47 protein-coding genes (1 of these 47 only partly in view) are annotated in these 48,594 nt (G+C 51.3%); 29 read left to right on the forward strand and 18 right to left on the reverse strand.

Going from position 1 to position 48,594, the window contains the following annotated elements:
- Positions 1-312: the 5' portion of a response regulator transcription factor RpaB gene (rpaB, locus tag GEI7105_RS0119555; RefSeq protein WP_026097799.1), read on the reverse strand. The gene continues 426 nt to the left of window position 1, outside the view; only the first 312 of its 738 coding nucleotides appear in the window; its start codon is at positions 310-312; the stop codon falls past the left edge of the window.
- A 783-nt stretch (positions 313-1,095) separates the two neighbouring features.
- On the opposite strand from rpaB, the gene GEI7105_RS0119565 reads away from it, so the two are divergent.
- From GEI7105_RS0119565 to fba, 4 genes are all read left to right on the forward strand, one after another.
- On the forward strand, positions 1,096-1,317 hold the full coding sequence (locus GEI7105_RS0119565) for a YlcI/YnfO family protein (RefSeq protein ID WP_026097800.1): 222 nt from the start codon (positions 1,096-1,098) through the stop codon (positions 1,315-1,317).
- Positions 1,318-1,458: 141 nt separating this feature from the next.
- Positions 1,459-3,759 (forward strand): transglycosylase domain-containing protein, encoded by a 2,301-nt coding sequence (locus tag GEI7105_RS0119570; protein WP_017662127.1) that lies wholly within the window; start codon positions 1,459-1,461, stop codon positions 3,757-3,759.
- Between the two features lie 105 nt (positions 3,760-3,864).
- Positions 3,865-4,614, forward strand: a complete 750-nt coding sequence (locus tag GEI7105_RS0119575; protein ID WP_017662128.1) for a DUF561 domain-containing protein — start codon at positions 3,865-3,867, stop codon at positions 4,612-4,614.
- Between the two features lie 395 nt (positions 4,615-5,009).
- Complete coding sequence (fba, locus tag GEI7105_RS0119585; protein ID WP_017662130.1) at positions 5,010-6,089, forward strand: class II fructose-bisphosphate aldolase; 1,080 nt, start codon at positions 5,010-5,012, stop codon at positions 6,087-6,089.
- A gap of 193 nt (positions 6,090-6,282) precedes the next feature.
- On the opposite strand, the gene GEI7105_RS0119590 is transcribed toward fba, so the two are convergent.
- Entirely contained in the window at positions 6,283-7,680 is a 1,398-nt protein-coding gene (locus tag GEI7105_RS0119590; RefSeq protein ID WP_017662131.1) for an RNA-guided endonuclease InsQ/TnpB family protein, read from the reverse strand.
- A 140-nt stretch (positions 7,681-7,820) separates the two neighbouring features.
- Between GEI7105_RS0119590 and GEI7105_RS33715 the strand changes: the two genes are divergently transcribed.
- Together GEI7105_RS33715 and GEI7105_RS0119600 are read left to right on the forward strand one after the other, a co-directional pair.
- Positions 7,821-8,501, forward strand: coding sequence for a GUN4 domain-containing protein (locus GEI7105_RS33715; RefSeq protein WP_083862425.1), 681 nt, complete (start codon positions 7,821-7,823; stop codon positions 8,499-8,501).
- 247 nt (positions 8,502-8,748) lie between these two features.
- Positions 8,749-9,885, forward strand: a complete 1,137-nt coding sequence (locus tag GEI7105_RS0119600) for an ABC transporter ATP-binding protein (RefSeq protein ID WP_017662133.1) — start codon at positions 8,749-8,751, stop codon at positions 9,883-9,885.
- 29 nt (positions 9,886-9,914) lie between these two features.
- On the opposite strand, the gene gghA is transcribed toward GEI7105_RS0119600, so the two are convergent.
- From gghA to GEI7105_RS0119630, 6 genes are all read right to left on the reverse strand, one after another.
- Positions 9,915-12,431 carry a glucosylglycerol hydrolase gene (gene gghA / locus GEI7105_RS0119605; protein WP_026097801.1) on the reverse strand — a complete coding sequence of 839 codons (2,517 nt, stop codon included), beginning with the start codon at positions 12,429-12,431 and terminating at the stop codon, positions 9,915-9,917.
- Positions 12,432-12,859: 428 nt separating this feature from the next.
- The gene (gene glgB / locus GEI7105_RS0119610) at positions 12,860-15,118 is read right to left on the reverse strand and encodes a 1,4-alpha-glucan branching protein GlgB (protein ID WP_017662135.1); all 2,259 of its coding nucleotides are present in this window, start codon (positions 15,116-15,118) and stop codon (positions 12,860-12,862) included.
- Positions 15,119-15,252: 134 nt separating this feature from the next.
- Complete coding sequence (locus tag GEI7105_RS0119615) at positions 15,253-16,683, reverse strand: hypothetical protein (RefSeq protein WP_017662136.1); 1,431 nt, start codon at positions 16,681-16,683, stop codon at positions 15,253-15,255.
- Positions 16,684-16,826: 143 nt separating this feature from the next.
- On the reverse strand, positions 16,827-17,192 hold the full coding sequence (locus GEI7105_RS0119620; RefSeq protein WP_026097802.1) for a hypothetical protein: 366 nt from the start codon (positions 17,190-17,192) through the stop codon (positions 16,827-16,829).
- Positions 17,193-17,303: 111 nt separating this feature from the next.
- Complete coding sequence (gene psb35, locus GEI7105_RS0119625; RefSeq protein WP_017662138.1) at positions 17,304-17,492, reverse strand: photosystem II assembly protein Psb35; 189 nt, start codon at positions 17,490-17,492, stop codon at positions 17,304-17,306.
- A gap of 535 nt (positions 17,493-18,027) precedes the next feature.
- On the reverse strand, positions 18,028-18,576 hold the full coding sequence (locus tag GEI7105_RS0119630) for a Dps family protein (RefSeq protein ID WP_017662139.1): 549 nt from the start codon (positions 18,574-18,576) through the stop codon (positions 18,028-18,030).
- 261 nt (positions 18,577-18,837) lie between these two features.
- Between GEI7105_RS0119630 and GEI7105_RS0119635 the strand changes: the two genes are divergently transcribed.
- The gene (locus tag GEI7105_RS0119635; RefSeq protein ID WP_017662140.1) at positions 18,838-19,725 is read left to right on the forward strand and encodes a mechanosensitive ion channel family protein; all 888 of its coding nucleotides are present in this window, start codon (positions 18,838-18,840) and stop codon (positions 19,723-19,725) included.
- A 426-nt stretch (positions 19,726-20,151) separates the two neighbouring features.
- On the forward strand, positions 20,152-20,487 hold the full coding sequence (locus GEI7105_RS0119645; RefSeq protein WP_017662141.1) for a hypothetical protein: 336 nt from the start codon (positions 20,152-20,154) through the stop codon (positions 20,485-20,487).
- 578 nt (positions 20,488-21,065) lie between these two features.
- Here the strand turns inward: GEI7105_RS0119645 and GEI7105_RS0119655 are convergent.
- On the reverse strand, positions 21,066-22,556 hold the full coding sequence (locus tag GEI7105_RS0119655) for a sodium/glutamate symporter (RefSeq protein ID WP_144053878.1): 1,491 nt from the start codon (positions 22,554-22,556) through the stop codon (positions 21,066-21,068).
- A 436-nt stretch (positions 22,557-22,992) separates the two neighbouring features.
- On the opposite strand from GEI7105_RS0119655, the gene GEI7105_RS0119660 reads away from it, so the two are divergent.
- On the forward strand, positions 22,993-23,292 hold the full coding sequence (locus GEI7105_RS0119660; protein WP_017662144.1) for a ferredoxin: 300 nt from the start codon (positions 22,993-22,995) through the stop codon (positions 23,290-23,292).
- Here the strand turns inward: GEI7105_RS0119660 and GEI7105_RS0119665 are convergent.
- A complete protein-coding gene (locus GEI7105_RS0119665) occupies positions 23,289-23,501 on the reverse strand; it encodes a hypothetical protein (RefSeq protein ID WP_017662145.1) in 213 nt (70 codons plus the stop codon). The genes GEI7105_RS0119660 and GEI7105_RS0119665 overlap by 4 nt on opposite strands.
- Before the next feature lie 9 nt (positions 23,502-23,510).
- Here GEI7105_RS0119665 and GEI7105_RS0119670 point away from each other — a divergent pair, with 9 nt between their 5' ends.
- The 4 genes from GEI7105_RS0119670 to GEI7105_RS0119685 all read left to right on the forward strand — a co-directional run bounded on the left by GEI7105_RS0119670 (position 23,511) and on the right by GEI7105_RS0119685 (position 27,494).
- On the forward strand, positions 23,511-24,587 hold the full coding sequence (locus tag GEI7105_RS0119670) for a glycosyltransferase (protein WP_017662146.1): 1,077 nt from the start codon (positions 23,511-23,513) through the stop codon (positions 24,585-24,587).
- 51 nt (positions 24,588-24,638) lie between these two features.
- Positions 24,639-24,962, forward strand: a complete 324-nt coding sequence (locus GEI7105_RS0119675) for an ArsR/SmtB family transcription factor (protein WP_017662147.1) — start codon at positions 24,639-24,641, stop codon at positions 24,960-24,962.
- A gap of 202 nt (positions 24,963-25,164) precedes the next feature.
- Positions 25,165-26,898, forward strand: coding sequence for an ABC-F family ATP-binding cassette domain-containing protein (locus tag GEI7105_RS0119680; protein ID WP_017662148.1), 1,734 nt, complete (start codon positions 25,165-25,167; stop codon positions 26,896-26,898).
- Positions 26,895-27,494 (forward strand): GNAT family N-acetyltransferase, encoded by a 600-nt coding sequence (locus tag GEI7105_RS0119685; RefSeq protein ID WP_017662149.1) that lies wholly within the window; start codon positions 26,895-26,897, stop codon positions 27,492-27,494. The genes GEI7105_RS0119680 and GEI7105_RS0119685 overlap by 4 nt, the downstream gene beginning before the upstream one ends.
- A gap of 334 nt (positions 27,495-27,828) precedes the next feature.
- Here GEI7105_RS0119685 and GEI7105_RS0119690 read toward each other — a convergent pair whose 3' ends face one another.
- Together GEI7105_RS0119690 and GEI7105_RS0119695 are read right to left on the reverse strand one after the other, a co-directional pair.
- A complete protein-coding gene (locus GEI7105_RS0119690; RefSeq protein WP_017662150.1) occupies positions 27,829-28,416 on the reverse strand; it encodes a Uma2 family endonuclease in 588 nt (195 codons plus the stop codon).
- Positions 28,417-28,484: 68 nt separating this feature from the next.
- Positions 28,485-29,207, reverse strand: a complete 723-nt coding sequence (locus GEI7105_RS0119695; RefSeq protein ID WP_017662151.1) for an ACT domain-containing protein — start codon at positions 29,205-29,207, stop codon at positions 28,485-28,487.
- Positions 29,208-29,529: 322 nt separating this feature from the next.
- Between GEI7105_RS0119695 and GEI7105_RS0119700 the strand changes: the two genes are divergently transcribed.
- Positions 29,530-30,057: a GNAT family N-acetyltransferase gene (locus tag GEI7105_RS0119700; RefSeq protein ID WP_017662152.1), complete on the forward strand. Its 528-nt coding sequence runs from the start codon at positions 29,530-29,532 to the stop codon at positions 30,055-30,057.
- Between the two features lie 126 nt (positions 30,058-30,183).
- Here the strand turns inward: GEI7105_RS0119700 and GEI7105_RS0119705 are convergent, their stop codons facing one another.
- Positions 30,184-30,687, reverse strand: a complete 504-nt coding sequence (locus GEI7105_RS0119705) for a thermonuclease family protein (RefSeq protein ID WP_026097805.1) — start codon at positions 30,685-30,687, stop codon at positions 30,184-30,186.
- A 137-nt stretch (positions 30,688-30,824) separates the two neighbouring features.
- On the opposite strand from GEI7105_RS0119705, the gene nuoH reads away from it, so the two are divergent.
- The 8 genes from nuoH to GEI7105_RS0119750 all read left to right on the forward strand — a co-directional run bounded on the left by nuoH (position 30,825) and on the right by GEI7105_RS0119750 (position 36,291).
- Positions 30,825-31,943 carry an NADH-quinone oxidoreductase subunit NuoH gene (gene nuoH, locus GEI7105_RS0119710; protein WP_017662154.1) on the forward strand — a complete coding sequence of 373 codons (1,119 nt, stop codon included), beginning with the start codon at positions 30,825-30,827 and terminating at the stop codon, positions 31,941-31,943.
- A gap of 71 nt (positions 31,944-32,014) precedes the next feature.
- Positions 32,015-32,644 carry an NAD(P)H-quinone oxidoreductase subunit I gene (gene ndhI / locus GEI7105_RS0119715; protein ID WP_017662155.1) on the forward strand — a complete coding sequence of 210 codons (630 nt, stop codon included), beginning with the start codon at positions 32,015-32,017 and terminating at the stop codon, positions 32,642-32,644.
- 89 nt (positions 32,645-32,733) lie between these two features.
- Positions 32,734-33,354, forward strand: a complete 621-nt coding sequence (locus tag GEI7105_RS0119720; RefSeq protein ID WP_017662156.1) for an NADH-quinone oxidoreductase subunit J — start codon at positions 32,734-32,736, stop codon at positions 33,352-33,354.
- A 73-nt stretch (positions 33,355-33,427) separates the two neighbouring features.
- Entirely contained in the window at positions 33,428-33,730 is a 303-nt protein-coding gene (gene nuoK, locus GEI7105_RS0119725) for an NADH-quinone oxidoreductase subunit NuoK (RefSeq protein WP_190288540.1), read from the forward strand.
- Between the two features lie 405 nt (positions 33,731-34,135).
- On the forward strand, positions 34,136-34,717 hold the full coding sequence (locus tag GEI7105_RS0119735) for a Uma2 family endonuclease (protein ID WP_017662159.1): 582 nt from the start codon (positions 34,136-34,138) through the stop codon (positions 34,715-34,717).
- 9 nt (positions 34,718-34,726) lie between these two features.
- Positions 34,727-35,083 (forward strand): hypothetical protein, encoded by a 357-nt coding sequence (locus GEI7105_RS0119740; RefSeq protein ID WP_017662160.1) that lies wholly within the window; start codon positions 34,727-34,729, stop codon positions 35,081-35,083.
- Between the two features lie 72 nt (positions 35,084-35,155).
- Complete coding sequence (locus GEI7105_RS0119745) at positions 35,156-35,599, forward strand: helix-turn-helix domain-containing protein (protein ID WP_017662161.1); 444 nt, start codon at positions 35,156-35,158, stop codon at positions 35,597-35,599.
- Positions 35,596-36,291, forward strand: coding sequence for an IS630 family transposase (locus GEI7105_RS0119750; RefSeq protein ID WP_017662162.1), 696 nt, complete (start codon positions 35,596-35,598; stop codon positions 36,289-36,291). The genes GEI7105_RS0119745 and GEI7105_RS0119750 overlap by 4 nt, the downstream gene beginning before the upstream one ends.
- Positions 36,292-36,413: 122 nt before the next feature.
- Here GEI7105_RS0119750 and GEI7105_RS31475 read toward each other — a convergent pair whose 3' ends face one another.
- The 5 genes from GEI7105_RS31475 to GEI7105_RS31480 form a co-directional block, all read right to left on the reverse strand.
- Positions 36,414-37,184 carry a hypothetical protein gene (locus GEI7105_RS31475; protein WP_017662163.1) on the reverse strand — a complete coding sequence of 257 codons (771 nt, stop codon included), beginning with the start codon at positions 37,182-37,184 and terminating at the stop codon, positions 36,414-36,416.
- Positions 37,175-37,402 (reverse strand): preprotein translocase subunit SecG, encoded by a 228-nt coding sequence (gene secG, locus GEI7105_RS0119760; protein ID WP_017662164.1) that lies wholly within the window; start codon positions 37,400-37,402, stop codon positions 37,175-37,177. Before secG ends, GEI7105_RS31475 begins: the two co-directional genes overlap by 10 nt.
- 54 nt (positions 37,403-37,456) lie before the next feature.
- The gene (gpmI, locus tag GEI7105_RS0119765; RefSeq protein WP_017662165.1) at positions 37,457-39,055 is read right to left on the reverse strand and encodes a 2,3-bisphosphoglycerate-independent phosphoglycerate mutase; all 1,599 of its coding nucleotides are present in this window, start codon (positions 39,053-39,055) and stop codon (positions 37,457-37,459) included.
- Positions 39,056-39,289: 234 nt separating this feature from the next.
- On the reverse strand, positions 39,290-41,005 hold the full coding sequence (locus GEI7105_RS0119770; protein ID WP_017662166.1) for a DUF3370 family protein: 1,716 nt from the start codon (positions 41,003-41,005) through the stop codon (positions 39,290-39,292).
- 524 nt (positions 41,006-41,529) lie between these two features.
- Positions 41,530-41,946 (reverse strand): Dabb family protein, encoded by a 417-nt coding sequence (locus GEI7105_RS31480; protein WP_144053879.1) that lies wholly within the window; start codon positions 41,944-41,946, stop codon positions 41,530-41,532.
- 186 nt (positions 41,947-42,132) lie between these two features.
- Here GEI7105_RS31480 and pruA point away from each other — a divergent pair, with 186 nt between their 5' ends.
- The 7 genes from pruA (at position 42,133) to GEI7105_RS36200 (ending at position 48,421) form a co-directional block, all read left to right on the forward strand.
- Entirely contained in the window at positions 42,133-45,099 is a 2,967-nt protein-coding gene (gene pruA / locus GEI7105_RS0119780) for an L-glutamate gamma-semialdehyde dehydrogenase (protein WP_017662168.1), read from the forward strand.
- Positions 45,100-45,253: 154 nt separating this feature from the next.
- The gene (locus tag GEI7105_RS31485; RefSeq protein WP_017662169.1) at positions 45,254-45,577 is read left to right on the forward strand and encodes a DUF2188 domain-containing protein; all 324 of its coding nucleotides are present in this window, start codon (positions 45,254-45,256) and stop codon (positions 45,575-45,577) included.
- A 166-nt stretch (positions 45,578-45,743) separates the two neighbouring features.
- On the forward strand, positions 45,744-46,049 hold the full coding sequence (locus GEI7105_RS0119795; RefSeq protein WP_017662170.1) for a hypothetical protein: 306 nt from the start codon (positions 45,744-45,746) through the stop codon (positions 46,047-46,049).
- A gap of 94 nt (positions 46,050-46,143) precedes the next feature.
- The gene (locus tag GEI7105_RS0119800) at positions 46,144-46,437 is read left to right on the forward strand and encodes a hypothetical protein (RefSeq protein WP_017662171.1); all 294 of its coding nucleotides are present in this window, start codon (positions 46,144-46,146) and stop codon (positions 46,435-46,437) included.
- A 134-nt stretch (positions 46,438-46,571) separates the two neighbouring features.
- Positions 46,572-47,132 (forward strand): pentapeptide repeat-containing protein, encoded by a 561-nt coding sequence (locus GEI7105_RS0119805; protein ID WP_017662172.1) that lies wholly within the window; start codon positions 46,572-46,574, stop codon positions 47,130-47,132.
- Positions 47,133-47,243: 111 nt separating this feature from the next.
- Positions 47,244-47,519: a pentapeptide repeat-containing protein gene (locus GEI7105_RS35210; protein ID WP_245555469.1), complete on the forward strand. Its 276-nt coding sequence runs from the start codon at positions 47,244-47,246 to the stop codon at positions 47,517-47,519.
- 38 nt (positions 47,520-47,557) lie between these two features.
- Positions 47,558-48,421 (forward strand): pentapeptide repeat-containing protein, encoded by an 864-nt coding sequence (locus GEI7105_RS36200; RefSeq protein ID WP_083862427.1) that lies wholly within the window; start codon positions 47,558-47,560, stop codon positions 48,419-48,421.
- The last annotated feature ends 173 nt before the right edge of the window (positions 48,422-48,594 follow it).

Here is a 48,594-nt window from a genome sequence, read left to right on the forward strand (position 1 = left end):
GACCAGGTAATCGTCAGCTCCGGCTTCGAGTCCGGCGATTCGGTCTTTGATTTGCGAGAGAGCCGAAAGCATGATGATGGGAACTTGCGATCGCTCCCGTAGTTGTTGACAGACCTGACAACCATCGAGTTCGGGGAGCATCACGTCTAACACGATGAGATCGGGTCGTTCGTCCTCAAAGCACTCGAGCGCCGAGCGACCGTCGCCGACCGTCGCCACGTCGTAACCTGCCATCGACAAGCGCACTTGGAGCATTTGACGGATCGCAGCATCGTCATCGACAACTAAGATTTTATCTTTGTTTCGTTTCAAAACTTCACTCCTTCCGTTCTTGAAACACTGCCGGCGATCGCTGCCCTCGACAAAGCGAACGCTGGAATTCCCGTGCAGATGAGTCAACATTGGGTTCGGATTTTGATAACATTTTTTTCAAAATGTTATATTATGTAAAGTTGTTCGGTCAAGTCTCGTTCCGACCGTATCCTTCAAAATCCTTACAGGGTAATGCTTTAAATTATATCTGAGTTTGATTTTCGCGTTTTTAAACCTGAGAGCAATTGCTCTCAGGTTTCGTTACAAATGAAAATCAACAACGTTTTTTAACTTGACAAAAAGCAATTAATGATATATATACTCTGTCCGTTGCAAGCTCGTTAAGGTCTCATCGTAGAATCGATCTTCTCAGTGCTAGAATGGCGACAGCCTTCAGGTTGAAAATCCGCCGATATCGTTCTCCAAACAGGAGAAACGGTTGTAATAGGAAAATAAAAAGGGGCTGAAAATAGCGAAAATCCTTTAAATCGCGAGTTCGCTCGAACTCTGCCAAACGCAAGTTCGGGCAACCTGATTTATGGCAACAGTGGTGTCAACCCAGGCCCACACTGTCCTCAAAAAGACCAAAAAACGACGAGCGCGAACTCTCGGGTCTCGATCCTCCGATCGCCCAAGAGTTATCACTCGGTGATCGCGTCCGGCCTCGCTCGAGGTGAGTTGACGGGAGCGCCGCGCGCCGACCGACTCCCCCGAAATTATCGAGGGGAACCTTCAAATCAAGACTGTTCATGTCTCCTTCGTGGCGGTGAGCTAGATAATCCGATGCCAAATCCATTTCTGGGCGTGAGAATTCCGCCAGACATCCACGAAGCGATTCTCGCGCGAATGCAGGAAACGGGAGAATCCAAATCCGATATCGTCATTCAGTCGCTGCGAGCTTACCTGGGCTTGCCATCGTCCCACGATCGCCTGACTCAGGTTGAGGAGCGACTCGCCATCCTCGAACAGAAATTTCTCGAGCGGGAGTCGATCGAGGATCGATAGCGCTATCGTTCGACGAGCGAGAGAAGGGCGATCGGCCATAAGATAAGGTCACGCAGAAGACCGCAATAAAATTCAGGAACGGCGATCGATCGCCGAGTAGCTTATAGCGCACGTCCGTCCATTTTCACGTCTAGCACGATCGTGACTTCTCCCAAACCTCCTCGCGATCCCCAAGCGCGTTCTCCCCAGACCGAACCTCCACCGACGCAAGCCCCGAGAACGATCCTCTCAACGGTGACGCAAGTCGCACGACACCTTCAGGCGAAGGTGAACTTCGGGCAACTGGTCCTGAAGCCGAACGCTCGCGTCCCCGAGCTGTGGGTTCGAGACGCTCGAGTCCCTAAAGCCCAAGTGTACCCGTTGCTCGGCGATCGCTACCTACTCGGGCGGTCTTCTCAATGCGACATCGTCGTTCCGACTCCCCTCGTCAGCAAAACGCACGTATCTCTAACGCGCGATCGCCAAAACCGCCGCGATCGCTTCGTCCTGCGGGACGAAAACTCGACCAACGGCGTCTACATCCGCAAGCGACGAATTCGCAAACTGCCCCTCAAACACGGCGATATTCTCAGCCTCGGTCCTCCAGACTTAATCGATGCGGTACAGATTCAATTTCACAACCCGCCCCCCTGGTACGCCCGCGCTTTTCGCTGGAGTGCCTACAGTTTTACAGGAATCTGTGCCCTCGGCGCGATGTGGGTTCTCGCCGAATGGCAGAAATTCGCCGTGCGTCCCCTCCCTCGCTCCGTGACCGGCCCCGTCGTCGTCTACTCCCGCGACGGCGAGCAGCCCTTACGGGAACCCTACAGCACCAGCCACGCCGAAAATCCCACGCTCGCCGATTTCGGCCCCTACCTCCCCGACGCCGTCATCGCTTCCGAAGACAGCCGTTTCTACTGGCATTTGGGCATCGATCCCATCGGCGTCGCCCGAGCGGCCGTTACCAACCTGCGAGGGGGCGAAATTCGCGAAGGGGCCAGCACCCTCACCCAACAACTCGCTCGCAACCTCTATCGCGACTACGTGGGAACTGCCGATTCTGCCGGCCGCAAACTGCGAGAAGCCGTCGTTGCCCTCAAGCTCGAAACCTTCTACAGCAAAGACAAACTGCTGTTAACCTATCTCAACCAAGTCTTTCTCGGCATCGACTTGTACGGGTTCGAGGACGCCGCTCAGTTCTACTTCGGCAAATCTGCCGACGCCCTTACCCTCTCCGAAGCGGCCACCCTAGCGGGAATCCTACCCGCTCCGAACCGCTTCAACCCCATCCAAAACTACGATCTCGCCGTTCAGTACCGCGATCGCGTCATCGCTCGGATGCGAGCCTTGGGGACGATCTCCCAAGAAGAAGCCGATCGCGCTCGGCGATCGCGCATCGAGATCGACCCCAGAGCGCGGGAAATTCTCGAAAGTACCGTCGCCCCTTACTTCTACGATTACGTTTTCGTAGAACTCGAACGGTTGCTCGGTGAAGAACTGGCTCGCGAGGGCAACTTTATCGTCGAAACGGGACTCGATCCCCAAATGCAAGCCCAAGCTGAAAACAGCCTGCAACAGTACGTCCGCACTGAAGGCGCTCAACTGGGGTTTTCTACCGGGGCGTTAGTTTCCCTAGACTTCCGCAACGGCGAGATTATCGCCATGACGGGAGGGGTCAGCTATCGAGACAGCCAGTTCAACCGCGCGACTCAAGCTCAACGACAACCCGGTTCGACCTTTAAAGTCTTCGCTTACGTCGAAGCCCTCGAACGGGGAATTTCGCCCGGCACGCAGTTTTCTTGCGCTCCCTTGACTTGGCAGGGTCGGGGATACAGCGGGTGCGAGCGCAGTAGCGGCAGTATCGATATGTATCGCGCCTTGGCGCAGTCAGAAAACGCCGTAGCGTTGCGCGTGGCTCGGGAAGTGGGACTCGAGGCCGTCGTCGATCGGGCGCAGGTCATGGGTATCGAGTCGGAACTCAATCCGGTTCCGGGGTTGGTATTGGGACAAAGCGAGGTGAACTTGCTGGAGATGACCGGGGCTTACGGAATTTTGGCCAACGAGGGACAGTGGAACCAAGCTCACGCCATCCGTCGGATTCTCGATAGCAGCGATTGCAGCGATCGCGACGACTTCCGCACCTGTCGCACCATTTACGATTACGCTGAAGACGAACCGATCGGGCGTCAGGCGATTTCCTCGGAGGTAGCGGCATTGATGACAAATATGTTGCGCGGCGTTATCGAAAACGGCACTGGGGCGAACGCCTATTTAGGGCTGGGAGAAGCGGGAAAAACAGGAACGACCGATTACAGCGTAGATTTGTGGTTTATCGGTTACGTTCCCGAACGGGCGATCGTGACGGGGGTTTGGTTGGGCAACGACGACAACAGCCGAACTTATGGCAGCAGCGGCAATGCAGCCCAGTTGTGGCGCAATTATATGCGTCGGGTTTTGGATTAGCTCGCAGTAGCGATCGCGTGGGGGTTTCTGTCGTCGCAGCCCGATCGCATCCCGTTCGATGTCAAAATAGGTCAAGTTAATTTGTAAGTTGTCAACGAAAACCCTATGACCTTGCTTGCAACGCTACAGCGAGCCTTCGATCGCGGACAAGCCCTCAAAATCATCAGCGGACTGACGAACTTCGACGCCGATCGCGTCGCCCGCACGGTGAAAGCTGCCCATCTCGGCGGTGCTACCTTTGTCGATATCGCCGCCGACGCGGATTTGGTGCGCTCGGCCAAATCCATTACCGACCTTCCGGTGTGTGTTTCGGCGGTAGAACCGGAAAAATTCGTTCCCGCTGTCGAGGCTGGCGCCGACCTCCTCGAAATCGGAAATTACGATGCTTTTTACGCTTTAGGACGCCGCTTTGAAGCGCCCGAAGTCCTACAGCTAACCCGCGAAACTCGGGCATTGTTCCCCGAAATTACCCTGTCGGTGACGGTTCCTCATATTTTGGCGCTCGACGAACAGGTGCGTTTGGCCGAAGCCTTAGTCGAAGCCGGTGCTGACATTATCCAAACCGAAGGCGGCACCAGCAGCCAACCCGTTCACGCCGGAACGCTCGGACTGATCGAAAAAGCTGCGCCGACGTTGGCCGCGGCGGCTGAAATTTCTCGCGCCGTATCGGTTCCCGTGTTGTGCGCCTCTGGGCTTTCTAGCGTGACGGCACCGATGGCCGTGGCGGCCGGTGCGGCTGGAATCGGCGTCGGTTCGGCAGTCAACCGTCTCGAAAGCGATCTCGAAGCGATCGCCGCCGTTCGCGCGTTGAGCGAAGCCTTGGCGTCGGTCAGCCGCGATCGCCTGTCGGTCTAAACGGTCAAGATTTCGAGATAGAAGAGACAGAAACGCGATCGTTCGGTTTCTCTTCTTCACGATCTGCGATCGACTGTCCCTCGATCGACTGTCCCTCGATCGATCCCTTGTGGTGACGTTATCTGCAACGTCCCTACGGGGATCGTTTCGTTGGATTGCAGTTTTTTATCAAAAAAATTTGGAATTTTAATCGAAGCCAGTCCTTTAACTGTTGCTGTGGGCTTGCGATCGACCCTTAGCAAGATTCCTTTAACCCAGGTCGGCCGGGATCGATATTTCGATCGAGATATTGTAATTATTCGCCAACGGATGAAATTTATCTTAATATTGTTGTAATCAACTTGCTAGTTTGATAAACGCTAGCTCGGAAAGCGGAATTTAACAGGAGGAAGTTTATGGCGTTAGTCCCCATGCGCCTGCTGCTCGACCACGCGGCAGAAAACGGTTACGGTATCCCGGCGTACAACGTCAACAATATGGAGCAGATCCTGGCGATCATGCAAGCGGCTGATGAAACCAACAGCCCCGTGATCCTCCAGGCATCTCGCGGTGCGCGTAAGTACGCGGGTGAAAACTTCCTGCGTCACTTGGTGATGGCGGCAGTCGAAACCTATCCCCACATCCCCGTGGTGATGCACCAAGACCACGGCAACAGCCCCGCCACCTGCTACTCTGCCATCCGCAACGGTTTTACCAGCGTGATGATGGACGGCTCCCTCGAAGCTGACGCGAAAACCCCCGCTAGCTTCGAGTACAACGTCAACGTTACCAAAACCGTCGTTGATGTAGCTCACTCGATTGGCGTTAGCGTTGAAGGCGAGCTGGGCTGCCTCGGTTCTCTCGAAACCGGTAAAGGCGATAAAGAAGACGGTCACGGTGCAGAAGGCGTTCTCAGCCGCGAGCAACTGTTGACCGATCCCGACGAAGCCGTGGAATTCGTCGAGCGCACTCAAGTTGACGCTCTGGCAGTTGCCATCGGTACCAGCCACGGTGCTTACAAGTTCACCCGCAAACCGACGGGTGAAATTTTAGCTATCAGCCGCATTGAAGAAATTCACAGCCGTCTGCCCAACACCCACTTGGTCATGCACGGTTCTTCCTCCGTGCCGCAAGAGTGGTTGGATATGATCAACCAATACGGCGGTCAAATTCCCGAAACCTACGGCGTGCCTCTCGAAGAAATTCAAAAAGGCATTAAGAGCGGCGTTCGCAAAGTCAACATCGACACCGACAACCGCTTGGCTATCACGGCGGCAATTCGCGAAGCGGCGGCGAAAGATCCTTCTAACTTCGATCCTCGCCACTTCATGAAACCCTCTATCAAGTACATGAAACAAGTGTGCGCGAAGCGTTACGATGCGTTCGGCACGGCTGGCAACGCCACGAAGATCGAGCAAATTCCGCTGGATGAATTTGCGGCGAAATATGCCAGCGGCGAACTGGCTGCGAAAACCAAGTCTGCGGTTTCCGCCTAGTTGACTGTTTAACTGGCGTCACGTCTGACGTTAACCGAACAAGATTGTAGGGGTAGTGCCTTGGGAACTACCCCTTTTTCAGCGAGCGGCGATCGGTGAGCCGCGAACGGTGTTTTAGACGGAATCCGAATTTCAACGCTTCGGCTCCGCTCGGACTCAACGCTGAGCGGAGTCGAGGACTCAAACAATAATTTCAACGAGCGCGACAAGCTTTTCCATCCCCCGAAGGGAGAGGGGTAGGGGGATGTGGTGAAGACTTCTCGAAACCCAGCCGATCGGAGGAGGGAGTATCAGTCACCCGTTTTAGCCAGCCTTTGACATCCTCTCCCAGCAACCCGTTCCGGGTATGCAGGGAGATTCCTTGGGTCGCCCCAAAGATTTCCTGCTTCACAGCCAGCCAACTAGAATCAGTGACCCGATCCCCCGTCGCCTCGACTCCACAGGCATTTTCGATTTGCCGTTGCCCACGGCTACAGATGACTTGTCCACTCGCCACATCACGGGGCTTTGTTGACCCGCAGTTGTGGCAGTGATGGATTCGAGTTGAGAGGTCTTTACGAACCTCTGCCCCACAATCGGGACATTCCTGAGAAGTGCCACGAGCATCCACCTTGCCGTAATACACATCACGCTTCCAGCACACCCAGGGAAGAATCTGGTTGACAAATTGACCCAATCCAGCATCGAGGGTGTGTTTGCCCAACATTCCCTTAGCCATGATACGGAAGTCGAGATCTTCGACAAAAATCATCCCTGCGCCGTCGCAGAGGTGATGAGCCAGCTTGAAATGCCAGTCTTTTCGTGTATCGGCAATCCGTTGATGGACTCTCGCAATCTTCTTCTGGAGTTTCAGCCAGTTAGCTGACCCCTTCTGCTTTTTCTTCAATCGGCGTTGCAGCGATTTCAGCTTGCGGTGCAGATTGTTGAAGAAGCGAGGTCGCTTGACCTGTTCTCCATCAGACGTTGAAAGAAAGTACTCCAGACCCACATCAATCCCTACCGGATGTCCGTGAGGTATCGTGTCAGGGATATCGATGTCAGCCTGAAGGCTCAGCATAACAAAGTACCCGGATGCCTTACGCACAATTCGAGCTTGCTTAACCTGAAATAAATCAGGAATTTTCCGCGACCACCGAACCCGAACCCATCCCAGTTGCGGCAGCTTTATACCCTCATCAGACACACAGTTTTTGAGCATCTGGGGGAAGACCAACGACCGCATTCGATTCGGCTTTTTGAACCGTGGAAGACCCGAACGTTTTAACCGCCATGACTCCCAAGAAGCCTCAAGTTTTCTAAGGACTTGCTGAAGAACCTGAGCGTTGACAGTCTTTAATCGGGGGTATTCAGTCTTGGCAGCGGTCAAACGCTTAGCCTGAACGTGGTAGTTCGGAAAGGGTGCATCTGCTGGCAAGATCGATTCCTGCCGAATCGAGCACGCATTCACGGGTGACTTGCGGGAATTTAGCCAGTCTTTACGTTCCCGCAGAGCAAAATTCCAGACATGGCGGCACACATCAAGAATGTGTTCGATCTCTGAAACCTGCTTCGCAGTTGGCTCTAGCTTAAATTCCCACGTCATGTTTAGCATATCTAAACTGTAGCAAATCTTTTGTAGGTTACTCCCCTCGGTCGCGCTTCGCTACACCACCAGCCAAGCTTTCAGCTATGGCTGGAGTACTGCGAAGAATCTGGATAGACTGTTAGAGGAAATTTGGGGATTGAGGCCGTATGGAATGGATCGCTGTGATGGTGGCGATCGCGCTGGGTGTGGTGTGGATAACGAGCAAGCTGTATCTCGAGGGGCGATCGCGCCAAAAGCGAGAACGGGAGTTCGCGCGTCGCAGTGTCGACGAAATCTCGACGAGTCGAGGTTCGACCTCCTTAGAGAAAGCATCGCCACTGACTTTAGCTGAGCCTCACGCTCCCCCAGCCTCGCTCGATTTTACTCGCTTAGAAGACTTGTTAAGTCAGGGGAAGTACGAAGCGGCCGATCGCGAAACGCTACGGTTGTTGTTACGAAGCGCTGGCACCGAACAGCGAGGATATTTGGAACTCGACGATTGGGAGTCTCTCGCGGGCGATCGGTTGCGAACTCTCGATCGCCTGTGGCAAACCTACAGCGACGGACGGTTTGGATTGAGCGTTCAACGGCAATTTTATCTCGAAGCGGACGGCGAATATTCGGCCGTCGGAACCCGCGCGCAGTGGGTGAGTGGGGGCAAGTGGTTCGATCTCGATCGCGCCAACTATACGAGCGACGCACCTTCAGGACATCTCCCGTTTGCCGTTTGGCAATCGGTGCTAGATTCGTTCGGATTTGTGGGATTGGCGCTCTGTATGGAAGTTCTGTTCGATCGCGAGGATTGGCATCGATCGCAATCTCCAATCGATCGAGGCGATCGCCGCTGAGGAGACCAAATAAAATTGAGTCTCAATAACGTCCTAGATTTCAACCGACTCAAACCGGGTGCGATCGCAGAGTTCTCTGTCTCGACATCCTCAAGAAGCCCCGAATGCTAGGTTTTTGGCTGCAACGGCACCGCTACCAGTCTTTACGAAAACTTGTTGGAAGATTTGTCCTCTTGTTGCTATCCTAATTGAGAGAATTTTTAATTTGTTGTGTTCGCGAAGCTCCTGCCGAAGCGCTCGACTGCCTATGACCTCAGAAATCCTGAAGCTGGAAGGGGTTTGCAAGCAATATCCCCAAACCACCGTTCCTGCTGTTGAAGCCATTGACTTGACGCTACATCAAGGCCAAATTCTATCGTTACTCGGTCCGTCAGGCTGTGGAAAAACAACGTTACTGCGGTTAGTGGCAGGATTCGAGATGCTCGATCGCGGTCAGATCGTTCTCGACGGACGAGTTGTAGCAGGTCGAGGGCGATCGCTCCCCCCCGAAAAACGGAATTTGGGCATGGTCTTTCAAGAATTCGCCCTGTTTCCCCATCTCAGCATTGCCGATAACATCGCGTTTGGCTTAAAGAAACTCAAGCTCAAACCCAGCGACATCGATCGCCGCGTGCGCGAGGCGATCGCCCTTGTCGATCTCGAAGGACTCAACGACCGCTACCCCCACCAGCTCTCGGGCGGTCAACGACAGCGAGTCGCCCTGGCTCGGGCTTTAGCTCCCCGTCCAGTGTTGATGTTACTCGACGAACCCCTGAGCAATCTCGACGTTCAGGTGCGGCTGTACCTGCGAAACGAAATCCGTAACATCCTCAAAGCCACGGGAACGACGGCCGTGTTCGTCACCCACGATCGCGAAGAGGCCATGGCCATTTCTGACACGATCGGCGTGATGCGCCAAGGCCGCCTCGAACAACTGGGAACGCCCGAAGAAATTTATCGCGAACCGGCCTCTCGCTTCGTGGCCGAGTTCGTGACTCAGGCGAACTTTCTCGAAGCGCGTCGGAACGGGTCTTATTGGGAAACCGAAATGGGGGAATTCGACGTTTCGGCGGCCGGAGAATTGTCCTCAGATGTCGCCGAAGTGATGGTTCGCGAGGAAGACATCGTCGTCAAGCCAGACGAAACGGGCAAGATCGCCGTTCGCGACCGACAGTTTCTCGGCCGGGAACACCGCTATTGTTTGATGATGCCCTCGGGTCAATGTCTCCACGCTCGTAGTTCCGAGCTGTCAGTATTGCCCGTCGGGGCGCGGGTTCAGCTTTCAGTGTCGGAAACGGCCGTGCGGGTGTTTCCGCCATCGCCGGTTCGATCGACGCTGAGTTCTGGCGCGATCGCCGTCGGTTGCGAGTCGGGTATTTATCCCTCTTCGGTCAAATCGGGGTGAGATCTTTGACCGAAAAGGGATAGCGCAATTTACGCCCCGGCGTTTGACGTCAACAAGACCCCTTGACTGTCGTGCAACTCGAACGATCGCACGTCTTCAATTTCGACCCCTGGAGAGGCGATCGCCACCGTCGATTCGTCCCAATCCAACTGCAACCAATCCCCCAACGTCACCGTCAGCGGATCGCCGCCCATATGAACCACCATCGCCACCCGTTCCCCGTTGTCCGGGGCGGTTCGCATTCCGTAATACACCGTGCGCGTGTCTTCGTCGATGTGGTTGAAGCGATCGCGTCCGCCGCAATTGTGTCCCAACCACGGACGCTGTAACCGAAACTGACGCAACGCCAAGTTATACGCCGTCTGTTCCGGGTTCAAAAACTCTTCGTGCAGCCAGACGTTACAAATTTCGTGGGCGTCTTCCATGAACACACGGGCAAAATCCTTCAATTTACCCACGTCTAACTCGGTCAAAATGGGTGACTTATCGGGAACGTTGAGTTTTTGCAACTCTGCCGCCGATTTGCGTTCCGTCGCTTCGGCTTTCGCCTCCTCCGTTTCCGAAAACGCTCCCAAATGACGCTGACAAATCTGCGCCACCGCATCGAGATCGTAGTCGGTTTCTGCGATCGCGTCGTGGAGTCCCCGCATAAACTGACGCAACTCGCCCAACTTACTGAATCCCATCTGTTTTAACCGGGGGAAAATACCCGCATTGGCGTACACCTCGGGTTCGACTTGCCAATCGAGAAATCCCGCTTCCTCGGCAACTACTTTCACCCCGTAGCGATCGTCCGTGTTGCGGAGAAAGCCCCAAGGTGCGCGCATCGTACAGTTGATAAAATCCATCGGAAGACCGGGACTAAACCCATACACCAACATAGAAATTGCCGGATTGTCGTAGGCGTTGTTCAACACCTCTGGCAGCGTTTGCCCTAAATTCCAGTTCACGGGCAAACTGGGATCGACTTGCGTACCTCGGCGTAGGGTGTCGTGGTTGCCGCATCCGGTAATCCAGTTTTCCCCCACTTGCATCACCTCGCAGACGCGACGCCATTTCCGACTCCAGAACTTCGTCAGACTGGGGGTGTTGTGGGCGAAAATCAGCGGTCCCCACTGGAAACTCTCCGGCAAAAATTCGACAATGTCGCGATAGGTGGAAATCTCTTCCCAACCTTCGGCGGGCCAGGGTCGTCCGTCCTCGAAAATGGCGAAGGGATAGCGGCAACTGTCGCCGATTTCCTGGGGAACCCGTGCCATTTCCTGTAAATAGACATCGTCGTATTCGACGCGGCCGGACATAGGGTTGAAATATTTAAAATCCTGCGCCCCATCGACGCGGATACCGTCGATACCGGTGTTGGCTTTGCGTCGCTGCATTTCGAGTAAAATGGCGCGAACCACGGGGTTTTGATGGTTCACGTCCTGGCCGTACATATTCGGACCTTTGAGAAATCGTCCGTTGAGGAGGTTCAACGCCTGGTTGTCGGCATGGCCGTAGACGATATCGTAGATGACTTGAATCGGGCCGCTGTGGAAGTTGTGCAAGGTGGAGACGAATTCCACCACTTCGTCGGGACGCTGGGTTTCGAGAACGGCGGGATTGGTGGCCGCCATGCCGAAAATCACGATGTCGTATCCCCAGTTTTCTGTATCGGGTTTTTTGAGGGTGACGACGATTTCGTCGGTTTCGTATTCGATCGCTTCGCTGTCAGGGTCCATTTTCAAGCGATCTTCTTCGTCGCAGAGAAAAAAGCCTTTCCCATGGTCGCGATCGCCCAAATATTCGACCGTCGGCTCGATGGGTAACAGTTGTACCGCCTCGTACCCCACGTAATTCTGTTCGGCGGGGGTCAGATCTTCCCCCTTGGCGAGTTTGTCGGAAATCCGCTGGAACAGCCGCGTCAGCCCCGCTAAAGACCCTTCTGGAGAAGCGGTGTTAACGTGCAGTTGCAGGATGTTTTGGGGCGATTTGACGCGAACGGGGGTTCCGTCTTCGCTGGCGAAGTTGTGAAAATACCGTAAATCTTCCCGTTCTTGTTGCAGGCGATCGCGATCGTACAGTTCTGCTGGGGCGTACACGCCGTAAGGGAGGGAATCGGCGAGAAAATCTCCGATGGTGCGAATTTCGTTGTCGTAGTCGAGATATCGCAACCAATACAACGACCCGAATCGCTCTTTCGTTCCCGGTTGCATTCCCGTCAACACGCCCCACATATACTCTCCTTGACGTTCGAGGTTGACGTACTCGCGACGGAATTTGACGGTTTGCAAGTCCGAAAAGGGATTAATGGGATCGAGGGGAGTGAAGATTTCCAGGTAAATGTTTTTCGGTTGGATTTCACCGGGACTCAATTCGGGAACCCAAAACCCGATTTCAGTCAGTCCGTCGGAACGATACCATGCTCCTAATTTCGTCGCCAGGGTTTGGGCTTTGTGAAACAGGGTTTCGTCAGAATTTTCGACGGATTCTGCCCAGTCGAGTAATTTTTGTGTTTCTTCTTCAACCAGTTTGATTTTTGATGCAGTGTTTACTGTCGCAACCATTAGAATTTCTCTCCTTTTAAAAAATTCCATCTCGAAATACCGCGATCGATCCAATCCAAAAGGATAATCTATGTTTTGGAGGCGATCGATGGTCGGGTTTTTCAAAAATTTGAACTTGCTGGAACACACCGTCCCTATGGGTGCATCTCAATGGATGTAGAAACACGAAGCTCTGGGGAGGTTGGACTTCGGCAACGCTGCCGTCCACGGGTGGAACGGAGTGGAACCCAACAGCCGCTCGGAAAGCGTCGATCGGTGCGTAGCACTATCGAGTAGGTCAGCTCGTATCCGATGAATTTACATTTTTGAGAGTCACCCGCCCCCATCATGGAAGGCGCGTTATTTTTTAGTCACTCGTCGATCGGCAAAATCAAAAACTGTAGATTGAATTTTGCACGCTCAACCTACAGTTTTGGCGTGTCAAATCGTTACCGTTGCGATTTCTGGGGATTGTATTTAAACACCACTACGCTCAACGGTGGCAAACACAAATCTAAGGCGAATTTCCATTTAGGATTCGACCAGTGAGTCGACCATTTACCGCCCATATTACCCATATTGCTGCCGCCGTAATTTTCCGCGTCGCTGTTGAAAATTTCGTCGTAAAATCCCGGTTGAGGAACGCCAACCCAGTAATTTTCTTTAGGAATGGGCGTGAAGTTACACACCGTCACGACGAATTCTTGAGTGTGTTTATCCTTTCGCAAAAACGAGACGATACTGTTATCGGCATCGTTACAATCGATCCATTCAAACCCTTCAAAGGAAAAGTCTTGCGTGTACAACGCGGGTTGACTGCGATACAACTGATTCAAATCGCAGAAAAACTGTTTGAGTTTCTGATGGGGTTCGTGGTTCAACAAATCCCAATCGAGATCGTCCCAAACGTTCCACTCTCGTCCTTGTCCGAACTCCATCCCCATAAACATGGTTTTCTTACCGGGATGGGTAAACATATAGGCGAACAAACACCGCAAATTCGCGAATTTCTGCCAGTCGTCCCCCGGCATTTTGTCGAACAGGCTGCCCTTTCCGTGAACCACTTCGTCGTGAGACAACGCCAGCATGAAGTTTTCGCTGAACGCATACATCAAACTAAAGGTGACGTGGTTGTGGTGGTAGCGGCGATAGACGGGATCGATGCTGAAGTAATCCAGCATATCGTGCATCCAGCCCATGTTCCATTTGAAGTTAAAGCCCAAGCCGCCGAGATACGTGGGACGCGACACTAACGGCCAGGCGGTCGATTCTTCGGCGATCGACAGAATTCCGGGGTAGTAGCCGAAAATTAAATAGTTGAGTTGGCGTAGAAAATCCGCAGCTTCTAAGTTCTCGTTCCCACCGTATTTGTTGGGTATCCACTCGCCATCTTTGCGGTTGTAGTCGAGATACAACATCGAGGCGACGGCATCGACGCGAATTCCGTCGATGTGGTACTTGTCAAACCAAAACAGGGCGTTGGAAACGAGGAAGTTGCGGACTTCGTTGCGGCCGTAGTTGAACACGTAAGTTCCCCATTCTTGATGTTCGCCTTGACGGGGATCGGCGTGTTCGTAGAGGTGTGTTCCGTCGAAGAAGGCTAAGCCGTGGTCGTCTTTGGGGAAGTGACCGGGAACCCAATCGACGATGACGCCGATGTCGTTTTGGTGGCACTGGTCTACAAAATACATGAAGTCTTCGGGACTTCCGTAGCGGGAGGAGGGGGAGAAGTACCCGGTGACTTGGTATCCCCAAGATCCATCGAAGGGATGTTCGGCGACGGGCATCAGTTCGATGTGGGTGTAGCCGAGTTCTTTGATATAGGGAATCAGGCGATCGCCCAGTTCGCGATAGGTCAAAAAGCGACCTTCGGGTTTTTGGGAGACGCGGACGACTTTTCCGCTTTCGGGGGGATCGTCTGCACGGGTATGCAACCACGATCCGGCGTGCATTTCGTAGATGGAAACGGGGAGATCGTGAGGGTCGCTGTGACGTCGTTGTTCTAGCCAGTCGCGATCGCCCCATTGGTAGGTATCTAAGTCGGCGACGACGGAGGCGGTGTCGGGTCGCACTTCGCGATCGAATCCGTAAGGATCGGATTTGAGGTAAATGTGACCCTGGGGATTTTTGATTTCGTATTTGTAGAGGGTTCCCGGCTTCAGTTCGGGAACGAACAGTTCCCAGATGCCGTTTTGCGTCAGGCGCATTTGGTGTTCGCGGCCGTCCCAGTTGTTGAAGTCGCCCACGACGGAGACGTTGCGGGCGTTGGGGGCCCAAACGGCGAAGTATACACCCGCGATGCCGTCTACGCTGTCTAAGTGCGCCCCGAGTTTTTCGTAAATGCGGTGGTGGTTCCCTTCGCCAAACAGGAAAAAGTCAAAGTCGGTAAATCGAGGCGATCGAAAGGCATAGGGGTCGTAAAACACTCGTTCGCGATCGCCTTCTCTGACTTTGAGTTGGTAGTTCTTCAGTTCGGGAACGTCGATCGCACACTCGAAAAAGTTGGGGTGGTGAACGGCTTTCATGGGGTATTCTTGCCGTTCTTCGGGACGAACCACCCAGGCGGCTTCGGCTTTGGGCAGATAGGCCCGGACGACCCACTGGCTTTTTCCGTTGTCTGAGATTTTGTGCGATCCGAGGATTTCAAAGGGGTTGTGATGTTGGTTGTTGGCAATGCGATCGATCTGTTCGGTGGCAATGGAGGTCATAAAGGAAGATGACTCAGTTTGAGGTTTGCAGAGGGATGGCTTTTCAAAAACGAGCGATCGCCCGATGAATATCGCCAAAATTCAAAGGTTTTGGTGCGACCTTATCTCATCCTCGAGAGGTCGGTCGTCTGTCCCTAGGTAGAGTCTTGGGACGAGGCGGCGGCGTTTTCCCGTTCGATGCGATCGAAGACCGCTTCGACATCTTCGATGGTTTCTTCGGGAGTGCGTTCGGCCGATCGCTGCACGTAATTGATTTTCACTTCTTCGAGAAGGTCGGATAACAAGGTCTGCAATTCGTCTAAGGTCTTCTCGTCTTGAAGTTCTTGCCGCAACGCCACTTGAAATTCTTGGGTCAGTTCGTCGAAGCGTTCCCGTCCGATTTCGTCGGCGTAGGCGTTGGCTAAAGCGTCGCAGGTGGCGTTGGCCAGGTAGTTGGACAAGTTATCGATGGTGTCTTGAGGCAAATGTTGTAAGGCGGGAATGCGTTCGATGAGTTCGACGAACGCCGATTCGCGAAAAGCACTGTCGAGGGAATAGTGCAGCAGCGATCGCAGTTCCGGTTGTACTTCGGGTAAGACGCGATAAATGGTCAGTTGCAACAGGCGATCGGTAATGGTTTCTAGGGTATTGGCGTCGCCGACGCTAATGTAGGACGAGGGTTGCAAAATCGCCCGGGCCATGTCTCCTTCGGTAATTGCCTCCTGTGCCTGGTTTAACGTGCGAACGGTGACGAACTCCGACACGCGATCGGAGAGATACGCTGCTGGTTCGTAGGTAATCTGCGAGAGAATCCCTTCCATGTTCGCCACTTTCGACTGGTGCAGTCTTACGGCGACGGGGATAATTCGCAACCACCGCCAAATGGGAACCAGTAAAAACAGGTCGTACCATCGTCGTAACATGGCGTCTCCCCAGCTTACACCGGGACGACGGCGAGAGACGAAAAAGGTCAGCGCGAGGTATTCGATGGCGAAAAAGGCAATAAACCAAGCGTCGATGCGCCAGTACCAATCGACAGGTTGGCCGTAATCGTCGGTGGGGCGGTAATAGTTACCGTCGAGTAGGGGGGCGATGCGGGTTTGGAAAAATGCTAGTTCCGATCGCACGCCGTAAGTCTGTAAGTAGTCTGTCGTCCAAAAGCGACGCAAGGCTTGTTTGGCGGAATCGCTACCAACGCGATCGCTGACGCGTCGTTGTAGTTTGGCGAAGGTGGCGAATTTTCCCGATCCGGTAAAGGGGTTTTCGTCGATGAGGGCGTCACTTTGCGATCGCAACCCGGTTAGTAAGGCTTCGGTTTGTTGGGATTCGAGACCGGATTCGCCCACGAGATCGACGAGGCGATCGACGCTCTCGAGATATTTTTCGGTTTGAGGGTGGGGTTCGATGCCTTTGACGGGATCGTAAAGGGTCACGAGTTCGGGAACGTAGCGTAAATAGACGTCCCGCATGGTAATGTAACTGAGGTCGAACAATCCTAAAAACAGGTTGAACGCCGCAAGAATCGCCGTGAATTTTGCCCACCAAGCAATCCATTTTTTAGAGGGATATTTGAGGGTCTGTAGCATCGCAATAACGAGAATTTATGAAAGATTGGAGAATAGGATTTGAATGTAAACAAAATCGCTCAGACAACCCCTGTTTCTCTAATACCAAAGGAATAAGCTCAGCGGGAAAGCTGAGCTTGGGCTGTCAGATTCAGTTGATGGGTTTAGAACAAGCCAGGGCCTTTACCACGGCGGTCTTCTCCGACTTCGAGTTTGCCGTCTTCGTCGGTTTCGTTGACGGTTTCTACTTCTTCAGCCCGTTGCTGCTCGAGTGCTTCCTTTTTCTCGCGGCGATCGCCGGGAACTTCGTAATACATTTCCGGTTCGATGGCGTAGTTGTTCGCCAAGCCTTCGCGATCGACGGTGTAACCTTTAGTGGTGTCGATGTGTCCTTCGCTGGGATCTTTGGCCGGTTCGGGAGTTTCTTGAAAGTTTTCACCTTCGCGTTTTAACCGTTCTCCGGTTTCGGTAGGAAGGATTTCGCGATCGTAATGTAGGTTTTCAGCGTCCGGTGTCGGTTTGATACTCATACTTTGGTCTCCTGATTTCGGTTGCTTACAAACAGAGCGTTTTGCTTCGATTCGCGATTGGAAGATTTTTTGACTTTGTTCCAATGCGACGAATTGAGAAACGTCTTGGATTTACTGGTTAGTGTCAATGTCGGGAACGACATCGGGACGTTCCTTATCTTGCCAACCGGGGGGACGTTTGGAGTTATACCAGGCGATCGATCCTAACGTAGCGGCGGCAATGAATCCTACAACACCCACGGCAATTAAAGAAAGCGGGTATTGAAAGGCTTGTTGAGAGCCTTCAACTAATAAATACATACTCAAAGTGTTTTACCTCGCGTGTTTCTTTATCTTCACTTCTTACTTTAACGAAAACGGCAGTTGTCTTACATCTATCTAGAAGTAGATTGTTTTGAGATGTTTGTGAATTTATCTAAAACTCTAGGTAGAGTCATCAATTGTTAGAGATTATCGGTTCGGTCGAGAGAATAAGCATTGAAAATTAGGGCTAACACCTAGGGTGCATCTCACTTTTGTAAAAATATGTATGAGTCTGGGGTAGGTTGGGTTTCGGCTTCGCTCAACCCAACAGCAGCTAAATCGAGGACTCAAGCTTGCCTCCGATCGATTTACATTTTTGAGATGCACTCAACCTTAGCCCTAAATGTATTAATAGATGATAAATTTTCGATCGATTGAGTATTTGTGAAAATATTTCTATAAAATTATTTTAGAAATAAAGAGCAGCGATCGCTCGACCCCCCAGTTTCCCGAGGGAAACTGGGGAGTTCGGACGCTAAGCCGTTAGAGAGTACCGACTTCATTCCAACAAACGGTAATAAATCTGAAGCGATTACCGCACGCCGGTCGGCATTTCTTCACTGACGCTGGATTCGCGACCCGTTCCGTCTGCGGTAACAGATTCACCGCCGAGGAAGGAACGCAGCATCCACGCCATCTCTTCGTGGTCTTCCATCAATCCAGTTAAGAAATCGGCGGTACCTTCGTCGTCAAATTCTTCAGAGCAGCGATCGATATGACCGCGCAAGTTGCGAATAATTTGCTCGTGGTCGTTCATCAAGCGTTCGACCATCTGATTGGCTGTCGGCACGTCGCCGGGATGTTCTTTAATCGACGACAGTTGTAAAAAGCCTTCGACGGTTCCGATGGGATAGCCACCCAACGCACGCACCCGTTCGGCACATTCGTCGATGCTTTCAGTCAGACTGGTATAGTGTTCTTCCCAAAGTTCGTGAAGCGTACGGAACTGAGGACCGACGACATCCCAGTGATATTTTTTCGTTTTGACCAACAGCAGGTATAAGTCCGCTAAGTCTTGATTGAGAAGTTCGATAACTCCTTTACGTTGGCGATCGGTTAATCCAATATTAATCGGACGCATACTATAAAAAACTCCTTTCGTTTCGCTTCACCTCTATTACAACAACGAGCGGGGGGTGCAGTCGTCTGTCAAACGACAGATTGTGCGATCGGGGCGACGTTCGATGGAAAGAGAACTGTTCTATCTCGGCATTTTGGGCGATCGCACCCTCGACTCTCTCTCGAGTGGTAGATGACAAAACGGCAATTTCCGTCTAGGTTAGCGGTGCTTGTTAGGAAGAACGCCGCACGCTCTGCTGCGTTTTTTAAAGGAATCATCAAGATGACTGCATTAATTCAAGAAATTCAGTCCCGCCTGGTTAACCTCGTGGGACAGGCGATCGAACTGCTACCGGCGTTGCTGGTTGCAGCGGTCGTTTTGCTGCTGACTCGCTACGTTTCCCGTTTGGTACAGCGGCTGGTTTCGGCAACGGCGCGGCGCGTTCTCAAAAGTCGATCGCTCCAGTCGTTGACGGTACAAACGAGTTTCGTGGCGACGTGGGTGGCGGGAATTCTCGCGGCGGGAGTCATCGCGTTTCCCGGCTTGCGCGTTGGCGATCTCATCGCTCTGTTGGGGCTGAGTTCGGTGGCGGTTGGTTTTGCGTTTCAGGATATTTTCAAGAATTTTCTGGCGGGAATCTTACTGCTGTTACACGAACCCTTCCAACTCCACGATCAGATCGTAGTGGACGATTATGAAGGAACCGTGGAGGAAATTGCCATTCGTTCGACGCAAATTCGGACGTATCGCGGCGAACGCGTCGTCATTCCTAATTCTCTGGTATTTACGAGTCCGGTACAGGTGCTGACGGCTTTGTCTCACCGCCGCACGGATTTATCGATCGGGGTGGACTATAACACGCCACTTCCCAAGGCTAGAGAGGTTTTCTATGAAGCCCTCCAGGGAGTTGAGGGGGTTCTTGCAGAACCGGAAATTGAAGTGGACGTGGTGAGTTTTGGCGATAGTTCGATCGATTTGGTGGTGCGTTATTGGACGTATCCCGAACGCGCGACAGTCCGGCGCACGCAAACTCAGGTCGTGATGGCACTGAAGGCTGCCTGCGATCGCGCGGACATTAGCATTCCCTATCCCATTCGCACGGTCTATCATTTCGACCAGCGTGAATTTGCTGATTTTATGCCGCTTTCTGCCGATCGCAACGGGAATTAGAGGTTCTTTCTGCTTTCAGTTCTCTAGCGCTTTCTTTCAACGTCCGATCGCACCTCGGTCGATCGGGCGTTTTTTTCTATCCTCGACGAGGGACACGCGTAAAGGTTGTCGAAATTAGAATTTTATAAATGGTTAAGATTTGAAAGCCCGATGCTTTTAGAAAAACTTTAGAGTCCAACGACGATATCGAGACGAAATCGGTATGACTTCACTAGAACTTTGTAGTCTTCGTGGAAATGCCATCGATCGCGTTTTTGAAAAAATCGATCGCAACTCTACCGAGCGATAGGCAGAAATACAACGGATACTCGTTACACTAAACGTAGTTCGGGACAGGTTCGTTGCTTCCCACTGTCCGAGCTATATTTTTTTTATCGCTTTATTTTCGATAAGTGACACCATCGTATTCTAAGGAGGAATTTCATCATGACACGAGGATCTCGACTCCTCGAGACATCTGATACTGCCTACAGCACAGCAGACGAGACCGCCGATACGAACTCGTCCTCGATCGAGTACCATCACCTCAAACATCGCGTTCTTGGGCGTCACGCGGCTCGTTTCGTCACTAAACCCGACGGCACTCTTCTCATCGCACCGGGACAAGAAGTGACGGAAACGATTTTGGAAACCGCCGAGCGCTGGCAGATACTCGACGATCTGCTCGGCGAGATCGAAGGATTTTCACTACCGTCAGGCCACAGGCACGATTCTAAAACGCCTCACCTTTCAACCTCGATCGCCCGAAGTACGATTGCATAGGTTGTGAGTCGAGGTCGGGAAACGGCTAATCTACTGTTTCTCGACCCCGACTTTCAATTATTTGACTTTGGCAGTTGCGCGGCGAAACATCGTCTTGCGAATCAAAGCCAGCAATAGATAAACACTGCTAACGTAGGCGATCGCTAATGTTAAAGTCATCCAATACATAACGCCAATTCCAAACCCTCCAATTTGATTAAAGCATTTTTCTTCAAAGGTGAAAATACAACAAATTAATTCTTTTTTAAAAGCCCTCAATGACCTGTGAAATAAGCAACACAGGATTTATGGATAAGTATTTTGTTAGTACAGTTGATTTACGTTTTACAGACGAAGCGTTCGAGGCGGTACGGCCGGGGAGCTAAGGAGATCGGACGAGATCGACAGGGCCGAACTGCGGTGCATCTCAATTCTTCGATAAGTATAAATACTTAAAGGAGTGAATCCCCTTCTAGCAGTCCTTGAGGAAGATATTGACAAATTGCAGAACTTGTGTATTTGCGAAAGTGAGATGCACCCGCCGAACTGAGACCCGAGATCGAGAATTCGCTTCGCCCATTCAAAACCGTCAGCACCCATTACTCCTGAAGCGATCGCACCTTGCGTCCGAAGACGAACAGTCCCAAAACTAGCCAAAACACCAACAGCCCCCCCGCCAGCAGCAAAACCCCAGTCGCCCCGAACTGAACGATGAGAACTGGAGCCGCCGCCGTAAACAACCCTCCACCGACGATCGGCTCGAAAAATAATTGCTTGTAAGCAAAACTTTCAAACGCCCCCGAGCGGTTGTGAGGGTCTACCATCCGAAGTAACAAAATTCCCGTGGCCGTCACGCCCATCGACTGACCCATATCTCCCAATCCCCGCTCGAACCAAAACGTCGGTAACATACGCGGGGCTAAAAACACGAAGGCTAGGACGTTCCAAGCAATCCCTGCCAACGCCAGCACGGTAAACGGCACCACGTTCGCCCCTAATGCCGTCAGGGAAATCGAGGCCAACGCCGTAACGATCGTCACGTCCAACGCCACCCCAGCGATACGTTCCATCAGCGATCGCATCACTAACGGCGTTAAACGCAACCGCGCCAACATCCCCTGTACGGCGATTCCTCCCAACAACGCCATCGGAAACAGGGGAACGTAGCCCACGATCGTCAAACCGTTCTGTCCCCAGGTGGCCGCTTCGATCGCTTTCAGAAATTCCAACATCAACCAACCGATGGCGATCGCCAACCCCACAAATCCCAAATTCAGCGAAATCGGATCGATGAGCAAATCCTGAGTCAACCGTTTTCGAGCCGCCACGATATCCGGGTTTTCCTGGCGAGCGATTTCGGTTTCGTAAGGTTCCTCCACCGAAGCCGGTTCCAGTCTCACCGAGGCCACCAATCCCCGACGGCGTCCCCAGTTGGCTAACAAAATTCCCGATACGATTCCCGACACGATTCCTATCGTCGCCAATCCGAGAGCTAAATCGCCCCCCTCGGGAAATCCCAAATCCACAAAGGTCTCAGCCATCCCCGCCGCCGTTCCGTGACCCCCTTCAAAGGCAATTTCAATTAACGCTCCCGCGATCGGAGACATTCCGAAGATCGGCGTCAACAAAAACAGCGTCAAAACCAATCCCACCACGTACTGACCCCAGGCGAGACTCTGTCCGAACGCCACCTGTGGGGCAGCTTTGCGCCAAATGTCCCGAGGACTGGGAAGCGTTTCCCCCAAAAATAACGCTGCGAAGACGACGTTGATAAAGACACCGGGAGACTGACTCCAAACGTTGCGAACGTCTTCGGAAAACAAGCCCCCGCCGAGTAGCGAATCGGGATCGAACCATTGTCCGAGAACTTGCGGCCCGAGCAGCAACGCCAACACCCCCGCAACGATCGAGCTGGGGATGTAGAGTATTCGCAAGATCTTCAGCTTTTGGCGGATCGAGCGTCCGGCGAGAATTAAAAGCCCCACGATGACAAAGGCGAAAAACGCATCTTGGAGATCGAAGGTGGGATTTCCTCGAGCGATCGCCGCTACGAGGTTCCACGTACCGAGGGAAAACGGGGACACGAGCATAGGGGTTCGGTGAATCCATCGCGGTTCGTCTTCTCTCCAGCTTAAACTGCTGGGTGTCTCGCTCGGGAAATCGAGAGATTGAGAGAGAATCCTCACTCGCTCGGTCGAGCCTTCAGGTTGCACGCTGTCGCCGATTCGGACGAACGCTCGTCTTTAACTCTAAAGGCAGTTGAAAAGCTACGACTCTCGTTTAATTGACAAAATATAAAGACTTTGTTAATAGGATTGGTTTTCACGAAATCGATCCATAAGTAAATCGAGGTTGAATTAGGAATAGTTATAATAAATTTCGTTGCGATCGCCCTCGATCGAGGGGTTGCATCATCCATTTTTTCCCGTACTATCAGAGATAGTAGATACCTAACAGCGATAGATCGGCGATAAAAACGTCGATTTTTGCGATTAGGAAAGCTTATAGTCTGGAGACAATAATCACATGGCAACTTACAAAGTTACCCTCATTAACGAAGACGAAGGTCTCAACGCTACAATCGACGTTCCCGAAGATGAGTACATCCTCGATGTAGCCGAAGAACAAGGCATCGATCTGCCCTACTCCTGCCGTGCGGGTGCTTGCTCGACTTGCGCCGGTAAAATCACTGAAGGTTCGATCGACCAATCCGACCAATCCTTCTTGGACGACGATCAAATCGAAGCCGGTTACGTCTTAACCTGTGTGGCTTACCCCACCTCGGACTGCACTATCGTCACCCACCAAGAAGAAGCTCTCTACTAAAATCCCAGTTTGGCTGAAGCAGTTCGATAAGCGCTCGCTTCGCCGAGTTGGATAAAACGAGAAATTTGTGAGTCCGTCTGGAGGTTGCGAACTTTCGGGCGGATTTCGCGTTGTGGCGATGGTTGGGGCGATCGCGTTCGAGCTACACTACAGTTGAGGCTTTCTTGCCAATCTCTCCAATTTTCGATGCGATCGGGTCGTCTCCACATCTAGCTGTTTTGCACGGAGTTTTTCGTATCTCCGTTTCTCCTCATCCTTCTGGCGTCAACGAACCCCTATCCCAAAGTGGTATGCCGAAAGTTAGCGTCTGTATCCCCACCTACAACCGCGCCCGTTACCTGACCTACGCGGTCAACAGCGTTCTCGCTCAGACTTATACCGATTTCGAGTTGATTGTTTGCGACGACGCGTCCACAGATAACACCCCCGAGGTGGTCGCACAGTGGGACGACCCCCGCATTCGCTACATCCGCCACCCCCAGAACATCCGGCGCAGTCCTAATATGCGATCGGGATACGAGGCCGCCACGGGAGACTACTTCATTAAATTCGACGACGACGACGCACTCTGTCGGGAATTCCTTGAGAAAACCGTCGCCGTTCTCGAAACTCGTCCCGACATCGACTTCGTGTGTACCAATCACTGGATTATCGACGCCAACAGTCGGCGAGACGAGCGAACGACGCAGGAAAACGCCGCCAGATGGGGAAAAGATAAAATTCCCGAGGGGAAAATTGCCGATTTAACGTTACAGACGTTTCACCATCAAAGCTTACAAATCGGTTCGACGCTGTTTCGTCTCGAGGCGTTGCGAGCGGTGGATTTTATGCGGACGTTTCCCCCCGAGGCTGACGGCTGCGAAGATTTCGATTTACTCGTCCGGTTGGCCTTGGCGGGAAAGCAGGGGTACTATATTCCCGAATATTTAATGGAGTACCGCATTCACGGCGGACAACAAACTCGCCCCGAGCAGAACCTGCGCTTTCTCAACGCCAAAGTCATCTGTCTCGACAGTTATCGATTCGACGACGCGGAGTTAGAACAGTTGCGGCGTCAAAAACTGGCGGGAACTCAGGAAGCTTTGGGGTTGCGATATATCGAAACCGGAGACGCGACGCGGGGACGCGCTTTGTTAAAGCAAGCGATCGCGGTTGGCGGTGGGTCGAAAAAAGCGCGATTGGGGCTGGGGTTGTCGTATCTTCCCTCGAGCGTGCGGAAGTTGGCGTTTCAACTGTTTCGACGGGTGCGATCGCCCGATTATTCAGAACGGGTGCGACAACAGACGGCGAGTTAGGAAAATCGGACGACTCGTTACAATGAAATATCGATGTATTGACAGGCAGAGATGAAAACGCCGAACGTGTTAGACGAAAAATCGATCGGGCTGGGATTTCGCGCCCTGTCAGATTCCCTGCGATTGCAAATTCTCGATTTGCTGTGCGATCGCGAACATTGCGTCTGCGAACTGTGCGATCTCCTCGATACACCTCAATCGAAACTGTCGTTTCACCTGAAAGTTTTACGCGACGCTAAGTTAGTTTCTCCCCGTCAGGAAGGGCGTTGGGTGTATTACAGCCTTAATTTTTCTCAACTTACCGCCTTAGAACAGTATCTCGGAAAATTTCAGCGATCGACTGCCCGACGTCCTGCTCCCCCTTGCTGTCCTTGACGATCGCACGTTGTCAAACCCTGCGTTTCTTCAACTGCGTTGACACCCTCAAATTTAAGACGCGCCCCGCTCCTCTCCCGTACCCAACATCGTGTAACATTTGATGCTTGGGATTGTTGTAACGGTTTGTTACAGTGAGAGCAGTTTGCAGACTGCTTCGCCAAAACCTCACCGCACACCCGGAGTCCTCACACCGTATTTTATGCTTAGACTCGAACGTATCAGCAAAATCTATCCCGGCGGGATCGAAGTTCTCAAAGATGTAACTTGGGAAGTCAAACCCGGCGATCGCATCGGACTCGTCGGGGCTAACGGGGCTGGAAAATCCACCCAGTTAAAAATCGTCGCCGACGAAATCGAACCCACCGCTGGCGAAGTCATTCGTCCGGCGAGTTTGAAAATCGCCTATTTGACTCAAGAGTTTGAAGTCGAACCGACGCGAACCGTCCGGGCTGAGTTTTGGACGGTGTTTGAGGAAGCCAACTGCATCCAGCAGAAAATCGCCGACGTGACGAAAGCGATGGAAACCGCCTCCCCAGAGGAACTCGATCGCCTGATTCACGATCTCGATCGCCACCAACGCAAGTTTGAAGCCCTCGACGGTTACAGTCTCGAGTCTCAAATCGAAAAAATCCTTCCCGAAGTGGGATTTTCTGTCAGCGACGGCGATCGCCTCGTCAGCGACTTTAGCGGCGGTTGGCAAATGCGGATGAGTTTAGGGAAAATCTTACTGCAAGACCCCGACGTTCTCCTCCTCGACGAACCGACGAACCACCTCGATCTCGAAACCATTGAATGGTTAGAAAATTACCTTAAAGGGATTAACACCCCGATGGTTATCGTGTCACACGACCGAGAATTTCTCGATCGCCTGTGTACTCAAATCGTCGAAACCGAACGGGGCGTTTCCACGACCTATTTGGGCAACTATACGGCATATCTCGAGCAAAAAGCCGAAAGTCAACTGGCTCAACTGTCGACTTACGAACGGCAACAAAAAGAACTCGAAAAACAGCAAGCTTTTATCGAGCGATTTCGTGCCAGTGCCACCCGCAGCACCCAGGCTAAAAGCCGCGAAAAACAGCTCGATAAAATGGAACTCGTGGACGCTCCCACGGGCAGCACGAAAAGCTTGAAATTTCACTTTCCCCCCGCACCCCGCAGCGGACGAGAAGTCGTCACCATTGAAGATTTAACCTATACCTACGACGAAAACATCTTGTTTTTGGGCGCTAATTTGTTCGTCGAACGGGGCGATCGTATTGCCTTTCTCGGCCCCAACGGTTGCGGCAAATCGACCCTGTTACGGTTGATTATGGGCATGGAAACCATTGAGGAAGGAAAAGTCGAACTGGGAAAACATAACGTCGTCCCCGGTTATTTCGAGCAGAACCAAGCCGAAGCCTTGGATTTGAATCTAACCGTAATGGAAACGATTCATCAGGAAGTTCCGACGTGGAAAAACGAAGAAGTTCGCACCTTATTAGGACGGTTTTTATTTAGTGGAGAAACCGTTTTTAAACCTGTTTCTGCCTTGAGTGGCGGTGAAAAGGCGCGGTTGGCGTTGGCGAAAATGCTGTTGCGTCCGGCGAACTTAATGATTTTAGACGAGCCGACGAACCACCTCGACATTCCCGCCAAAGAGATGTTAGAAACGGCGCTGAAAGAATACGACGGTACGGCATTAATCGTCTCGCACGATCGCTACTTTATCTCGCAAGTTGCTAACAAAATCGTCGAAATCGAAAACGGCGAATTACATTTGTATAACGGCGACTATCACTATTACTTAGATAAAAAAGAAGAAGTGCGAGTTAAGGCAGATTTAGAGGCAAAGCAACGCGCAGAGGAACAGAAGCGGAAGCAGAAGCGGGAGAAACAAAAGCAGAAACAGTTGGAGAAGAAGCAGAATAAAAAGCAGAAAAGTGCCGTTTGAAATTCATTGATGGTAAAGGAGCGATCGTGTCTGAAGAAACAGCAAACTCCCACCCTGAAATTACCGTTCGCGAAATGGGAATTGACGATATTGCGCCCATTTTCCATTTAGGCGAACAACTTTTTTCGAGCGAATTGTATCCCTCACTTTATCGAACCTGGGATGAATGGGAAGTCTCCGGAGCGTACAATACCGATTCCGATTTGTGTTTGGTTGCAGAAGTAGATGGTCGATTTGCTGGGTTTATTTTAGGCACGATCGTCGAGAAAAAAGCGGATAAAAAATTCAATGTTTACAGTTATATTCGCTGGTTGGGAGTGAGTCCAGACTTTCATCGACTTGGTATCGCCGGAAAATTGGTCGATCGCTTCATCGAACGGACGATCGGACAGGGAGCTGAAACCGTTTTAATGGATACCGATCCCTCCAACGAAGCCGCGATTAATTTCTTCACGAGCAAAGGCTTTAAAAATCCCCGACAGCACGTTTATTTATCGTTGAATTTGAGCGAACACGAGTATTACGGAAAACTGCTCGACTACGAGCGCGATCGCGCCGAACGAATTGCAGGAATGTTGCGCCGCTATCGCCAGTAACTGGCGACTGGCCATGACCCCTCCGCACCTCGACTGAGGCTTCGACGGTGAGCGCTCAGCGGCTCGACTGAGCTCGCCGAACGTCCGAACCGCGCTCGCCAAACGTCCTCCGGTACCTCCCCGCAAGCTCGGGGAGGATGGGTGGGGTTGCGATAACAAAAGTGAGATACGCCCAGTCAGGAGGCTTGATGTTGTGATGGGGTTAGTGCGTTTGCGGAAAGTTCGTGGACTGGATTTCCCGCGAATTAGGTTTGTTTCCCGCGAACGCACCCTACGGGATTTTTGTACCGCTGTTCTAGCTACAAAAAAGCATTTTTGGTGGGCATCGATCGCTCTACATTTTCGACAACCAAATATTAGATAAATCGAGGACAAAACCGGGTAAAAGTGGCTCGCCAGACAACGAGTTAGGACGGTTCAAAACTTGTAAATTTTCCCCAAAACGATAGACTTCCACTTCTTCATTCTCGGGATTAATCAACCAACCGAGGCGCGTTCCATTCTCGAGATATTCCCGCATCTTCTCTTGTAACGACTTTAACTCGTCACTGAGCGATCGCAACTCGACGACGAAATCGGGAGCCAGGGGAAGAAATCGCTTTCTGACTTCGACGTTGAGAGACTCCCAAGTTTGCAGGGGAATCCACGCCGCATCGGGGGAACGATTCGCACCGTTCGGGAGTTTGAACCCCGTAGAGGAGTCGAAGACGTGACCGAGTTCGTGTTGGCGGTTCCACAGCCACAGTTGACCGAGAATTTCTGAATTTTGCCGTCCCGTTTCGCCCCCTGTCGGTGTCATAATAATTAATTCTCCCGTCGCCGTGCGCTCGAATCTCAAATCACGATTCGCCGTACAGATGCGATCGAACTGTTCGTCTGTTAGTTCGATGGATTTGGGAATCGATAGCGTAATCGTATTCATGGACTCTGTTTAGGCGCTATTTTGATGGAATTTGAGTTAGTGTGCGATCGCCCTCACTTCTCCCCACCCTAAGAACTTCCCAACAAACGCTGACGCACGCTGTCCGCAATTTGATTTCCCAAATAATCGGGAATCGCGCACTCATTCGGCCCCAGCAAATACAAAATCAACCGAGTGCGACCGCGCCACACCAACAAATTCGCATTCACTACCAACAAATCCTCTTGCCAAATGGCATACATCACCTTATAAAACAAACCCGGTTGGTTGTCCGCCTCGATTAACAACGCCGGAAGGTGAAACACGGGATCGACGTAAAACTCCGTTTCCACGTCCTCCAACCCCGCATCGAGATTGAACTCCACCGCCAACATCTCTTCGACCTCGAAGTGTCCCGCCAGCGCTTCCTGAACCGCACGCGCCACGTTTTCGGAGGTTTTTTCAGAAAGCGCCTGACCGCCGCGAGACACCACCAACTTAATAAATACCAACATCGGCGGCGCGATCTGGCCGTACAAACTCAAACTGTGAATCGTCAGTCCGTAAGCCGCCAGCACCCCGAAAATATCGCTGAGGAGAAAGGATTGATTGCGATAGGCGAAATGTAGAGCGCTTTTCTGACCTTCTGGACGAAGTTCGATGACCGCTTGGCGCGTTTTGTAGAGATGGTACGCCAACTTCAGGTTTTGCAGTTGGATCTCGCTGCTGACAAACTGCTCGTAAAACTGCGGAAACGCCCGGTTAAAGCGTTTCAACAGGTCTAAGGTAGATGATTTTAAGCCCGGAGCCATAGATATTGTCCAGTTACAGGCCAGGTCGTCGGTCGAGATGGCGCCCCAACGGGAGAGCGCGACTTTGTCAGATGCAACCACGATGGATAACGGAAGAACGCTATTCTACTGTAGGCGATCGATAGAAAGTTAGAGGTTCGGGCGTTTACGGGTCGAACATCGGCTTACCCCAAGCGATTTCGAGTCCTTCGTCCTGGCACGGATAGACGACAATCGTGGATTTGTGGGAGGTCGTCGCTTGGAACAGGCAATCCCCAGATATAATGAAGCTCTAGGGCAACTATCCCATTCGCGAACTTCTACTAACCATTACCACGCCTGCATGGGTTTTTGGAAAAGCATTTTCAGTAGTTCCGATCCGGCTCCGTCGCCGAAAGCACTGTCTTTGGAAGAGTACGCTGCGCCAGGGACGATCGAGCGTTTAGGCACGCAAAGTCGTATCTTCTTCAGTACCGATCGCAATATCGACCTCTACGAACTCGAGGAACTGTGCGACTCGGTCGGTTGGGCCCGTCGTCCCCTCCGCAAAGTGCGCCGCGCACTCGAAAACAGTTTCCTCGTCGTGTCGATGTGGGAAATTCGAGGTGCGAGAAAGCGGTTGATCGGTTTTGCTCGCGCGACCTCCGATTACGCCTTCAACGCCACAGTTTGGGACGTGGCTATCCGGCCGGAATTTCAAGGAAAGGGTCTCGGCCGCGCGTTGATGAACTATTTAATTAGTAAGCTCCGCCGCGAAGATATTAGCAATATCACTCTCTTCGCCGACCCCCACGTGGTCGATTTTTACCGAGGCTTGGGCTTTATGTCCGACCCCGAGGGTATTAAAGGTATGTTTTGGTATCCCCGCTAGTGCAGTCACCAGTCACCAGCGGTAGGGTGTGTGACGCGGCCAGAAAATGTCTTGTATTGACAGCAACATGAGATTTGCCGCGTCACGCACCGCCCCTGACAGGTTTCTTTCAAGAAGGATTTAGCGTTAGCGGCGTTGTTGTCGGAATTCTGAGGGGGTTTGGCGCAGGGGATCGTCGGGATTCCAGATACCTAAGCCTAAGATGCGGGCGCGATCGCGAGCGTGTTGGAGTCGGGTGTCGTATTTAACGTTTGGCGGACGGGATGCGAAAAGTCCGTGACCTCGGGCGATCGCCCGTTCGTTAATTAACGTGCCGTCGAGCCAAATATATCCCAGTCGGCGATCGAAGCGATCGCGGGTCTCGAGATCGAATTCCAACTGCACTGTTTTCCCACCGATGTCGGCTTCCAATGCCATTTTCGCCGCTTCACCCCACGGCACTTGTTGCAAATCCGGCGCGTCGAGACCGAGCAAGCGTACCGTTTCGACTTCTCCGGCGAATTCGACTTCCACCGTTTGACCGCTGACAACCCGCACCACGCGGGCGGTTTCCGTTTCTTGGGGCGACTGAGGCTGACACCCCGCCAACCACAGCCCACATAGCAGCAGTGCGATCGCCAATCTTCTCATCACCCCATCATCCCCTCATCATCGACCTCAACCCAAATGAGTAGGAATTCTTATGAGTCCTGCGGCCATCTCTCCTCACCTTGCAATGTACACTAGAAAAAGTATTGGTAAAAAATCTTCATATTTTATCCGTCAATATGGAATCAGGAATTGACCTTCAAGGCAGTCTTATCGACCTACTCACGAACTTCGGCCTACCGTCCGAAGTCGCGAAAGTCGTGTGGATGCCCCTGCCCATGTTGCTGATGCTCGTCGTGGCAACGGTGGGCGTTCTCGTGGCGGTGTGGTTGGAACGGAAAATCTCCGCCGCCGCGCAACAGCGCATCGGCCCCGAATACGCCGGCCCTCTCGGAAGCCTGCAACCGGTTGCAGACGGGCTAAAGCTTTTGTTCAAAGAGGACATTATCCCCAACCGTGCCGATCCTTGGCTGTTCACCATCGGCCCGGCATTGGTGGTAATTCCCGTGTTTCTGTCCTATCTCATCGTTCCCTTCGGACAGAACCTCGTTATTACCGACTTGGGAATCGGGGCGTTTCTATGGATTGCCCTGTCCAGCATTACCCCCATCGGGCTGTTGATGTCCGGCTACTCGTCCAACAACAAATACGCCCTTCTCGGGGGCTTGCGGGCGGCCGCGCAATCGATCAGCTACGAAATTCCTCTGGCGTTATCCGTTCTGGCGATCGTCATGATGTCGAACAGCCTCAGCACCATCGACATCGTAGAACAGCAATCCGGTTACGGCATTCTCAGTTGGAACGTCTGGCGTCAACCCGTGGGCTTCATCATTTTCTGGGTGGCGGCGTTGGCAGAAACCGAGCGTTTGCCCTTTGACTTACCCGAAGCCGAAGAAGAACTCGTCGCGGGATATCAGACGGAATACGCCGGGATGAAATTCGCCCTGTTTTATCTCGGGTCTTACGTGAACCTGGTACTGAGCGCCCTGCTGTTCGCCGTGTTCTACTTGGGGGGATGGAGTTTCCCCGTTCCCGTAGAAGCGATCGCGGGTTGGTTGGGATTGAGCGAAATGTCCCCTTGGGTGCAAGTGGTTACGGCATCCCTGGGCATCACGATGGTTTTGCTGAAAACTTATTTACTCGTCTTCTTGGCGATTTTGCTGCGCTGGACGGTGCCTCGGGTTCGTATCGACCAATTGCTCAACCTCGGTTGGAAGTTCTTGCTTCCGGTTTCCCTGGCAAACCTGCTGATTACTGCTGGGTTGAAACTGGCCTTCCCCGTGGCGTTTGGCGGTTAAACCAGTTCGTGCAGTTGTCCGCGATCGCGTGAGATATCGCGTCAGACAACGAGATAGATAGGGAGAACACCATGCTTAAGTTCCTCAAACAAGTTGGCGACTACGCGAAAGAGTCGTTTCAAGCGGCCAAATACATCGGTCAAGGGTTGTCTGTTACCTTCGACCACATGAGCCGCCGCCCGGTGACGGTACAGTATCCGTATGAAAAGCTGATTCCGTCGGAACGGTATCGCGGTCGGATTCACTTTGAGTTCGATAAGTGCATTTCCTGCGAAGTCTGTGTCCGGGTTTGCCCGATCAACCTACCCGTGGTGGATTGGGAATTTAATAAAGAACAAAAGAAAAAGAAACTCAACCATTACAGCATCGACTTCGGGGTTTGTATTTTCTGCGGAAACTGTGTGGAATACTGCCCCACCAACTGCTTGTCGATGACGGAAGAGTACGAGTTGAGTGCTTACGATCGCCACGAGTTGAACTACGACAGCGTGGCCTTGGGTCGCTTGCCGGAAAAAGTCACCCTCGACCCGATGGTGACGCCGATGCGCGAGTTTGCGTACCTGCCCAAAGGCGTCAGCGACCCCCACGATTTGCCCAAAGGTTCTAAACGGGCAGGTCTTCGCCCGGAGCAAATTCTGGAACAATTAGAACGGGAACAGGGCGATCGAGACGATGCGGCTTCTGATGCCGAGAAAAACTAGAAACTCGTCAACAGGAAGTCAGGAACGGGTTCGAGTCCCGTTCCGTCGCTCGACCCCGTTCGCAAAAGACAAGAGATAAGGAAAAAGTCGTGAATTTAGCCGAAGGCGTTCAATTCGTTTCGTTTGGAATTTTGGCAGCAACGACGATCGCCGCCGCTCTGGGCGTAGTGCTGTTGGAAAATATCGTCTACTCTGCCTTTTTGTTGGGGGGCGTGTTTATCAGCATTGCGGGAATGTACCTGCTGCTGAACGCGGATTTCGTGGCCGCTGCCCAAGTGTTGGTTTACGTCGGTGCGATTAACGTGCTGATTTTGTTCGCCATTATGCTGGTGAACAAAACGGAAGTGTTCCAACCGATGAAAAATGCCTGGTTCCGCAAAGGAGCAACTGCTTTGGTGTGTGTGGGACTGTTCGCTCTGCTGGCGACGATGGTGCGATCGACCTCGTGGGCGGTGTTAGATAGCGTCGCACCCATCGAAAGCACGGCGATTCGCTTGGGCGAACACTTCTTTAGCGATTTTCTGCTCCCCTTCGAGCTGGCGTCGGTGTTGCTGTTGATTTCGATGATCGGTGCGATCGTGCTGGCACGTCGCGAGTTCGTCCCTGAAGAGACGGACGCTCAGCGCGAAGTGGTGTTCCGCTTGCCAGAGCGTCCCCGCGAACCCGTCGGCGCGATTGGTGAGTCTTCTTCGGCGTCGGAGAACTCCTGACGGGCGATCGCTTCAGCGTCAACTTCGTTTTCGCAATTCGTCACTCGAGAAAATCACGAGAAAATTAATGGAACTGCAACTCCAGTATTATTTACTCCTTGCGGCTGCGCTGTTCTGTATCGGTATCTACGGTTTGATTACCAGCCGTAACGCGATTCGCGTGTTGATGTCGATCGAACTGTTGTTAAACGCCGTCAACCTCAATTTGATGGCGTTCTCGAACTACCTGGACGAAGCCGCTAAAGGACAGGTGTTTTCGGTTTTCGTCATTACGATCGCTGCCGCCGAAGCTGCGGTGGGTTTGGCGATCGTCCTGGCGATTTACCGCAACCGCGACACTATCGATATGGAACGGTTCAACCTGTTGAAGTGGTAAATTACCGAATTCCATTCGTTTTTAGCCCCGTAGAGACGTTGTTGGTAGCGCTTCTACGGGGAAGTCTATTTTTTATCAAAATATCAATTCCCGATCTCGAAAAGTTTTCTGCACCACCAAGGTCTAAATTCTGTTCGATCGTGTTAAACAAAAAACAATCAGAAGAGCGAAATTTTATAGCTAACTCTACACGACGTATACCCTATGGCGTAAGACTTCAAATGTGCTTAAAAAAGAAGAAAAAGTTAAACGCAGACAACATTAGTCTTCTACTGTCTAGTAAGGTTTTTATTAGAAAAAACGAACAACAAGAGCAGATAGAAAACTGTATTGAAACCCGTCACGCAGGCTTTTAAAATCCTGTCCTCCGAGCAGATTGTAGAATTAAGCATTTCCTCTATTGCCATGACTGCTCTAACTTTTCCATTAGAACTCGATCTCAAACTCACTGACGAGCAATTTTGGAATTTATGTCAAAATAATCCAGAGTTGCAATTCGAGCGAACCGCTACGGGAGAACTCATCATCATGCCACCTACTGGAGGGGCAACTAGCGATCGCAACTCTGAAATTAACTTTCAATTGAGAGCGTGGAACCGCACAACTCGACTTGGAAAAGTATTCGACTCTGCCGGAGGTTTCAAACTGCCCAACGGTGCAGATCGATCTCCCGATGCGTCGTGGTTGAAAATCGATCGCTGGAACGCTTTAACCCCAGAAGAACGAGAAAAATTCCTTCCCCTCTGCCCTGATTTCGTCGTTGAATTGCGATCGCCGTCAGACCGTTTGAGTCAAGTGCAAACTAAAATGAGAGAGTATATGGACAATGGGGCAAAACTCGGTTGGCTTGTCGATCCTCAGCGTAAAATCGTCGAAGTCTATGGGGACGATCGCTCCGTCGAAATTCTCGAAAACCCCACCCAAGTTTCTGGCGATCCCGTATTACCGGGATTCGTCCTCGACTTCAGCGAAATTTTTGAAAATTAAGTGAGTTATATGAATGTCGAAACAGTTACTTTATATCGACCCACTGGATCGAAAGAGCTAGAATTGGTAAAAGCATCAAACTATACAAAGTGGCCGCCGAGGTTGGCAGGTCAACCTATCTTTTATCCCGTAACTAACGAACAATATGCTAAAGAAATCGCAACAAAATGGAATACTAGAGATAGTGGTATCGGTTATGTGACAAAATTTAAGGTCAAGAAAAGTTTTATCGATCGCTTCGATATTCAACAGGTCGGTGCGTCTTACCATACTGAATGGTGGATTCCTGCCGATCTTCTAGAAGAACTCAATGCGAATATCGTGGGAAAAATAGAAGTAATTGGGAGATACGAAATATCACCCTAGTGCAGCGTCAACTCTAAGAATTAGGGTTAACGGGAGTATTGAGGTAATCTGTAGGGAGCGAGCCGGAGTCCCATGCAGAAAAAATACATTGTGCGCCTGACAGCAGAAGAGCGTCATCAGCTACAGGCAGTGATTAAGAAACTCAATGGTAGTAGCCAAAAAGTACGTCGAGCGCAGATCTTGCTGAAAGCGGATGCAGACGGGCCAAACTGGACTGACCAGCAGATAGCTGAGGCGTTCGATTGCCGCACGAAGACGGTAGAGAACATTCGCCGACGGCTGGTAGAACAAGGGTTTGAGATAACACTCAACGGAGTGAAACGAACCCGTCCACCGACAGACAAGCGACTGGATGGGGAACAGGAAGCGCAGGTAATAGCGATGCGGTTAGGTCCGCCACCGGCAGGATATGCCAATTGGTCGTTGCGTTTGCTGGCCCGTAAGGTGGTCGAATTGGGCCTTGTCGAAGCGGTCAGCCATGAGACCGTGCGGCAAACCCTGAAAAAAACGGGATGACCAACCGCAAGATAGAGTACTGGGTGATACCGCCGGAAGCGGACGCTGAGTTTGCCGCCCACATGGAAGCGGTACTCGATCTCTATGCCAAACCTTACGACCCAAACCGTCCAGTTATCTGCATGGACGAGCAGCCCGTGCAATTACAAAGAGAGACCCGTACACCTCGTCCGGCGACGGCCAAGCATGGTCAGCGGGTGGACTACGAGTACGAGCGAGCGGGGACTGCCAGTATCTTCATGTTTACAGAACCCTTGGCGGGTTGGCGTCAGGTGTGCGTGCGCCGGAAGCGAACTAAAGTTGACTGGGCTATTGAAGTTGCCCGAATCGTCGAGGAACGCTATGCCGATGGCGAACGAGTACAGCTCGTTTGTGACAACCTCAATACCCATACTAAAGGGGCTTTCTACGAAGCGTTCGAACCCGAACGCGCACGAGCGTTGGTGCGTCGCCTTGACTTTTGCTACACCCCCAAGCATGGCAGTTGGCTCAACATTGCCGAAAACGAGTTGAGTGCCATGACTCGACAGTGTATTGATGGCAGGCGCTTTGGCGACCTCGACCAGTTACGAGCGGAAACCGCTGCTTGGTCGAGCGACATTAACCATTCCCAGCGCGGGGTTGACTGGCAGATGAAGGTAGAGGACGCACGCTGCAAGCTGGCCTCGGTCTACCCTAAAATTAAGTTTTGACGCTGCACTAGTTGACGATATCAAAATCTCAAATGCATCGTTAGCCACCGTCTCCAATGGCTAACGTTATTCTAAACTCGACCTTTCTCTCATCTCGATCGAAGGCGAAAAATCCAGCTTTTCTACTCTTCAATGCTCCAGCCCAAACGAGTCGATCGTTCGTACACTCGTCGCAGCGTCTGCACGTCGCGGGGCGAAATGGACGCAGGACGGCGGACTTGGGAAAAATACATCACGTCGGTTTCCACGTCGCTATGACCCCAAATTCCTAAAGCATGACCGAGTTCGTGGCGAACGGCTGATTTGACGTACTCTCCCACTTGAGTCGGACTGACTAAAATGGAAAATCGGTGGCGTAGCGTTCGATCGTCCCAAAATAACCGATAGGTCGTCCGGGCTGAAGCGGCACGTATATCCCCGTTTTCACGCCTTGGCGGTGGGTTGCGCCGCCAAATAGTAATATTTGCGGTTTCGGCGTCTAGAGCGAGGCTGAGGGGCAAATACGCGCCCCATTCGTTTATAACGGATTCGACAGCAGTTCTCCACTCGGCGGGAGCGTCAGCATCGACGTAAACGCGAACGGGAAACGACGACCAAACTAACGCCCCGACTGGAGTAGATTCGAGGCGATCGCTATAGTCGTCGCCGTCGAGTTCCACCTGTTGCAGCAGTTCGGGGAGGGGATGAGGACGCAAGGGAAGGCGATCGATCGCCGAGTCGAGGGTTTCCGAGATCGATGAGAAGCGAGGTAATTGTGCTGAAACGCCTCCCGTTGCGAACGGGGAATTCCATAAAACAAGGGCGACTGCGATCGCAGCCAGCCCTATGTAATACCATCTACTCGAGACGCAGTGTCGCTTGAGTCGAAGGCGTTTGCGATGTCTTAAACCCATCCTGCACTGAGAAGGAGCGTGCAACCCATAAAGATAATCGTCAGCGTCCAGGTGATGCGGTTGAGGGTGGTTTCGGCACTTTTAGCACTGGTAAACAGTTGCGCTTGTCCGCCAATCCCGCCGATGCCGTCTCCTTTGGGGGAGTGTAGCAACACCAACACGATCAGGCTGACCGCAGAAACGACCCAAGCAATTTGAACGAGTTGAATAGTGGTCATTCTCGAAATGTCTTGTGTAGGTTACAGTTTAGGTTTTGTCTCGGGTTCGAGGAATTAAACGCGCACGGTTACCGGAGTCCGGTTCGGACGCACTTCGTATCCAGCCGGAACGATCATCGATCGCCCCGTCATTTCCGGCGGTTTCGGTAAACCGAGCAATTGCAGGATCGTCGGTGCGATATCGGCCAAGCGACCGTCTTCGCGCAAGACCACGTCGCCACCGTGGCCGGGAACTTTCACCCCTTCCCCTTCTACCAGAATAAACGGAACGGGGTTCGTGGTGTGTGCCGTCCAGGGATTGCCGTTTTCGTCTTTCATATATTCGGCGTTTCCGTGATCGGCGGTGATGAGGGTGGTTCCTCCGGCTTGGCTGATGGCTTCGAGGAGTCGTCCCAAGCAGCGATCGACGGTTTCGATCGCCTGTACCGACGCGTCCATCATCCCCGTATGTCCCACCATGTCGGGGTTGGCGTAGTTGATGACCACCAGGGAGTAAACCTGTTGTCCGATGGCGTCTACGGCGATATTCGTCACGTCTTCGGCGGACATGGCCGGAGCGCGATCGTAAGTGGCCACCATAGGACTGTTGACCAAATGGCGGTCTTCGCCGTCAAACGGCATTTCTTTCCCGCCGTTGAAGAAATAGGTCACGTGAGCGTATTTCTCGGTTTCGGCGGTACGGAACTGTTTCAGTCCGTTGTCGGACACGACTTCTCCGAGGATGTTGGTGAGATTTTGCGGCTCGAAGGCGACCAACACGGGAAGATTCGGATCGTATTGCGTGAAGGTGAGCAAGTGTAGCGGTTCGATGCGATCGCGATCGAAGCCGTCGAAACCCTCTTGCACGAAGGCTTGCGTGAGCTGACGGGCGCGATCGGGACGGAAGTTAAAGAATAGAAATCCGTCGTTGGCTTCCACTGCACCGGGGGCGATGCGCGTGGGAAGGACGAACTCGTCCGTCACCTCTTCGGCGTAAGAGTCTTGCATGACTTCGACGGCTGATTTGTTGACCCTCGGCTCGTTTTCGGTCATGACTCGATAAGCTTTTTCCGTGCGATCCCAGCGGCGATCGCGATCCATGGCGTAGTAACGACCGCTAATGGTGACGATTTCGCCGACTCCCACGCGATCGAGATGCTCTTGTAAGTTCGAGATCGATTGAATTCCCGAAGTTGGTTTCGTATCGCGGCCGTCGGTAATGGCGTGAATACAGATGCGATCGATCCCTTCAGCTTTTGCCAAGTCGATCAGTCCTAACAAGTGATCGAGGTGCGAGTGAACCCCACCGTCCGAACACAAACCGCTCAGGTGGAGTTTCCCTCCCGAAGCTTTTACGGCGTCGAACAGCTTGTTAATCGCCGGGTTATCTCGAATTGTGCCTTCCTCGATCGCGTCAGAAATTCGCACCAGTTCTTGAGGCACCACCCGTCCCGAACCGATGTTGAGGTGACCGACTTCGGAGTTTCCCATTTGCCCGTTTGGTAACCCCACGTCTTTACCTGACGTGCGGATCGTCGTTCTGGGATATGCAGTCCAGAGACTATCCATTACGGGGGTTTTTGCTGTGGCAATGGAGTTATTTTTGGTTTCTTCTCGATATCCCCAGCCGTCTAGAATCACCAGCACCACCGGAGATACAGGTGCTTGACTCATAACTCAGTTGCCCTTTCGCGATTAGAATTCAAGGTCATCATACCATCGACATCCAATCTGTGTGGTAAGGGACGCCACGTCGGAGGCGATTTCTCGGCAACGATCGCCGAAAAATACTCGATTTCGATCGCGGGAGTGTTGCGATCGCATGAGGGATCGAAGGGGTTTTTCCCTCGATGGGACGAGTTTTTTCTATCGCTAGATAGATATTGAGTCGAGCTACGAAATTAACGGTTAAAGCGTTGCGACTGTCAACACGTGGGGCGGAATCCCATCTGGGGGATAAATCCAATTTAAGCGAACCCCTCGCGAGGTATTAGCGGGAATTCTCAACACCGCTAACGGCGATCCCTGCGGTCCGTGAAATTGTGTCAGATGGACGAAACTGGTCATAACGGTTTGGGAAAACTCCTCGTACGTGATTTTGACAGTTCCACGAAACGCCAGTTCGTCGATCGCTTCGGCGAATTCGACGCGATCGCCTTCAATGGCGATGGGAGACGAGAGCGACACGACGACCGATTGCGCCTCGGGTAAATCGTTATAAATGGGAAGGTCGATGTCGTACTCGATCCCCGCGTAAGTGCGGTTAAATCGAGATTCAGAGGGAGCGATCGCGCGATCGACCAGTTCTCGGTTGAGGTGCAAGCAGACTGGCGATCGCGGCGTGGGGATCGTTAAAACGGGCGTGTTGGCGTCGTCCGTTACCCGAGTTCGCCAGCGGGTTCCTCGCAACACGGCGGCGTCTCCCTCGAGTCGTTCTCCCGACTCTAGCAGTTCCAACCATTGCACGAGGGTCGGCGGTTCGTCGCTGGAACGGACTAAACTTGCGACGTATACCGGATCGGAGGTTGAAAGCCCTATGAAGGTGGTGCGATCGTTCGTCGGTTCGCTAGGGGGAATTTCGGCGTTGAGTAACAGCGTGGTTTCTCCCGCCTCGAGGGTCAACCGTTCTGGGAAGATCTCTTGACGGGTTTTTCGCAACACCGCATCCGTCACGCAACTCGCCGAACCCGAAAAAACTGTTCCGTCGGGGTTTTCGACGGTTTCGGGAAAATGCTGAATTGGGGCGTCGGGATCTGTGGCGACACTCGCCGCTGTGGGAATTTCGATCTCGACCGTGCGATCGCTGGCGTTTTGTAGCAAAATTGCCTGATATGAGGGTTTGAACCCGTCGCGATCGCCCCACTGCACCGACTGATGGATTAAAACCTCGAAATTTCCCGTCAACGGGCGATCGAGATGGGCGTTTCCCTCAAGCGGAAACGTCGAAACGAGAATTCCCGTCGTCTCTGCTGGGTGAGACGACTTCGCGTAAACCAAGGGTGTCGCGTTGAGAAAACCGGGAAGTCCTCTGACTCGGGGCGGACGTTCTACTCCCACGACGTATTCGAGGGGAACTCCATCGAGTTTCAATACCCGAGACAGCAACGCCGCGACTTCTCCTCGCGTGATGGGGCGATCGCTTTCTAAGCGTTTGGGGTTGGGGTAACTCACGATCGTTCCCGATCGTGCGATCGCTGCGACTGCATCTCTGGCGTATTCAGGAACGACATTCGCATCGTCGAACCAGTGATTTAACACCTCGAGGCTGTCGTCGCCGTCGAAGCGCAATTGTAAATACGATCCCACGGCGAGAAAGGCTTCGAGACGAGGGATCGGGCGATTCGGTTGAAAGGTTCCGTCGGGATAACCGGAGAAAAAGCCCCGTTCGGCGGCTTGGCGAACGTCGCGATATCCCCAGTAAGCTTTAGGAACGTCGCGAAATTGAACCTCTGGTTTGACGGTTTCTGCATCGGGAAACGCCCGACACACTAACGAGGCGAATTCCGCCCGCGTGAGGTATTTTTCCGGGCGAAAGGTGCGATCGGGGTAGCCGCTGACGATGTCCCGTTGGGCGAGTTGTTCGATGCACAGTTGCGCCCAGTGGTTCGCAATGTCGGTAAACATTTGAGGGTGACGGGTAATCGGTGATGCAGCGATTATATCCTTGTGAGAAATGCTTGGAGATCGATGCGATCGTTTTCTGGACGATTGATTTATGTGTGATTTGTGTGCGATCGTCGAATAGCGTCCGGAATCCTCGAGGCTAAAAAAACAATTTCCTCTTAAAAAGATATTACAAAAAACTTGTATGAGCTTTGTAAATGTAATAGGGGGCAATGCTCACTCTACAAGAGTTTGGCTGATTCAAGACAACCCACAATAAATTAAAAATTCAGGACATTATCTTTTTTTTGATTTTAATAAAAACAAAAATATTTATCTTTTAAAAGCGAGAACCTCGGTATATCTAAACCTCCAAGGTTCTTTGGTAGAGACGATCCGGTTTTGGGTCTTCGGAGTTTGTGGTTATAAATGTATACCATAATACAAAAAATTGAGAATTCGAGAGCCAAAACCCTTGAAATCTCGTGAAGTTAGTTTTTCTGTCACCCTAAACTCCGAAGAGCCCCGGTTTTTAAATTGTTTTTTTACAAACTTGGATTTCCATAAAAATCTAAAACTTGCAGTCCATTCCAAAGATGTTGGTTATCTTTTAAAAATTCTTGATGAATGGGATGAGATTGGTAGCGATCGAGATCTTCCAAACTTTCAAATTCCATGTAAACCGCAATATCGTAATCGGAAATATGAACCGGACGATCGCCCCTGGCTTTTCTCCCGAAATCCACCGTCACGACACCGGGAATTTTCGCTAACTGCACTTCTCCAGTTTCAAACAATTCCTCGATTTGTGAATTCGGAACTTTTGATTTGAGATCCACAAGTACGATATGACGTACTAACGAATCTCGAAACTCTGGGTTCGATTGTGCGATCTCTATGCGATCTCCACCACCCAATGACAAAAGCGTCGCACCAAACATAAACACAACAGAAGGTTTCATACTGTTACTGGTTTTACCAAGTTTCAAAAATATTTAGAAATCATTCTAAAAAATAAAGCGATCGAACCTTAACACAAACGAGAATCGACCGGGGAACGGGGGTTAACTCCATCGCCTAAAATTAAGATCGTCTCCGTTTCTTAACACCCTCCTTTTGTTAACTTAAATTAAGCAGCGATCGCACCCATGACAGCCAGCCATCCCTACGAAGCCAGAACCCAAGAAATCGCCCGCGAACTTCTCGCCGCTACCCGCGAAAAAGGCAGTTTTTTCGCCCAAATGCGCGATCGAATGCGCTGGGACGACAAACTCCTCGACTGGGCCATGAGTAACCCCGGTTTGCGCGTGCAGTTGTTCCGCTTCATCGACTGTTTACCCGCCCTGCAAAGCAAAGCCGAAATCGCCCGTCACCTGCAAGAATACCTCACCACCGAAGAAGTCGAACTTCCCGACGCTCTCAAACAACTGATTAATTTTAGCGGCGGCGACTCCGTACCGGGACAACTCGCCGCCACTACCGTTTCAACTGGCGTCGAAACCCTGGCTTATAAATACATCGCCGGGGAAAACTTAGCCAAAGTCGCCAAAACCGTCGAACGCCTCCGTAAAGACAACCTGGCGTTTACCATCGATCTCCTCGGGGAAGCCGTCATCACCGAAGCTGAAGCCCAACAGTATTTCGATCGCTACCTGGAATTGATGACGACGCTGTCTGAGGCGGCGAAAACTTGGAGTTCCGTTCCGCAAATCGACGAAGCCGAGGGCGAACCCCTTCCGCGAGTGCAAGTTTCCGTCAAACTCACCGCCTTTTATTCCCAATTCGATCCCCTCGACGCCGAAGGAAGCGAAAGCCGCGTCAGCGATCGCGTTCGGGATTTACTGCGTCATGCGGCGAAAGTGGGGGCGGCGATTCACTTTGACATGGAACAGTACGAATATAAAGATCTGACTCTGGCGATTCTCAAAAAAATCCTTCTCGAAGACGAGTTTCGCGATCGCGGCGACATCGGAATGACGATTCAGGGCTACCTTCGCGAGTCGGAACGGGATTTACAGGAGTTAATCGACTGGGCGAAGGAACGGGGAACCCCGGTGACGGTACGCTTAGTCAAAGGGGCGTATTGGGATCGGGAGACGATTCGATCGCAACAACACCACTGGAAACAGCCCGTTTACAACGACAAAGCCGCCACTGACGCCAACTTCGAGCGTTTGACACGGTTGTTGTTGGAAAATCACACTTATATATATGCAGCGATCGGGAGTCACAACGTTCGATCGCAAGCCTTAGCCTGTGCGATCGCCGAAACCCTGAAGATTCCCCCTCGCCGCATCGAAATGCAAGTTCTCTACGGAATGGGGGACAAACTGGCGAAAGTCCTCGCCGGGCGGGGACATCGGGTGCGCGTATACTGTCCCTACGGTGAACTGTTACCGGGAATGTCGTATCTGATTCGGCGGTTGCTGGAAAACACGGCGAACAGTTCCTTCTTGCGTCAGAACTTGGAAAATCGCCCCATCGAGGAGTTAATCGCCCCGCCGCAACCCGATCCCGAAAAACCGGAATTCGCCCCGGATGCGTTACCCTTCCCCAACGCCGCCGATAGCGATTACGCGCAAAGCGAATTACGAGACACTGGATTGACGGCGATCGCACAATTCCACCAGCAACTCGGACAATCTTATCGTCCCTGGATTGATGGAGAACACCGCGAAACTCTCGAGAGTGTAAACTCTCTCAATCCCTCCCATCCCGAGGAAGTGGTGGGAATTGTCGGACAAATTTCCATCGAACAAGCCGACGAAGCTGTCGCTACCGCCAAAGCAGCATTTCAACAGTGGCGGCGAACTCCAGCCAGCGATCGCGCATCCATTCTCCGAAAAGCCGCCGAACTCCTCGAAAAGCGTCGCCACGAACTCAACGCCGTCATGGTGTTTGAAGTGGGGAAACCGTTAAAAGAAGGGGATGCAGAAGTTTCCGAAGCGATCGATTTCTGTCGCTACTACGCCGACGAGATGGAACGTCTCGAATCCGGGGCGAATTACGACATCCCCGGCGAAAACAACCGCTACCACTACCAACCTCGCGGAATCACCCTCGTCATTTCCCCCTGGAATTTCCCCCTCGCCATTCCCACCGGAATGACAGTCGCCTCGCTGGTGGCGGGAAACTGCACCCTGTTGAAACCGGCGGAAGTCTCCAGCGTCATCGCGGCGAAGTTAGCGGAAGTTCTCATCGACGCGGGAATTCCCAAAGGCGTCTTTCAGTTTATCCCCGGAAAAGGATCGACGGTGGGGGCGCATTTGGTGAAACATCCCGACATCAACACCATCGTCTTTACGGGTTCCCAGGAAGTCGGATGTCAGATTTACCGCGAAGCCGCTGTTTTACAACCGGGACAAAAACATTTGAAGCGAGTCATCGCCGAGATGGGCGGTAAAAACGCGGTTATTATCGATGAAAGTGCAGATTTAGACCAAGCCGTGGCGGGTGTCGTCCAATCGGCGTTTGGCTACAGCGGACAGAAATGTTCGGCCTGTTCTCGAGTTGTTGTTGTTGAATCTGTGTACGATAGCTTTGTGTCGCGTTTAGTCGAAGCGGTGCGATCGCTCAATGTGGGGGATGCGTCGAAACCCAGTACGCAAGTGGGGCCAGTCATCGACGCGAAAGCCCAGCAACGGATTCGCGAGTATATTACAAAAGGGAAGGAGGAAGGAAAAGTGGCGATCGAGATTCCCTCCCCAGAACCCGGTTATTTTGTCGGCCCCGTGGTGTTGACGGAGGTTTCGCCAGATGCAACGATCGCCCAAGAGGAGATATTCGGCCCGGTGTTGGCGGTGTTGAAAGTCAAGGATTTCGACGAAGGGTTAACCGTGGCGAACTCGACGAATTACGCCTTGACGGGTGGCTTGTATTCGCGCACTCCGTCCCATATCGATCGCACCATGGAAGAGTTTGAAGTGGGAAATCTCTATATCAATCGGGGAATTACGGGAGCGATCGTTTCTCGTCAACCCTTTGGTGGTTTCAAACTTTCCGGTGTCGGTTCTAAAGCAGGCGGTTCGGATTACGTTTTACAATTTTTAGAACCGCGCACGATTACGGAAAACATCCAACGTCACGGTTTCGCACCCATTGAAGGAACCGAATAGCTTCGGGGTTCGTCGGGTGGGCGATGCTCGCCCGACAACTGTTGAAATATCTCAGTCGGTGCGTTACGCGGAAATCTCATTGACTAGATTTTAAACCCATGTTTTGACCGCGTAACACACCCTACCATTACGACTATGATTTGGTTTAAGTGCGATGCTCGAACAAGAGAAAGACCAGTCTAAGTCTGATTCGATCCATCATGTCATTCCGAATACCTCTGGAGGATGGGCAATAAAGAAAGAGGGTGAATCCAAGGAAATTAAAGTCTTTTCAAATAAAGAAGAGGCGGTAAAATTTGCTGGTGTGTTGAGTCGTCAGCAAGATGTGAAAATTATAATTCACGGACGCGACGGTCGAATTATTTCAACCTATACGAGCGATCGAGGGTTTAGGTGTGCGCGAGGACTCATTATTATATCTCCTGAGTTTGACGATCCGCTCGAAGAGTTTGGCGAGTACGCTCATTTCAAATCATAGAGAATCGTTCGATCGATTAATTGTTGCTCAAAGTAAAGTTGAGGAAATTCCAATTTTATCACTCGATCGAAAATTAGACTCCTATGGAATATATCGACTGCGATGGTGATGCACTCGATTCGACAACGAAAATCTGTATCGCATACAAACAAGGAAATTCAAAATAATGAAATCCACTCGATACGTAACCGCCACCGTTTTACCGGGAAATAAAATTGAAATTCAAGATTTAAATCTTGAAGTCGGACAGACTGTTAAAGTTGTGATTATTATATCGGAATCAACTCCTGATTCTTCTCCCAGAGAAGAGGAATCTCTATCTTTAGAACAACGTCTGGCTTTTCTGAAGTTACCGATGTCCGAACGTCGCCGCATTCTTGAAAGTCAAGCGGAAACGATGCTCGAACACTATCAACAAGATTCTGAATGGCAGGAGTTAATGGCAGGTGACATCATCGACGACTCGATATAACGTACCCAAGCGGTGCTAGATTTGGTTATTAATATTGAATTAAATTTTGAATGATTTTAGGCAAAACTCAAGTTTGAGTAAGAACATAATCTAAATGCGTTATATCTTTCCCATTTTACTCGCGATCGTTCCAGGCGTTGCAGGAGTTTGCATCTTTGGCTATTATGCATTTGTCGATTGGGAGGCGTTGCAAAAAGCCTACGATCGCTTTTCGGAGGTTGTCGCAACTTCTTCAGATTTGTCATTATTATTCGTCGCGGAAGCCCAACAAAACATCCATCGTGTTAATTTATTTGCCGATGGTGTCTGGACGCTTCTGAGTGCAATTTTGGCAGCGATCGGACTTCATACTGTTCTAATGCTTTCGCAAAGCCGAAGTTTGAGATAAATGTAATAAACCTTGAGGCAAGTGGATTAGAACGACCCACAGCATTGTAAAGATTTACGAAGTATTCAAGCACACTGGATTGGCTGTTTATCTATAATACTAAAGAAAGATAGGGCGACTCAAAACACCGATCCATGAACGTTGACGAATTTTTCGATCGCTACGAAGCCACAGAGAGAGTTTTCTCAGAATCTTTGCTGCGAGATGCGAAGTTTCAGGATCGGGTGTTAGAAGATGTTTTCCTCGATCGCTCGGATTTATGTTTTGCTGAATTTAGGCGATCGAAGCTGACGAGCGTAGATTTGAGTCGTTCCGATTTGCGAGGCTCGAAATTTGTCCTGGTTGAGTTCGAGGATTGCGATCTCAGTCATACCAAGTTTAACAAATCGTCGTTCAGAGAAGTCACCTTCGAGAAGGCGAACTTAGACGAAGCGTGTTTTGAAGAAAGCCAGTTTGCTGGTGTTGAATTTAAGACAGTCGATCTGCGGAAAACCTGTTTTGTGAGATCTCGATTTCACGCCTCTGATTTCGAGGGATCGGATCTCAGTTATGCCGATTTATCGCTGAGTCAGTTTAACGCGACGAGTTTGCGGGGGGCAAATCTCAGTCATGCGAATTTACAAGGTGCAAGTCTAAGGCAGATCGATCTATCTCAATGCGATCTCAGTTATGCTAACCGGCTCTTCGGAGTTTAGGGTGACAGAAAAACTAACTTCACGAGATTTCAAGGGTTTTGGCTCTCGAATTTTCAATTTTTTGTATTATGGTATACATTTATAACCACAAACTCCGAAGACCCTGCTAACCTGAAATGTGCAGACTTAAGTTATGCCTGCCTCGATAACGCAAACTTGAAAGGATCGGATTTTACGGGAGTAAGTTTACGTCATGCCAGTGTTCGAGGAAAAATAATTGGCGATGCAGAATACACTGATGGTTTGTACTTAGAAGGAGCAAATATGGAAGGTTTTGAATATTCCTCAGCTTTACTTGGAAATATTTTCGCAAGTGCTCGTCTCTACCATACAATTGTATCAGACGCTCGAACAGGTCGCATCAAAATCATATCAGAATATACATAATCTTAAATTACTATCATCAATAATTCAAAAAATCTGAAATGGACACGTCACAATTTTTTGAGCTTTACAAGTGCGGTCGCAGAGATTTTTCTGGAATTGATTTTATTGATTTAAATTTAAGTGATTCGAGAGGTAAGCTTGAAAATGTTTCATTTCGAGGTGCTAATTTAGATTCACTTCAATCATCAGAAGGATATATACGGTTTTTTGGTTGTGACTTTCGCAGTGCAAGTGTTAGGTTTTCATATCTGATATATTTCTACCCTAGTGATTGCAACTTTAGTAATTCAGATTTTGAAGGAAGTATTTTTCGAGCGGATATGATAATTCGAGATTGTGACATGAGTCGTTCTTCTTTTCGTAATTCGCGTTTTTTGAGTTCTACGGGTAGATTGATTGAGGTAAATATGTGTAATGTTAATTTGGAAAATGCAATAATCAACGGAATAACTATATTTAAATGTAATTTAAGCTATGCCAATTTGAGAGGTGTTAGATCTCGTGAAATGAAGGTTGACTCAACAAATTTAAGCTATGCCATTTTAGAAGGTGTCAATTTTCACGAGTCATCCAAGAATCTCAATCTAAGTTTTGCAGACTTAAGAGGTGCTAGACTCCATAAAGTCGATCTCCAAGGCTGCGATCTCAGCGGTGCAGATTTGAGAGATACCGATTTAAGTGATGCAAATCTCGAAAATGCAGATATGACACTGGTTCGTCTCGAACGAACGAATTTGAGATATGCCAACCTCAAGGGAGTTCGTGGACTGAATTCAGACGGGAATTCAGAAGAGGAAAACTATGAGTATGATTCTCTATCGAACAACAGAGAGGTTCTAAAAGGTGCTTTTTTGGAAAATACAATCCTGCCGAATGGAGAAGTAATGACTCGAACCGAATAGAGCGCTCTTTTTGAGTTATTTGTCTCATGAATAGATTAAAAAAAGTTCTGCAATTGATGCTTTACAACTCGGAGCTAAAATTCCCATGTTTGAAATTACAGTGACAATAGCTAGGGTTTGCTGAAAAAGTTATCAAAAGCTGGGGGTGGAAAATGAACAAGAAGCCGTCTTGC

Source organism: Baaleninema simplex PCC 7105 (assembly GCF_000332355.1).
Classification (GTDB): Bacteria; Cyanobacteriota; Cyanobacteriia; order Cyanobacteriales; family Geitlerinemataceae; genus Baaleninema; species Baaleninema simplex.

Bases quoted from the DNA above. Each gene is read 5' to 3' on its own strand.
- GEI7105_RS0119565 (WP_026097800.1), top strand. From the start codon at position 1,096: ATGCCAAATCCATTTCTGGGCGTGAGAATTCCGCCAGACATCCACGAA.
- GEI7105_RS0119575 (WP_017662128.1), top strand. From the start codon at position 3,865: ATGACCTTGCTTGCAACGCTACAGCGAGCCTTCGATCGCGGACAAGCC.
- fba (WP_017662130.1), top strand. From the start codon at position 5,010: ATGGCGTTAGTCCCCATGCGCCTGCTGCTCGACCACGCGGCAGAAAAC.
- GEI7105_RS0119590 (WP_017662131.1), bottom strand. From the start codon at position 7,680: ATGCTAAACATGACGTGGGAATTTAAGCTAGAGCCAACTGCGAAGCAG.
- GEI7105_RS33715 (WP_083862425.1), top strand. From the start codon at position 7,821: ATGGAATGGATCGCTGTGATGGTGGCGATCGCGCTGGGTGTGGTGTGG.
- GEI7105_RS0119600 (WP_017662133.1), top strand. From the start codon at position 8,749: ATGACCTCAGAAATCCTGAAGCTGGAAGGGGTTTGCAAGCAATATCCC.
- gghA (WP_026097801.1), bottom strand. From the start codon at position 12,431: ATGGTTGCGACAGTAAACACTGCATCAAAAATCAAACTGGTTGAAGAA.
- glgB (WP_017662135.1), bottom strand. From the start codon at position 15,118: ATGACCTCCATTGCCACCGAACAGATCGATCGCATTGCCAACAACCAA.
- GEI7105_RS0119615 (WP_017662136.1), bottom strand. From the start codon at position 16,683: ATGCTACAGACCCTCAAATATCCCTCTAAAAAATGGATTGCTTGGTGG.
- GEI7105_RS0119620 (WP_026097802.1), bottom strand. From the start codon at position 17,192: ATGAGTATCAAACCGACACCGGACGCTGAAAACCTACATTACGATCGC.
- psb35 (WP_017662138.1), bottom strand. From the start codon at position 17,492: ATGTATTTATTAGTTGAAGGCTCTCAACAAGCCTTTCAATACCCGCTT.
- GEI7105_RS0119630 (WP_017662139.1), bottom strand. From the start codon at position 18,576: ATGCGTCCGATTAATATTGGATTAACCGATCGCCAACGTAAAGGAGTT.
- GEI7105_RS0119635 (WP_017662140.1), top strand. From the start codon at position 18,838: ATGACTGCATTAATTCAAGAAATTCAGTCCCGCCTGGTTAACCTCGTG.
- GEI7105_RS0119645 (WP_017662141.1), top strand. From the start codon at position 20,152: ATGACACGAGGATCTCGACTCCTCGAGACATCTGATACTGCCTACAGC.
- GEI7105_RS0119655 (WP_144053878.1), bottom strand. From the start codon at position 22,556: ATGCTCGTGTCCCCGTTTTCCCTCGGTACGTGGAACCTCGTAGCGGCG.
- GEI7105_RS0119660 (WP_017662144.1), top strand. From the start codon at position 22,993: ATGGCAACTTACAAAGTTACCCTCATTAACGAAGACGAAGGTCTCAAC.
- GEI7105_RS0119665 (WP_017662145.1), bottom strand. From the start codon at position 23,501: ATGTGGAGACGACCCGATCGCATCGAAAATTGGAGAGATTGGCAAGAA.
- GEI7105_RS0119675 (WP_017662147.1), top strand. From the start codon at position 24,639: ATGAAAACGCCGAACGTGTTAGACGAAAAATCGATCGGGCTGGGATTT.
- GEI7105_RS0119680 (WP_017662148.1), top strand. From the start codon at position 25,165: ATGCTTAGACTCGAACGTATCAGCAAAATCTATCCCGGCGGGATCGAA.
- GEI7105_RS0119690 (WP_017662150.1), bottom strand. From the start codon at position 28,416: ATGAATACGATTACGCTATCGATTCCCAAATCCATCGAACTAACAGAC.
- GEI7105_RS0119695 (WP_017662151.1), bottom strand. From the start codon at position 29,207: ATGGCTCCGGGCTTAAAATCATCTACCTTAGACCTGTTGAAACGCTTT.
- GEI7105_RS0119700 (WP_017662152.1), top strand. From the start codon at position 29,530: ATGGGTTTTTGGAAAAGCATTTTCAGTAGTTCCGATCCGGCTCCGTCG.
- GEI7105_RS0119705 (WP_026097805.1), bottom strand. From the start codon at position 30,687: ATGAGAAGATTGGCGATCGCACTGCTGCTATGTGGGCTGTGGTTGGCG.
- nuoH (WP_017662154.1), top strand. From the start codon at position 30,825: ATGGAATCAGGAATTGACCTTCAAGGCAGTCTTATCGACCTACTCACG.
- ndhI (WP_017662155.1), top strand. From the start codon at position 32,015: ATGCTTAAGTTCCTCAAACAAGTTGGCGACTACGCGAAAGAGTCGTTT.
- GEI7105_RS0119735 (WP_017662159.1), top strand. From the start codon at position 34,136: ATGACTGCTCTAACTTTTCCATTAGAACTCGATCTCAAACTCACTGAC.
- GEI7105_RS0119740 (WP_017662160.1), top strand. From the start codon at position 34,727: ATGAATGTCGAAACAGTTACTTTATATCGACCCACTGGATCGAAAGAG.
- GEI7105_RS0119745 (WP_017662161.1), top strand. From the start codon at position 35,156: ATGCAGAAAAAATACATTGTGCGCCTGACAGCAGAAGAGCGTCATCAG.
- GEI7105_RS0119750 (WP_017662162.1), top strand. From the start codon at position 35,596: ATGACCAACCGCAAGATAGAGTACTGGGTGATACCGCCGGAAGCGGAC.
- GEI7105_RS31475 (WP_017662163.1), bottom strand. From the start codon at position 37,184: ATGGGTTTAAGACATCGCAAACGCCTTCGACTCAAGCGACACTGCGTC.
- secG (WP_017662164.1), bottom strand. From the start codon at position 37,402: ATGACCACTATTCAACTCGTTCAAATTGCTTGGGTCGTTTCTGCGGTC.
- gpmI (WP_017662165.1), bottom strand. From the start codon at position 39,055: ATGAGTCAAGCACCTGTATCTCCGGTGGTGCTGGTGATTCTAGACGGC.
- GEI7105_RS0119770 (WP_017662166.1), bottom strand. From the start codon at position 41,005: ATGTTTACCGACATTGCGAACCACTGGGCGCAACTGTGCATCGAACAA.
- GEI7105_RS31480 (WP_144053879.1), bottom strand. From the start codon at position 41,946: ATGAAACCTTCTGTTGTGTTTATGTTTGGTGCGACGCTTTTGTCATTG.
- pruA (WP_017662168.1), top strand. From the start codon at position 42,133: ATGACAGCCAGCCATCCCTACGAAGCCAGAACCCAAGAAATCGCCCGC.
- GEI7105_RS31485 (WP_017662169.1), top strand. From the start codon at position 45,254: ATGCTCGAACAAGAGAAAGACCAGTCTAAGTCTGATTCGATCCATCAT.
- GEI7105_RS0119795 (WP_017662170.1), top strand. From the start codon at position 45,744: ATGAAATCCACTCGATACGTAACCGCCACCGTTTTACCGGGAAATAAA.
- GEI7105_RS0119800 (WP_017662171.1), top strand. From the start codon at position 46,144: ATGCGTTATATCTTTCCCATTTTACTCGCGATCGTTCCAGGCGTTGCA.
- GEI7105_RS0119805 (WP_017662172.1), top strand. From the start codon at position 46,572: ATGAACGTTGACGAATTTTTCGATCGCTACGAAGCCACAGAGAGAGTT.
- GEI7105_RS36200 (WP_083862427.1), top strand. From the start codon at position 47,558: ATGGACACGTCACAATTTTTTGAGCTTTACAAGTGCGGTCGCAGAGAT.